Below are 44689 nucleotides of genomic sequence, written 5' to 3' on the forward strand. Positions count from 1 at the left end.
CGGCCACGCCGGTCACCCCACCGGCATCCTGCGTGAGACCGAGTGGCAGGCAGTGGGCGAGGACGTCGCCAGGCTCCCCGAGCATCTGCTGGACGCCTGGGCCGACGAGGCCGCCACGGCGGCCGCCGCCCGCGGCGTCGTCGGCGTGGTCGAGCTGGAGGCGCCCTGGCACCTCGACGCGTGGGTGCGCAGGGTGCGCGCGGGCACCGTCTCGCTGAGGGTGGCGTGCGGCGTCTGGCCGGGCCGGTTGGAGGAGGCGATCGCCAGAGGGCTGCGCACCGGCGATGTCATCCCGGGGACCGGCGGGCTGGTCGAGATGGGCCCGTTCAAGGTGATCACCGACGGATCGCTCAACACCCGTACCGCCTACTGCCACGACCCCTACCCGGGGCTCGAGAACGCCGAGCACCCGCGCGGCATGCTGCTCGTGCCGCCGCACGACCTCATCCCGCTGATGCGCAGGGCCTGGTCGAACGGCCTGCGTCCGGCGGTCCACGCGATCGGCGACCACGCCAACACCCTCGCCCTGGACGCGTTCGAGGAGCTCGGCGCGCACGGCACCATCGAGCACGCGCAGCTGCTCAGCGACTCCGATCTGCCCAGGTTCGCCGAGCTCGGCGTGGTCGCCAGCGTCCAGCCCGAGCACGCGATGGACGACAGGGACGTGGCCGATCATCACTGGGCAGGCAGGACCAGCAGGGCCTTCCCCTTCGGCGCGCTGCTGTCCGCGGGAGCCGGACTGGCCCTCGGCTCCGACGCCCCCGTCGCCCCGCTCGACCCGTGGATCTCGCTGGCCGCGGCCGTCGACAGGAGCAGGGACGGCAGGAAGCCGTGGCACGAGGAGCAGGCCATCCCGGTGGCGGCCGCCCTGGCCGCCTCCACCCGCACCGGCCGGGTCACGCCCGCCGTGGGGGATCCGGCCGACCTGGTCGTGCTCGACGCCGACCTCTACACCGCCTCGACCGACCTGCTCAGACGGATGCCCGTCGCCGCCACCATGCTCGCGGGCCGGTGGACCTGGCGCGAAGGGATCTGACCCCGCTCACGCTCCCAGCAGCCTGACCCTGCAGGCCATCTGGAGGGCGAACCTCACGTCGGGGTCGTCGAGGTCGGCGTCCAGCGCCTCGGTGATCCAGCGCAGCCGGTAGGACACGGCGTTCGCGTGCAGGTGCAGGGCTCGCCCGGTCTTGGTGGGCGAGCCCTGGGAGTCGAGGAACGCCGAGAGCGTGACGACGCCGATCCAGGACCGTTCGGGACCCAGCGCGTCCAGGGGCGCCAGCAGTTCGGCCAGCAGGCCGCGAGACAGCGGCGAGGAGTAGAGGTCGGCGAGGATGCGCCGTAGCCCGCTGGCGTCGGTGTCGGCGATCGTCCCCCTCCTGCCCCTGACCGCCGCCGAGTCGGCCGCCACCCTGGCCTCGGCCGCCGACTGCCTGATGCCGTCGGGCCCGGCCTGGGGCGTGCCCATCCCGACCGTGACGAGCGCGTCCCCGCGCTCGGCCAGGGTGGCAAGCAGCGCCTGCATCTCCTGTCTGACCCGGCCGTAGAGGTGCGCGCCCGCGACCGGATCGGTGAAGACCACGATCAGGTCGCCGCTGAAGCTCGCCACGTGCCACATGCCGGGGCGGCCGTCCAGCGCCTGCAGCGCCGCCAGCTCCAGCGCGGCCAGCAGCTGCCGCTGCTGGAACAGGCCCGCGGGCGCGCCCTCGGCCGCCTCCACGCGCACCCAGGCCACGACGTGCGTCTGCTGGACGGGCAGCCCGGCCCGCTGCGCCTGCGCGCTGAGCTGCGGGAGCTGGGCCCGCTCCGCCAGGGCGATCTGCACGATCAGCTCCGCCCTGGTCATCGTCGCGGCGAAGCGCCGGTTGAGCTCGTTCTGCCGCACCCTGGACACCACCGCGGCCACGGCGGGAAGCGCCACGTGGGCGGCCTCGTCGTGCGTGCCCGCGACCACCTCGGCGACCGCCTGGTCGCCGATCACGACCGCGCCAGGGGAGTTCGGGGCAGTCGGCGCGTACTCCAGCAGGTCGACAGTGCATCCGAGCGCGTCGCCCGCGGCGGCGAGCACGGCCGCGACGGGGTCGTCGGAGGCCGCGTCCGCCGCGTTCTGGGCCGCCTCGATGGCCGCGGCCGCCCTGGCCAGCGCGTCTGACGCGCCGCCGCGCGCGTAGCGGTCGATCCGCAGCAGCAGCTCGGCGCCGTCCTGCGCCGTCTCGGAGCCCAGCACCGGAACCTGGGCCCGCTTCGCCAGGTGTTGCGAGGTCACCGGCAACCGCACGGGCCCGGTCAGGACGAGCGCCACCAGCCCCCTGTCGGCCGCGTGCCTGATCGCCACGTCCGCCTCGTAGCCGGTCAGCGCCGAGCCGGGCGGCTCCAGGATCACCACCAGGCTGCCCTCGGCCGCGTGCACCACCCCGGGAAGGGTGCTCACGGCGGTGACCTTCTCGATGGGACGGCCCGCCCCGGGCCCCGCGAGCAGGGTGAGCCCGAAGCGCACCGGATGCGCCAGCAGGTCGGCCACTGTCGGCGGCGTTTGTGTCATCGCCACAGTATGACCGCATACTGTTGGCTTCTGGTCATATTGGCTTCACGAACCGGCACCGCGCATAGTCGTCGGCATGCAGCTGAACGAGGCAGAACTGCCCGCGCTCGCTCGCGGATGTGCCGTGCTGGGGACAGGGGGCGGCGGTGCCGTCGAGACCGCCGTCCCCAGCGCGATGCAGGCCATCCGGCGACACGGACCCGTCCCCGTGGTGCGCTTGGACGAACTCGGCGATGACGACCTGATCGTCCCGCTGTCCGGGATCGGCGCCCCCACGGTCGGACACGAGATGCTCATGAGCCTCGAACAGCCCCAGCGGCTGTGCGAGGAGATCGAGCGGATCCTCGGTCGGCGGCCGGCCGCGATCATGGCTGCGGAGATCGGCGGCAGCAACGGGGTCGAACCCGTCGCGTGGGCGGCGCAGGTCGGACTGCCGCTGCTCGACGCCGACGGTATGGGCAGGGCCTTTCCCGAAGTCCAGATGGTCTCCATGAACGTCGCGGGGCTCCCTCTCGACCTCGTCGTGATGTCCGACGTGGTGGGCAACGTCGCCACTCTGCGCCCGGTGAGCGCGGTGTGGGCCGAACGGCTGGCCCGCGCGGTCTGCGTCGCGAGCGGCGCGTCCTCGTTGCTGTCCAGCTACGTCATGACGGCGGGGCAGGCCCGCGGCGGGCTGATCGAGGGCAGCGTCTCGGCGGCCATGGACATCGGCCGCAGCGTGGAGGGCGCGACGGACCCGCTGGCGGCGCTTCGCGACTGCCTCGGGGCCTGCGAACTGATCCACGGGAAGATCGTCGATGTCGAGCGGCGCACGGGCGGCGGCTTCGTCCACGGCTCGGTCGTGGTGCAGGGCACCGACAGCTGCCGCGGGCGGATGCTCAGGGTCGAGCTGCAGAACGAGAACCTGCTGGCCCTGGAAGACGGTGAGATCCTCGCCAGCGTGCCGGACCTGATCACGATCGTCGACACGCAGACCGCGGGTGCCATCTCCACCGAGATGCTCCGCTTCGGCCAGCGGGTCAGCGTCCTGGCCTGGTCGTGCGACCCTCTCTGGCGCACGCCCCGCGGCCTTGAGATCGCCGGCCCCGCCGCGTTCGGTTACGACATCGCCTATCGCCCCGTGGAGGAGCTCGCCCATGTCGGCCGCTGATTTCTCGCGTGACCTGAAGGTGGGAGTGGACGTCGGCGGCACCAACACCGACGCCGTCGTCCTCGACAGGTCTGACAAGATCCTCGCCTGGACCAAGCGGCCCACGAGCGTCGACGTCGCGGGCGGCATGCGCGCCGCGCTGGCCGACGTGCTGGCCCGGCTCGGCGACGACAGCGGCCGCGTCGGCAGGGTCATGCTCGGCACGACCCACGCCACGAACGCCATCCTGCAGCGCAGGGGCCTCGGCAGGGTGGCCGTCATCCGCATCGGCGCGCCCGCCACGACCGCGGTCCCGCCGCTCACGACCTGGCCCGCCGACCTCGCCGAGGCCGTCGTCGCAGGGTCCGTCATCGTCGAGGGCGGGCACTTCGTCGACGGATGGCCCATCGCCCCGCTCGACGAGGCGGGCGTGCGCCGCTTCCTCGGCTCGGTGGCCGGACGGGTCGACGCGGTGGCGGTGACGGGAGTGTTCAGCCCCGCGGTCGCCGACCAGGAACTCGCCGTCGCCGCGATGGTCGCCGCCGAGCTCAGCCCGGACCTGCCCGTCTCGATGAGCCACGAGATCGGGGCGCTCGGCCTGATCGAGCGCGAGAACGCCACCGTGCTGAACGCCGCTCTGTACGGCGCGGCGGGCGACGTCACCAACGCGCTCACCGCGGTCCTGGCCGACCGCGGCCTGGACGCCGCCGCCTTCTTCGCCCAGAACGACGGCACGCTGATGTCGCTGGACTACGCCGCGCGCTACCCGGTCCTGACCATCGGCTCGGGACCCGCCAACTCCATCCGCGGCGCCGCCTTCCTCGCAGGGGTCGAGGAGGCGATCGTCGCCGACGTGGGCGGCACGTCGACCGACTTCGGCGTGCTGGTGCGCGGCTTCCCCCGCGAGTCCGCGCTCGCGGTCGACATCGGCGGCATCAGGACGAACTTCCGGATGCCCGACATCCTGAGCGTCGCCGTCGGCGGCGGCACGATCGTCGCGGGCACGAAGGAGTCGCCTGAGGTCGGACCCGCCTCGGTCGGCTACCGCATCGCCACCGAGGGCCTGGTGTTCGGCGGGCGCACGCCGACGCTGACCGACGCCGCCGTACTCGCCGGCCGGGGTGAGGTCGGCCGGGTCGCCCCCGCGCAGCGCTCGGCCAAGACCAGAGCGCTGCTCGACGCGGCGCTCGTCGAATCCGACGCGATGATCAGCGCCGCCGTCGAGCGGATGTCGCTCGGCAGGACCGACAGGCCTCTGGTCGCGGTCGGCGGTGGCGCCTTCCTCATCCCCGACGTGGTGGCGGGCGCGGCCGAGGTGCTGCGGCCCGAACACGCCGACGTCGCCAACGCCGTCGGCGCGGCCATCGCGCTGGCCAGCGGGCGATGGGAGACGCTCACGCCCGCCGGTGACGGGCGGCGCGCCGCCGTCGACGAGGCGTGCGACATGGCGGTCCGCAGGGCCGTACAGGCGGGGGCCGACCCCGAGTCCGTCAGCGTCGTGGAGATCACCGAGACCCCTCTGTCCTATCTCCTCGAACCCATGATCCGGATCAACGTCAAGGCGGCTGGGCCGCTGGCCGCGTGGTAGCGGCCCGTACTGCAGGAGGAACATCATGCTCACACGGCTGCGGCGGGGACCCACCCGCGCGATCGGTACGATCGCCGTCCTCGCGACGCTGACGGTCGCCTGTCAGAGTGCCGACCAGGGGCCCCTCCAGGCCGCCACGGGCGGCGTGCTGAGGGTCGGCGTCACCGGCGACCTGGGCCGCCTGGAGTCGCTCAACCCGATGGCCACCAACCTGTTCGGCTCCTGGCTCGCCCGCCAGATGGTCTACCCGTCCCTGATCCAGCTCAACGGCGCCGACGTGAAACCTGCCTGGGCGGAGAGCTGGACGGCCTCGTCCGACGGGCGGACCTACACCTTCAAGCTGAAGAAGGGAGCCTGGTCCGATGGCAAGCCGCTGACCTCGGATGACGCGCTGTGGACCGCAGAGATCATCCTCAAGCACAAGGACGGCGCCGCGGGACTCGTCGCCTCCGCCCTCGACGGCGTGAAGTCCGTGGCCGCGCCCGACCCCGACACGTTCGTCGTCACCTACGCCGACCCCCTGCCTCCGACCGCGCTCAGCTCCCTCGCCTACTTCAGCGTCCTGCCCAAGCACGTGTGGTCGAGTCACACGGGCAACGGCGGCAAGGACCTGATGAGCTTCCACCCCGAGGACAAGCTCCCCATGGTGTCCGGTGGCCCCTTCACGGTCACCGAGTTCAATCCCAACGGCACAACGATCTTCGAACCGAACAAAGGCTACTACGGCGAGCCGCCCAAGGTCGACGCGGTCGGCCTGGAGGTCTTCGAGAACGCGGAGGGGCTCGCGCGGGCGCTCAAGTCGGGCGACACCCTCGCGTGGGGCTACACCGACGGCCCCGCGATCGCCAAGTCGGTCGAGGGATCCAAGGGCGTCACCATCCAGCGGACCCCCGCGCAGGCGGTGGCCATGCTGAACATCAACACCAACCCGAAGAAGAAGGACCATCCCGAGCTCAAGGACGTCAAGGTCCGCGAGGCCATGTCGCTGGCCATCGACCGCAAGGAACTCATCGAGGTCGAGCTCAACGGCTTCGGTCAGCCGGGACGCAGTATCCTCGTGCCCTCCCAGGACTCCTACGTTCCCGGCACGATCGCCGCCGACGCCTTCGACCCCGTTCGTGCCAACGCGATCCTCGACGAGCTCGGCCACAAGCGCGGCGCCGACGGGATCAGGGTCGCCAAGGACGGCTCCCGCATGGAGTACGAGTTGGTGGTGTGGGAGCTCGGCAGGGTGGCCGAAATCCTGCAGAAGAACCTGAAGGCCGTCGGCATCGCGCTGAAGCCGGAGATCACCGAGGAGTACACGGCCACGGTCGCCGCCCCGGACGGCAAGTACCTCGACTTCAACCTGGCGTTCTCCTACTGGAGCTACCTGGAGCCCGACCCCAGCCTGTCGTTGCGGATCTACATGTGCGATGCGTGGGGAAGCACGAATTTCGCCGGCTACTGCGACCCGAAGTACGACAAGCTCTACGCTCAGCAGAGGGTCACGCTCGACGTGGCGGAGCGCAAGACGATGATCGCCCAGATGCAGCAGATGGTGCTGCGCGACGCCAGGGCGACGTTGCCGCTCTACCATCCCGACGGCGTTCACGTCATCTCCGCCAAGTGGGCGGGAATCGAGCCGCTTCGCTACGGCGCCGACCTCTGGACCCGGGCTCGCAGGAACGAGGGCTGAGGTGAGCCGCAGCGAGCACGTCGTCAGGCGCCTCGGCTTCGCCCTGGTGACGGTGTGGATCGCCGCGACGATCAACTTCGTCATCTTCAGGCTGGCGCCTGGCGACGCCTCCTCGCAGTACGAGGCCTGCAGCACCTGCAGCGCCTCGTTCCGCGAGCACCTCAGAGAGGAGCTGGGGCTGAACAGATCTCTCCCCGAGCAGTACCTTCTCTACCTGCAAGGGCTGCTCAGGGGGGATCTGGGCACGTCCTTCCAGACGCGCCAGCCGGTCTGGGACCAACTGGCGACCCCGCTGCTGAACACCCTGCCGATGGTGCTGGCCGGCATGACCGCCGGACTGCTCCTCGGTCTGCTGACGGGCATCGTGTCGGCCTGGCGCAGAGGTACCGCCGCCGACTGGGCGCCCGTGTCCGCCTCGCTGTTTCTGTCGGCGCTGCCCATCCAGTGGGTGGCCCTGGTGCTGCTCCTGCTGTTCGGCGACGTCCTCCCGGCCGTCGGCGTCTCCGACCCCTACCTCCGCTTCCGTGACCCTTCGTGGTGGGACATGGTCGCCGACAGGAGCGCCCACATGATCCTTCCCGCCGCCGCGATCGGCCTGGTCTGGTGGGGCATCTGGGCGCTCATCGTGCGCTCCTCCCTGCTGGACTCGCTCGGCGAGGACTTCATCCTCACCGCCAGGGCCAAGGGCCTGCCGAGCTGGCGGATCATGAACAGGTACGCGCTGCGCAACTCGCTGCCGCCCGTCGTGACGCTCATCTGCCTCAACGCCGGCTACCTGGTCGCCGGGGCGCTGCTGGTGGAGACGGTGTTCTCCTATCCCGGCATCGGCCTAGAGCTCTACCAGGCGGTGCGCAACAGGGACTACCCGATGCTGCAGGGCGGCTTCCTGCTGCTGACGGTCGCGATCGTGCTTGCCAACCTGATCTCCGATCTGCTGCACCAGCGGCTCGACCCGAGGGTCACGGCATGAGCGCCGTCAACGCGGCGTTGCGCGCCGCGCGTGCCCAGCCGGGCGGCGCGGTCGGTACGGTCACCCTCGCCCTCATCGTGCTGTTCGCCCTGCTCGCCCCGCAGATCGCGCCCTACGACATCTGGGAGAAGGCGGGCGCCGTCTACCAGCCGCCCTCGCCCGAGCACCTGCTCGGTCTCGACGACGCCGGCGCCGACATGACCACGCTGCTGCTCTGGGGCGCGCGGACCTCGCTGCTCGTGGGCTTCAGCGCGGCCCTCATCGCCATGGTGATCGGCGGCGCGATCGGCCTGGTCGCCGGATACTTCGGCGGTCGCGTCGACGCGATCACCATGCGGATCACCGACTACCTGCTAGTGATCCCCGACATCCCACTGCTGCTCATCGTGGCGGCGGTGTGGGGAAGGAGTCTGACCAGCGTGATCCTGATCATCGGGCTGCTGTCGTGGACCAGGACCGCGCGGGTGGTCAGGACGCAGGCGCGCGGCATCAGAGAACGCGTCTACGTCAAGCGGGCCCGCTCGATCGGCGCCGGCAGCCTGCGCGTCATCCTCCATCACGTGCTGCCGCAGACCGTGCCGCTGCTGTCGACGCTGACCATCTTCGCGGTCGGCAACGCGATCCTCACCGAGACCGCGATCGCCTTCCTCGGCCTCGGCGACCCGACGGCGGTCTCGTGGGGCCGGCTGATTCAGAACGCCTTCGACGGCCAGGCCCTCTCCCGAGGGGCGTGGTGGGCCGTCGTCCCGCCGGGGCTGGCCGTCGGTGTGCTGATCGTGTCCTGCACCCTCGTCGGCAGGGCGCTGGAGGAGCGGCTCAACCCGAGGCTGCGCGGCGGTCACCTGTCGGTGCGGACGTTCAGGGTGAAGCCGTGAACTCCCCGCTGCTCGACGTCCGTGACCTGCACGTGTGGTTCGACCTGGAGCGCGGCGACCGCATGCACGCCCTGCGAGGGGTGAGCTTCGCCGTCGAGCGCGGCGAAGGGCTGGGTCTGGTGGGCGGCTCGGGATCGGGCAAGACGACCGCGATCCTCGCGCTGATGGGGTTGCTGCCGCCGACGGCGACGGTGAGCGGCGAGGTCCTGCTCGAGGGCGAGAACCTGCTCGCCCACGGCGAGGACAGCGTCCGCCCGCACCGGTGGAAGGACATCGCGATGGTCTTCCAGGGTGCGATGAACGCCTTCAGCCCGGTCGCCACGATCGGCAGGCAGATCGCCGAACCGATGCTGCTGCACGGGACGGTCACCAGGAAGGCCGCCGAACGCAGGGTTGGCGAGCTGCTCGAACTCGTGGGCATCGCGCCTGGCCGCGCCGGTCGATACCCGCACGAGTTCTCCGGCGGCATGCGGCAGCGCGCCGCGATCGCGATGGCGCTGGCCTGTGACCCCAAGATCCTGCTCGCCGACGAGCCGACCACCGCGCTCGACGTGATCGTGCAGGCGCAGGTGCTGGAGCTGATCGAGCGGCTGCGCCATGAGCTCGGGCTCGCCGTCGTGTTCGTCTCGCACGACCTGCCGGTCGTGGCCCAGGTCTGCGATCGGATCGCCGTCATGCGCACGGGCCGGATAGAACGGCTCGGCGCGGTCGAGGAGGTGTTGACGTGACGCCGCTGCTGGAGATCGAGGGGCTGGTCACGCGGTTCCCGCTGCCCCGCGGGCTGGTCGAGACCGTGCGCGGGGTGCCGAGACGGGTCGTCAGAGCCGTTGACGGAATCTCGTTCAGCGTCGGCGAGGGCGAGCTGGTGGCACTGGTCGGCGAGTCAGGCTCCGGCAAGACGACCACCGCGCAGACCCTGATGCGGATGGCCGAGCCCGCGGCGGGGGCCGTCAGGTTCCGCGGACGGGACATCACCCGGCTGGGGCACGGGGAGCTGAAGTCGATCAGGCGCCAGATGCAGATGATCTACCAGGATCCCTACGAGTCGCTCGACCCCCGCTTCCGCGTCCGGCGCACGGTGGCCGAGCCGCTGGCCGTCCACCGGATCGGCGCCACGCAGGAGGAGCGGGACACCCGCGTCGTCGCCGCCCTGGAGCGCGCGGGCCTGGCACCGGCGGAACGGTTTCTCGACCGCTTCCCCCACCAGCTGTCCGGCGGCCAGCGGCAGCGGGTGGCGATCGCCGCCGCGCTCGCGCCCGAACCCGACCTGCTGATCGCCGACGAGCCCGTCTCGATGCTGGACGTCGACGTCCGCGACGGCGTCCTCGCCCTCCTCGACGGGCTGCGCCGCTCCGGCCTCGGCATCCTCATGATCACCCATGATCTGTCCGTCGCGGCCCGGCACGCCGACAGGATCGCGGTCATGTACCTCGGCCGGATCGTCGAGGAAGGGCCCGCCGCCGACGTGATAGGCCACCCCGTCCACCCGTACACCAAGGCGCTCGTCTCCGCCATCCCTCAGGCCGACCCCCGCCTGCGCAGAAGGCCCGAGATCAAGGCGGGCGAGGCCCCTGACCCCGCCGCGATCCCCTCGGGCTGCCGCTTCCACCCCCGCTGCCCCGTCGGCGTGCCGTCGTGCGCGGAGGACGAGCCGCGCGTCCACGAGCACGGTCCGGGCCACTGGGCGGCCTGTTCGCTCCAGCTCTCGTGAGCGCGTCATCCCACCACCGCCGACAGAAAGAGTCACACCATGGTCCGCCCGCTGGGCATCGACGACCTGTACTCCCTCGCCCTGCCTCGCGAGCCGGCCATCTCCCCCGACGGTGAGCGGGTCGCCTACGTGCTGCGCACCGTCGACAAGGCAGCCGACGCAGACCGTCGCGCGATCTGGCTGGTGCCGTGGGAGGGCGGGCCGGCCGTACCGCTCACCAACGGGCCGGCCGACACCTCGCCCGCCTGGTCGCCCGACGGCGGCACGCTCGCGTTCCTGCGGGCGGGTGAGGGGCCCGCGCAGATCTGGACGCTGCCTATGGGCGGCGGCGAGCCTCGGCCGGCGACGGACCTGGCGCTCGGCGCGGGCCGCCCGATCTGGAGCCCGGACGGCACGCGCATCGCCTTCACCGCGCCCGTCGACCTGTCGGCCGGTGAGTCCGGGGACGGGACGGCGGCGCCGGTGGTCATCGAACGGCTCGGCTTCAAGGCCGACGGCGTGGGCCTGCGCCGGGGGGTGCGCCTGCACCTGCACGTCCTCGACCTGGCCACCGGCGAGGTGAGCCGGATCACCGACGGCGACGGGGACACCGGCGAGCCTGCCTGGTCGCCGAACGGGACCCGGCTCGCCTACGCGGCCGCGCAGGGGCCCGACGCGGACCTCACGCTGGCCTCGGCCGCCTACGTCGTCGACGCCGCGGGATCCCCGCCACGGCCGGTCGGCCCGGCGGGCGCTCTCGTGGACGCCGTGACGTGGACGCCCGGCGGGGACGCGCTCGTCGTCGTGAGCGCACCCACGGTGCGCATCGGACACCTGGGACTGTTCCTGGTGCCGCTGGACGGCCGAGAGGCCGTCGAGCTGTCCGCCTCGCTCGACCGCAACGTCAGGCCGGGCCAGGGCGGGTGGTACGGGGCCTTCCCGCAGTTCTCTTCCGACGGCACGACCGTCTTGTTCGGTGTGAACGACAGGGGCAGCACCCACGTCTACGCCGTCGAGCTCGCGGGCGGCTCACCGAAACCGTTCCTGGCCACCCCCGGCTGGGTGGTGTCGGGTCTGTCGGTCGCCGCAGGCGTGGGCCGAGCCGCCGCGCTGGTGATGACACCCACGTCGTACGGCGAGCTTGCCGCCGTCGACCTGGCGGGCGGTGAACCCAGGCCACTCACCCGGCACACCGCGACGTCCCTTCCCGACGTCGCGTTCACGGCGCCGCAGGAGCGCGAGTTCACCACCGCCGATGGGAAGACGGTGCACGGCTGGCTGCTGCGCGATCCCGCGGCCACCACGCCGGGTCCGCTGCTCGTCGACGTCCACGGGGGACCGCACCTGTCGTGGGGGCCCGCGCTCGAACCCGCCAACCCCTACCACCAGATCCTCACCGGACTCGGCTGGTCGGTGCTCCTGCTCAACCCGCGTGCCAGCGACGGCTACGGCGAGGACTTCTACACCGCCAACCTCCACCGGTGGGGCCACGGCGACGAAGGCGACCTACTCGGCCCCGTCGACCGGCTGGTGGCCGAGGGGATCGCCGACCCCGAGCGGCTGGCGGTCTGCGGCTACAGCTATGGCGGGTTCCTCACCGGCCACCTCACCACCAGGACGGACAGGTTCGCCGCCGCCGTGGTCGCCGGCATGATGGCGGACCTGGTGAGCGCCTCGGGCACCTCCGACCTGAGCCGCGTCTTCGCCGCGCTGGAGTTCGGCGCGCACCCGCACGAGGACCGTGGCCTGGTCAGGTCCCAGTCGCCGTTCGAGCGCGTCGAGCACGTCACCACCCCGACGCTGGTCCTGCACGCCGTTCACGACGAGCGGTGCCCTGTCGGGCAGGCCGAGGCGTGGTTCACGGCGCTGCGGGTCAAGGGCGTGCGCGCCAGGATGGTGCTCTACCCCGGCGCCTCCCACCAGTTCATCGTGGACGGCAGACCGTCCCACCGGGCCGACTACAGCCGCCGGATCATCGACTGGGTGACGGAGCACACCAGGACGGGAGGACGACCGGATGACGGCACGGCGGCCCCGCTGACCGGCTGAAGCCACGACCGCCACCGCGGGGAGGAGCCGTGGAGGCCGCTGCGGCGTGACCCGGCACCTCGCCTGCGGGTGCCAATCGCTTCCTCCTGCTCGAACGGCGGGAACCTGCTGTGACGGGACCACAGTTCAGAACATTCTCCTGTGGCGCGATCATATGGATTCGCGCTCCCTCCCTCGGCATAGTCGCAGCACGACCGGTCGTGAAGCGCGGGCGGTCGCCGGACGGACGGAGAGCAGGATGGACGAGGTCGCGCTCGACGAGATCGCCCGCGGCGCCCTGGCCGACCACGGCGGACCGGGCTGCTCGGTCGCCATCGTGACCAGGCGTGGGACCAGGTTCGGCGCCTACGGGCTGGCCAGGACCGAGCCCGCGACCGTCTTTCGCCCCGACACCCTGCTGCCGATCGCCTCGATGGGCAAGCCCTTCACCGCCACCGCGGTGATGACGCTGGTGGAGGCGGGACGCGTCCACCTCGACGCCCCCGTCCGCACCTATCTGCGCGACTTCAGAGTGGTCGACGAGACGGCCGGCGAGACGGTCACCGTGCGGAACCTGCTCACCCATGCCGTCGGCTGGGCGGGCGACGTGCCGTGGGTCGAGGACCGCGGCGACGCCGCGCTCGCCCTCCAGATGGCCAACATCGCCACCGCCAGGCAGATCCTGCCGCCCGGCTGGCTCTTCTCCTACTCCAACACCGCCATGACCGTTGCCGCCCGGCTGGTCGAGGTCCTGTACGGCGAGCCGTTCGAAACGGTCGTCGAGCGGCTGATCCTGCGGCCGCTCGGCCTGGACGCCACCGGCTACTTCCCCGAGCGGGTGATCTCCGCGCCCGCGGCCAGCGGGCATCGCGACGGCAAGCCGGTGCAGGAGGCGTGGCTCGGCCCGCGCTCGGCGGGTGGGGCGGGCGCGCAGTACTCCAACGCGGTGGATCTGGCGCGCTGGATGGGCTGGTGGCTCGGGTACGGGCCGGTCGGCCCGATCGGCGAGGAGACCCGCACCCGCATGATCACCGAGCTGATCCCCGTCGGCCTCGGCCCGGCCTCCACCGGTCTCGGCTGGCACGTCGACCACCGCGGGGGTGGCGACGTGGTCTACCACGAGGGAGCCCTGCCCGGAATCGGCGCGATCAACCTGTTCGTGCCACAGGCCGAAGTCGGGCTCGTGGTGCTCGTCAACACCGAGAACGCCGGCCGGATCTACCGCCGGATCGTGGACCGGCTGCTCGACGACCTCGCGGGCGTCAGGAAGCCGGCCAAGAGGCTCCACGCCGACCTCGCTCCCGACACGCTCGCCGAGCTGAGCGGGAGTTACGCGATCGAGCAGCCGGCGACGGTGTACGAACGGATCGTCGTCGAATCCGAGGTCGGCCGGCTGGTGATCAGGAGCGAGCCCGGCGGCTTCCACCCTCCAGCCCTGCCCATCGCGCGGGAACACGACGATCTGTTCGCCGTCGACGCCGGGCCGTGGCGGGACATGCCCGTCGAGTTCGTGCGCTCGCCCGGCGGCGAGGTGTTCGGGGTGCGGATCGCGGGCCGGGTCTTCCCCCGCCTCGTGGACTAGAGGTCGCGCAGCGCGGGCATGAGTTCCTTCTCCGCCCAGCCGAAGAACGGATGCTGCTGGTCGGCGCCGATCTGCACCAGAGCCACATGCGTGTACCCGGCGTCGCTGAACGCGCGTAGCGCCTGCAGGACCGCGTCCACGTCGTCGCCGCAGGGGACGCTCCTGGCCACGTCCTCAGGGCGGACCGTACCGGCCGCCGCCGCGAAGTTCACCGGCCCCGGCAGTTCGGCCAGGACCTTCCAGCCGCCGACGCCGGCCCAGCGCCACAGCTGGTGCGCCCGCTGCCTGGCGGCCTCCGGGTCGCTGTCGTAGGAGATCGGGAGCTGACCGTAGACGGGCTTGCCCGCGCCCCCGGCGGCCTGGAACCGCCCGACCACGTCGGGCATCGGGTCGTTGACGACCAGGACGTCGGCGTACTCTGCGGCGAGGGCGGCGGATCGGCCGCCGGAGGCCGCGATGGCGATGGGGACCTGCTCGGCCGGCAGGTCGTAGAGCTTCGCCGAGTCGACGTTGTAGAACTCGCCGTGGTAGGTGACGTAGTCGCCGCCGAACAGCCGCCTGATGATCTGGACGGCCTCGGCGAACATGCGGTGCCGCGTGTCGACCGGCGGCCACCCCTCTCCGATCACATGCTCGTTGAGGTTCTCCCCCGCGCCGAGGCCGAGGGTGAACCTGCCCTCACTCAGCACGCCCATCGTCGCGGCCTTCTGCGCGACCACGGCCGGGTGGTAGCGCATGATGGGGCAGGTCACGAACGTCATGAGGGGCAGCCGCCTGGTGACCTGCGCGACGGCTCCCAGCACCGACCAGGCATAGGGCGAATGTCCCATCTCCTCCAGCCACGGAAAGTAGTGGTCGGACAGGACCGCGAAGTCGAAGCCGACGCGCTCCGCGGCGGCCGCGTACTCCACGAGTTGGCGCGCCGGAGTCTGTTCGGACATCAAGGTGTACCCGATTTGCACCATGAGGTCGTGATAACCCCGCACGGCCAAGGCTAGATGCCCGCGTACGAAGATTCATGATGAAGGTTCGCCGTCCCGCGCCGCGCGCTCGTTCCGCTCAGGTGGCCGCCTGGTGCACCGGCCGGTACAGAGGGAGCCGCAGGACGAGACGCGCCCCCGCGGGGTGGTCGGCGGCGTAGAGCCGGCCGCCGTACGCCTGGGCGATTCCGCGCGCTATGGGCAGTCCCAGCCCCGAACCGCCGGGGTCACGGCTGCGGGCGTCTTCGAGGCGGTACAGACGCTCGAAGACGCGTTCGCGGTCGGCCCGCGGGATGCCTGGCCCGTCGTCGATGACCTCGAGGACGGCCTCGGAGGGGCGAGTGGTGACGATGATCTCGATCGTGGTGGAGGTGTGCCGTTCGGCGTTGGCCAGCAGGTTGCCCAGCAGCCGGGCCAGGCGGATCCGCGAGGCGCGCACCACCACCCCCTGGTCGAGCCGGGTGTGGATGCCGGCGGCCGGGATGCGGCGCTGGAGTTCCTCCGCGACGAGACGGCCCATGTCGACCAACTCGGTACCGGGCGGGACGCTGTCCACCCTGGCGAGGTCGAGCACGTCGGCCACGATCTCGTTGAGTCGCTCGGCGTCGCGCAGCAGGTTGCGCAGGATCTGCTGCAGGTCGATGGCGGGTTCCGAGAGGGCGACCTCCAGCTCGGTCAGGAGCCCGGTGATCGGATTGCGCAGATCGTGCGACACGTCGAAGACCAACTGCCGCTGGCGCCGGATGGCCTCCTGCAGCGTCGAGGTGATCTCGCGGTGCTGGCTTTGCGCCTGCTTGAGCTGCTCGCTGAGGATGTGCAGCTCGCGGGCGCTGGAGTAGAGATCGACATCCACGCCCTGGCGTTGTGCCAGCTTTCCGTGGGCCGCTCGCGGGGTGCGTCTCATCGCCCGGACGAAGTCGGTGACGTCCTCGATACTGAGCATGATCCATTCCACGGCGCCGCCCACGCCGAGGATCGGCGTGTTGACCGTGTTCCAGTACCGCTCCTCGAACATCCCTGGACGCCCGACCACTTCGACGTCATACCTCTGCATGGGCATGCAGTCGGGCTGGCCGGTGGCCATCGCGTGTTCCAGCGAGGCGCGCAGGACCTCCACCCCCTGCGTCTCCGGATCGTTGGGCATGTGCGGATTCGGGGGGAAAACGGTGAAGAGGTAGCGGCCGAGCACGTCCTGCAGCGTGCGTTTGGCGACCTTCAGATAGGCGTCGTTCGCCGCGACCATGACGAAGTCGGGTGTCAGTATCAACAGGGGGGCCGGGCAGGTCTTGAACACCACCTCGTAGTCGACCCATCGCCCCATCGCCCCCACACCCCTCTGCTTGGGATACGCCCCTTATGCGAGAAATGCCCAGATTAGGCGGCGACAGGCTCACGGAAAAGGCACCACCGGCAGGGGCGAATGATCGAGTGATCTGTGTACCCGCCGAATAGAGTCATCGCATGCCAGATGCGATCAAGTCCATCGCCGAGCGCAACGCCGAGGTCGTTCGTCGCTATCTTCGGATCTTCGAGACCTGCCAGATAGCCGACCTTGAGCATCTTATGGCCGAGAATGTACTCATTCATGGAGCGGGCCGGCACGTGCGGGGACGGCATCACACCGAAGGGGCGATGATGACCCCTGGCTTGTCGGACTGCCGGGTGCGCATCGACGATCTGTTCGCCGCCGGGGACCGGGTGACCGTGGCTTTCACGTTGACCTATGCGCACGACCGCACGGGCCGGGACCTGACAATGACGGGGATCAAGTCGTACCGACTTCAACACGGCAAGATTGTCGAGTTCTGGGGCGAGACCGACTTGTATGGGCTACTCCGTCAAGCGGGTCTCGTCCCCGAACCGATCCCTGCCTTCTAGGAGCGGCGCCTCGTGGCAGGGCCGATCGCGGATCGCGGCTGAGCGTCGCGGTCCAGCTTTCCGCGGGCTGACGGGCGGCGGGGCCGTAGTCAGCCTTTGGCGGGCGGATCGGCCAGGATGCCGTGAAGGAGGCCGGTGGACTGCCCGACCTCGATGAGGTAGCCGTCGGGGTCGCGCATGTAGCAGCGCAGCTCGGCCTTGCGGTCGATCGGTGGAGTGAGGAATCGGGCCCCTTTGGCGCTCCACTCCTGGTAGCAGCTGTCGATGTCGGCCACGCGGATGTTGAGGAAGCTGGTCGCGATGCCAGGGTCGGAGGGCGGATGCAGGGTGACATCGGGCTTGTCCGGAGTGGGACCGCCGCCGGGGTTCATGATGATCCACGCGTTGGCGAGTTTGACGATGCACGGGTTCTCGTCGAGTACCGTTTCGCCACCGAGTACATCGGTGTAGAAGGCCCGCGAGCGGGCCACGTCGGCCACGGTGAGGAAGTGCGTGAGCAGGATCCCGGTCTGCGGGGCCGGGAGATCTTCGTGCCGCATGCCGGCCTCCCATCTTTCGATTCCTGTTTTCGAGGGAGCGATGCGGACCCCAGGCGTGCCGCGTCGTGACGATGCCTCTGGTGGCGGCATCGACCTGGCCCGCACGCGGCCGATCTCGCTCCTCATGACAACCGCTGCTGTGGCCCTCCCCGCCACGGTGTTCTCCGAAACCGTGCGGTCCGGCTCCACTGTGGACGCGAGAACCGGCTCGACCGTCGTCAAGCCTCCGAGCATCGCTACCGGCCGATACGCCCTACTCGTGGCCTCTCCCGCACGGGAAACGGGACACGCCGCGCCGTCGCAGGCCGGGCCGGTCCGAGGACGTTTTCGGCGGCACAGGGCCTACGCGCCCGTGCTGGGAGGGAGCTGCTGGACCGCGTGGTCGAGGGTGTCGCTGAAAGTGAAAGGAGTCGGGCTGAGCGAGATCAGCCTCTTCCTGAACTCGTCGGACAACCCGGTCACGAACATCACTCCCGCCGAGGTCTCGTCGATGCGCTGCTGTGTCGTCACCAGGGCGGCGATGCCGATGGCGTCCCAGAAGGTGACGCCGGTCAGGTCCAGGACCAGCCGCGGCGCGGGATGCTCGGACAGCAGGGCCCTGACGGCGGCACCGAGCTCCTGAGCCGCCGGCTGATCGAGGCCGCCGGTCAGCGAGAGGACGACGTGGGCGTTCCTCGCGTGCCGGACCAGGCTGAACGAGGTGAAATGATCATTGACGGGCAGGGCGAAGACGACCGTGACGGCGGTCCCGGACGGGCCGGAGCTCACGCTCATCCCGTCGGACAGGTAGCGCGCGATCCACAGGCCGTGCCCATGCTCGTACGGCCACTTCGCCGCGGGCTGCGCGTCCGACCTGGGCGGTCCGCTGTCCTCGACCCGGCAGTGCAGCGCCGCGGCGTGCTTCCAGATCCTCACCCGTCCGGCCCCCGCACCGTGCAGGACGGCGTTGGTGGCCAGTTCGTGAAGGGTGATGACCAGATCACCGGCTCGGCCCTCGGGCAGCCCGGCCTGCGAGGCGTGCGCCTCCAGGGTCGCCCGCAGCGCGTACAGCGAATCGCCGTCGAACATCTGGTCCAGTACCGGCGGCGTGCCGTCAGGGATCTCCCCCCGCCGACCCGTCGTCACCGGTGGGCTGTTCAGGTCTTCGTCACCGGTCATGAACGGTCACCAGACTGACGCCGGGAACGGTGGTGGCACCGAGCAGGACGAATCTCGCGGCCACCGCGCTGTTACAGCGCAGGACGACCTTGCGGGCGGGGGCGACGCTCCGGACGGCGTCAACGATCATCCGGATGCAGGGAAGGTCGATGAACGACAGCTCGACCATGTTGACCATGATGTCACCGTCGACCCGGATGGCTTCGGCCAGTGCCAGGGCCAGCGAGTCCTCGGCCGTCCGGTCGATCTGGCCGGCCAGCCGGATGCCCGGTGGCGCGTACTGGCGGCAGATCCGCAGGAGAGGGTCGAAGTGGTAGGTGGCCGCGGCGACGGAGCGCGTGTGGAACGCGGACACCGACGCCAACGTCACGGGGTCGAACCGGTCGCGGTCGTACTGGCAGAGGACCGACGCGCTGGTACCCGACAGCGCCGCCGCGATCTCCTCCTCGAACACCGGGAGTTGCTCGATCCCGCTGATCGGCCGTAGTGCCCAGCTCATGTCGAGGGCGACCCGCAGGCCGGAGTATCCCTCCCTTTCGGTCACCGCCATCTGGGAGCGCAGCCATCCCATCGCGTGATCGACCGCGAAATTCTGGCCGGCGAGCAGTCCGTCCTGGCAGGCCGCGATCTCCATCCGTCCCGTGGCGGCTGTGGAATCCACGGCAATCCCCCGGCGGCTCAGCTCGATCAGCGCTCCCTGCGGCTCCTCGCTCAACCATACGACCCTCAGGCCGGCGGCCAGTCCGTCCCGGATGTAGGCGGCGGTGAGATCGAGCAGTTCCTCGGACTCGCCGAAGGTGAGGCAGGCGTGATCGTTGAGTCTCAAGTCCGTGATCTGCGTATCCGCATCCAACGTCACCACGCCACCGTCCCCACCGCGGCCGTGGCCGCGAGCCGCACCGTCGAACACCCAAGGATAGTGATCAGCTGGCGCCGTGAGAGTACCGATGTCGCACAGTTCCACGTGCTCTCACCTCGGCCTCCGGGCTCCCCCCGAAACGCGTGACCGCACTCGCGGGCAGACCCGCTCCTTACCCTTCAATCGGCCCGCCTCACCTGCGGGGAACCTGGGAAGGCAGGGCGTCCTTCACGGTCGCGGCGCCGGCCCCGCCTCCTCGGCGGCCGCAGGGCGTCCGCGGAACAGCCTGGCGGTCCGCAGCGCCAGCCAGAGCAACACGGCCAGCACCCCTACCAGGACGTACTCGATCGCCGGGATCCTGACGGCCTCGCCCGCCGCACCGCCGAGGTCGTCCCGCATGCCGTACACGGCCAGGACGGAGCCTGCGTAGCAGGCGGCCAGCATCCAGCGCACGGCGCGCGAGAGCCCGAGACCGTGCATCTGGGTGATGACGAAGACGCCGAGGAAGCCGAACAGGAACATCGGCCACGCCCCGTCGGGGCCTGAGGTCATGACGGCGACCAGGGTGCCGTGCACCGCGACCGTCAGCTCCAGGGTCAGCGTCCACCATCGATTCGTGTGCGCCCTGGTGAGGAAGAGGCTCCCCTGCACCAGCAGGAGGAACATGTAGAAGAAGCCGATCAGGTGTTCGGTGGTGGACTCCATCGGGTGATACCAGAAGGTGTACACCGCCGCCCAGCTGAACAGGTAGCCGTGGTAGCGGCGGGCGACGTCCACGATCTGCCCGCCGATGGGCGCGGGCCTGCCGAGGAACAACCCGCGCCGCCTGTTCTCCATCAGCAGGACGGCGACCAGCAGGATGACGACCGAACCCTGCGAGCTGAAGATCGACACGTCCTGGGCGAGGCCGTCGTAGAACAGGTGCGTCTGCAGCGTGTGCAGGGCGACGAATCCGGCGTTCACCGCCAGCGCGACGATGTTGATCGGGTGCAGGCCCTTGGCGTACCGGCGGACCCTGGTCTGCGCGTAGTAGATCATCCACCAGAACGCGAGCTGGTGACCCGCGTATCCCGCCCAGGCCGACAGCCTGGTCCACACCGTCGGCTCGGGCAGCTTCCAGTAGTACCAGGAGGCGCCCCGGTCGGGCAGGAGGATGACGCTGTGGAGCCGCTGCCCGAGGAGCCAGATCAGCCCGGTCAGGACGGCACTGGCCGCCACCCCCAGGGCGAGCGCCGCTCCCGGCCTCAACTTCTCCAAGGAAGTTTTTCCATCGTAGAATAATTCCACCATGGAAACATTATGCGACCATCTCAGAGGGCCGCAAAGCCGGGGAGCAGCGTGACGCAGGACACCGTGAGCGCCTACGAATTGATGATCCTGATGCGCAGGCTGAACGTGGAGAGCGACAGGTTCGTCGAGCGGTTCGCCACCACGCACGGACTGCACCGCACGGACCTGAACGCCCTGGTGGTCATCCTTGACGCCCTCGGCGCAGGCCGCCCGCTGACGCCGGGCGGGCTCGGTGCCGCGCTGAACCTCAGCCCTCCCGCCACGACCGCCCTGATCGACCGGCTCGAACAGGCCGGGCATGTCGAGCGGCGGCGCAGCGCGACCGACCGCCGCAAGATCGAGGTGGTCATGAACGAGCAGGCCGTCCACCTGGCCGGGCGGTTCTTCGCCCCGCTGGGCCGGCACCTCACCACGACGATCGACGCGTTCGGCCCGGAGGAGAGGCGGATCATCGGAGAATTCCTCACGCGCAGCATCGAGGCCACCGTCGCCGCCCGCGAGGAGCACCACCCGGCCGGACAAGGAGACGAGCCCGCATGACCTCGATCGTCATCACCGGCGGTGGAGGTGACTACGGCACCACCAAGCGCGCGGTCGGTCACCTGACCAGGTCGCTGGCCGCGGAGGCTCCCGAGGGGGTGACGGCGGGGCTGCTCAGCCCCGGGCACGCCCGCCAAGATCGCCTTCCGCTTCGCCGCCGCGCCGTTCACCCGCAGGGACGTCTTCACCGGCTGACCGCCGGGGCCCGCGCGGCTCCAGGTCCCGTCGCGGGCCGCCGGCCGGCTCACAGCGTGTGGACGCGGAAGACCGTGGCCAGCGGGCCCATGTGGACGGTGTCGGCGGCGGGAGTGAAGCCCGGCACCGCGGACAGGTCGTGGCGCTGCTCGAACACGCGGATCCGCGCCCTGCCCCCGGGCAGGACCAGCGTGACCGTCAACGCCCCCGGCGGAGCGTGGAAGGCGAACCCGCGCCTCTCCCCCAGGTCCCTGCCACCGACCGTGATCGGCACGGCTCCCTCCTCCACGCTGAGTCCGGTGATCGGCGCGCCCGCCGTCGGTGTCAGGCGCAGGGTCAGCGTGCGCAGGGAGCCCGAGGTCGTGTCGTCGACGACCGTCAGCCCCGGGGGCCGCATCGGGGCCGGGCGGGCCGGCCGTACCGCCCAGTGGGGCTCGCCGAAGTAGTGCGCGCTCTCGGCGCTCGGCTCCCCGTCGGCCGAGCCCCACACCGCCGTGCCCGTCGCCTCGTCCATGGCGTAGACGAGGCGTGTCTGCCGGGGGTGGGCGGCGTCGAACCGGTCCGCGGCCAGACCGCCCGCGACGAGCGCCGCGCTCGCCACCACCGCCACCGCAGGCAGCAGAGCCGCGGCCCGCCGCGACCACAGTGGCTCGGCCAGCGGGAGCAGGAGCAGCATCAGCAGGGCCAGGTTCAGTGCGGACGCCGGACCGCCGAGCCGCAGTCCGATGTCGAGAGAGCTGATCGCGCTCGCGCCGAGCAGGATCGCCGCGGGCGCGAGGCCCACGGTCAGCACCACGGGCCGCCATGCGGCGGGGACGCGCCGCGCGGCCACACCGCCCGCCGCGGCCAGGAGCGCGGACCAGGCCATCGGATGGGAGCCGCGCGGCAGGACGACCGCCGCGGCGACCCCGAGCACGGCCACCAGCAGCAGCGCGCCCGCGCCGAGCGAGGCAGGCCCGAGGCGCCGCCCGGACAGCCGCCCCGCGAGCAGCCGCCAGGCCGGCACGACAGCGGCCGTGACCGACACCAGCGCCGCCTGGTAGAGCCAGGGGCGGTACGGGTCGCCGGTGAACATCTGCGTGTACTCAGGCCGCAGGACGCCGAGCAGCGGCCACAGCGCGTACCCTGCGGCCCCGGCGGCGAGCACCGGCAGCAGCGCCAGTCCCGCGGCGGCCAGAACCCGCGGCACGGTGACGACCTCGGCATCCGGTGAGGCCACCCCCTCGGCGGCGAGCGACCCAGGGCGGACGATCCCGGAGCGCCCGCGCAGGGTCGCGACCAGCCACCCTGCCACGACCAGTCCGGCCAGCGCGACCGGCAGTTCGAGCCAGGCGGGGTAGCGCACCAGCAGGCCGGGGACGGTGAAGTGGATGGACTCCGCCCCCGGCCCGAGGGCGGCCAGGTCGGCGGAGGCCAGCGCCCTGGTGACGGCCAGCGTGTTGTCGCCCATCTGCTGGAGCGTGCCCTGATCCAGATGGGCGGGGTCGTCGAGCGGCGTGTGGTAGTGGGCGCCGCCTCCGGTGAAGGCGGCGTCGAGACCGAGCCAGCCCGCCGCGCCGAAGACGTGGAAATCGGTGTTGTTGGGCAGCAGGCCCATCAGAGCGGCGAAGCCCGAGTCGGCGGACGGGTGCGGGGCGGCCGAGCCGTACACGTCGATCAGCGGACCGTCGCCCGGGGAGGCCCTGAACGCCGTCACGGTGCCTCGGGTGCCGCGCGCCTCGTTGTTCAGGACGACGACCGTGCCCTTCGCCGCCGGGTCCTCGCGGACGAACGCCTCGGCGCCGAGCAGCCCAGGCTCCTCGCCGTCGGTGATGAGGAAGACCACGTCGTTCCTCGTCGAAGCGGGCAGCGCCCTGGCCACCTCCAGGAGCGTGGCCACGCCCGCTCCGTCGTCGGCGGCGCCGGGGCTCGCGGCCACCGAGTCGTAGTGGGCCGCCAGCACCACGCGACCTGTCGGGGCGCTGCCATGCCGTACGGCCACGATGTTGCGCACCCTGCCCACCGGGACGACGCCGTCGTAGGCGATAGGGAGCGCGCCGACGGCCTCCTGGACCCTGGTGTCGAGCCCGAGGTCGCGCAGCCGTGACACGAGGTGCTCGCGCACGCGGTCGTGCTCGGCGGAGCCGATCGGGTGCGGCGCTCTGGCGATGTCTTCGACGTGGGCGAAGGCCCGCGCCGCGCTGAAGGAGCCGGAGGGGGCGTCCTTCGGCAGCGGGGCCGGTGGTGCGAGATCGAGGAGGGTGACGGCGATGAGCGCGGCGAGCGCGAGCAACCCGAGCACTGCGTTCCGTGCCATGCGCATCACGCTAGGCCGCCATGCGGCCCCGCCTTTCGCTCCCCAGGACGACTTCCCCGTACATCGAACGGACTACCGTTCGTCGCTCGCGCGCCTGGCTGTGACCGGATCCTGCCGTACCGCCGGATGGGACCGTTGGCACGCTGGGAGTGGAACGGGCCTCGGGGACATCCCGTAAGGGTGGGGCAGGCACTACCAACGAGTGGCGTGCCAGCGGCAATGCCGCCGCTCACCCGGGTTTCTAGGGTCTTCCCCATGAACATCGCTCGACTGTTGACGTCCGGTGTTGCCGTTCGCCTCGACCGGGCAAGCGGTGCCGGCGACGTCGACCACAACCTGTCGGTGCGCAAGACCCTGCCACAGGTGGCCAAGGAGTGCGCCGCCGCCTGACGGAGGCACGTCGTTGGTCTCACCACAGGAACCGGTCCAGGAAGGGGTCCCTGGGACGATTCCAGGGATCACCCAAGTCTTGTTCGGACGGATCGCTCAGAATTGGACATCATGAACATGCGGAGAACGGCGGTGATCACGGGCCTTGCCGGGCTCGTGGCGGTGTTGTCCGGGTGCGGCACCGGAGAACCGCTGCATGAGGCCGCCGTATCGTACGACGTCACCGACAAGGTGGCGGCGCTGCACGTCGCAGCCGACTCAGGGACCGTCGAGGTGGTCCAGTCGGACCGTCGCGGCATCCGCGTGACGGAGCGGCTGAGCTGGCGTAAGAACAAGCCGGAGACCAGGCACGAGGCGCAGGGTGACACGCTGCGGCTGAGGTTCACCTGTCCCGCCACGTGGGGGTGGGGCGCCATCGGCATGTCCTGCGACGTGAGCTACCGGGTGGAGGTGCCCGAGGGACTCCGTGTCAGGGTGGGCTCCGACTCGGGGGCCCTGACGCTGAAGAACCTGTCCGGCGACGTGGAAGCCGTCACCGACTCCGGGGCGATCGAGGCCACCGGGCTGACGGGCAGGCGCGTTGTCACGGAAACCGGCTCGGGTGCCATGGACCTGGCCTTCGCCGCGCGACCCGACCACGTCACGACCACCACGGATTCAGGTAGGACCGTGATCCACGTGCCACAGGGGCCGTACAACATCGTGGCCAGGACGGACTCCGGCAACAAGGACATCAAGGCCGCGAGCGCACCATCGGCCCAGCGTACGATCGAGGTGTCCAGCGACTCCGGGGACCTGATCCTTGAGCAACTGGCTGCCGGCCCGTCGCGTTAGCGAGCAGGCCCGGAGCCCGGATCCGCCAGGCTTCGTGGAGGGGAGGCGGCCGGGCGGGTGGTCAGTCGTCGGCTCGCGTGCCCAGGTCGACGAAATACGGTCTCATCGACGGGTAGTAGTCGTCGAAGTCCGGCCGCGGTGAGCCGTCGCGCGAGGCCACGAGCATGTCGAGGTAGTACTCCCAGCCGGGGCCGACCTCGCCGATCCCGTCCTCGGTTTCGAGGTGGTGCACCAGCCGCAGCTCCGTCGAGCCGTTCAACTCGGACAGCAGCAGCTCCATCCGCCAGGTGCCGGACTCGTCGCTCGTCGACAGGGCCAGCCGGCGCGGCGGGTCGCACGCGTCGATGAGCACGTCGGTCCAGGGCGCCTGCTCCTCGAAGACCAGCTGCACCTTGATGGTGCGGCCCGGCGCGGCGTCGCCCTCCCACGGGCCGAACCAGCGGGCGGTGCGTTCGGACTCGGTGACGCTGGCCCACACGTCCTCGGCGGGCGCGCGGAACGTCCGCGTGATGACGAGGTCGCTTCCGTCGCCGGTGCGGAACAGGCGACCGGTGGGTCTGGGATTCATGCCGTGTTCTCCTCTTCTCGCTCCGCCAGGTCCCGCGTACGGCGTTCGCGGCGGGTCCGGTAGACCTCTGTCTCCAGTGCGTCGAGTCGGTGCTCCAGACCCGAGGGCCGGACGAACTGGCCGAGCCATTCGACGAGTTCGGTGAACGGGCCGGCGTCGAGCACGTAGAACCGCCGCCTGCCGACGAGTTCGTCGCGAACCAGACCGCTCTCCCTGAGTACGCGCAGGTGGCGGCTCACGGCGGGCCTGCTGATCATGAAGCGGTCGGCGATCTCTCCGGCAGAGAGCCGCGAGTCCCGCAGCATCGTCAGGATGGTCCGCCGCACGGGGTCCGCGATCGCACCGGCTACCTCGTCCACACGGAAAGCGTAACCTACAGGTTACGCTTTCCGTAAGGGGAGACCGGACGTGCCCTGTATGCCGTCGGCGACGTGCGGGACGGCGGAGCATAACCTGGGGCTGTCGGCTCGATCCCGGTGATCCACCGGTCGAAGCCGGCTCGGGGTGATGAATGTGGTGACATCGACCAGCTCGAGACGGCGAGAGGTGCCGCGGCTGCCCATCGAGGTGACCAGTTTCGTGGGGCGGCGCCACGAGGTCGCCGAGGTCAGGCGCCTGCTCACGACAGGCAGGGTCGTGACCCTCACCGGTGTGGGCGGGGTCGGCAAGACCCGCCTGGCCCTGCGGGTGGCCGCCGACGTGCGCAGGGCCTTCCCCGACGGCGTGTGGCTGGTGGAGCTCGCCGGGCTCGAGAACCCCGACCTGCTCGTCCGATCCCTGATCGACGCCCTGGAGATCGGGGATCGCTCCTCGCGGCCGGCGATCGAGGTGCTCGTCGACCACCTGCGCGACAAGCAGGCGCTGGTGGTCCTGGACAACTGCGAGCACCTCGTGGACGACTGCGCCGTGCTGGCCCAGACCCTGGTTCGTTCCGCTTCCGAGCTGCGGATCCTCGCCACCAGCCGGCAGGTGCTCGGATTCACCGGCGAGCGGACGCTGGCCGTACCTCCGCTGTCCCTGCCGGATGCGGGCATGGCGCGGCCTTCGGCCGGCGCGTCCGGCGAAGCGGTGCGGCTGTTCGCCGAGCGGGCAGGGGACGTGCTGCCCGGCTTCGCCGTCACCGACGCCAACCGGGAGGCGGTGGAGCGGATCTGCCTCCACCTGGACGGCATCCCGCTCGGGATCGAGCTCGCGGCGGTGCGGCTGCGAGCGCTGTCGGTCGAGCAACTGCTGGCCAGGCTGGACAACCGGTTTCAGCTGCTCGCCACGAGGTCGCAGGCCGTGGTGCCCCGCCAGCAGACGCTGCGAGGGCTGATCGACTGGAGCTACGGCCTGTGCACCGAGCAGGAGCGGCTGCTCTGGGCGCGCGCCTCGGTGTTCGCCTGCGGCCTGGACCTGGAGGCGGCCGAGGAGGTCTGCTCGGGGGACGGCATCGACCGCGACGAGATCATGGACCTGGTGAGCGGGCTGGTGGACAAGTCCGTCCTGGCTCGCGATGATCATTTGTCGTCCCTGCCTGCGGCGCGGTACCGGCTGCTGGAGACGATCAGGCAGTACGGCCGCGAGCAGCTCGCCGCGTCAGGGCAGGAGCCGGAGCTGCGTCGCCGGCACCGCGACTACTTCCGCGAGAAGGCGACGCAGCTGCGGGCGCACGTCTTCGGCCCCGGCCAGGCGGAGTGGTTCGGCAGGCTACGGCCCGAGCATGCCAACCTGCGCCTGGCCCTCGAGTACTGCTTCGCCGTACCGGACGAGGTCGAAACGGGCCTGGGCATGGCCACCGACCTGTTCCACTACTGGATCACCGGCACCTACCTGGGCGAGGGGTGCCACTGGATCAACCAGGGGCTGGCCGCGGTCACCGGACCGAGCGAGCTGCGGGCCAGGGCCCTGTGGGCGAACAGCTGGCTCAGGATCATCCAGACCGACATCCGCGCCGCCGGGGAGATGCTGCGCGAGGCGCGGGCGCTCGGTGAACGGCTCGGGCACGAGCCCGCCCTGGCCTATGTCGCGCTCTGCTCAGGGATGATCGCGATGTATCGCGGTAATACCGAGTCTGCCGTCGCGCTCTACGAGCAGGCGATGGCCCGCCATCGCGGCACCGGCGATCCGATGGGCCTGGCGCTGGCCCTGGTCTGGCTCTGCCTGGCCTGCTCCTTGCTGGGCGACTCGCCGCGTGCCATCGCCGCCGGCGAGGACTGCTTGGCCGTGTGCGACGCTCACGGCGAAAGGTGGGTGAGGACGTACGCGCTGATGGCACTCGCCGTCGAGACCTGGCGGCAGGGCGACGGCCGGCGCGCGGCAGCGCTGGCGAAGGAGAGCCTGCGCTTCCAGCACTCGATCGACGATCTGCTGGGAGTGCGGTTCAACCTGGAGGTGCTGATCTGGATAGCCGCAGGTGAGGGTCGATTCCAGCGGGCGGCGGAGCTGCTCGGCGTCCTTCAGACCATCAGGCGGAGGATCGACGTGATGCCGCTCGAATACGTGCATGTCCTTCGCCACTATGACGAATCCGAGTCGCGTACCCGCGAGGCGCTCGGCGGGGCGGCCTTCGGCGCGGCCGTCAGGCGAGGCGCCGGGCTCTCCTACGAGGAGGCGCTCGACTACGTCCTCGCCGAGGACGCCGTCGCGGGCCGGCCGCCCGCGCAGGACGCGCCGCCGTCGCCGCTGACCCCCCGCGAGATGGAGATCGCCCGGCTCATCGCGCAGGGAATGAGCAACAAGGAGATCGCGGCCTCGCTGGTGATAGCCCAGCGAACCGCCGAGGGCCACGTCGAGCACATCCTGACGAAGCTCGGTTTCAACTCGCGCACCCAGATCGCCGTCTGGATCGGTGAGCTGGACAGGCCACCCGACGAGGAGCACCCTTCCGGCGGGTGAGACCCGCGCCGGGCCTCACCGCTCGTCGGCCCCGTCCCGACCCCACCAGCCCCGCCGGGCGGCCAGCAGTCCTGCCTGGAACCGGGTGCGCGCGCCGAGCCTGTCCGTCAGCTCGCTGACCCGCCGGTGCACCGTTCGAAGACTCACCCCGAGCCGGCGGACCACGGCCTCGTCCTTGAGCCCTGCCGCGAGCACTGTGAACAGCTCCGGATCCGGCTGATCCGCCGCTCCCGTGGCTGGAACCTCGAACGAGTCGGCCGGCAGCGGCAGCGCCGACCGCCACAGGACCTCGAACAGGCTGACCAGGGCGTCGAGCAGGGTGGAGGGGTGGACGACGACCGCGCTGTCGGCCTGGTCCGACGCGTCGGTGCTCAGCGGCAGGATCGCACGCCTCCGATCGGCCCCCCGTCGTGGACCAGGACGGCGGGATCACGCTCACCAACGGGCCGCCGCCGGCCGTCCACCCGACGGACCCCGGCGTCCTCCACTTCGAGTTCGGAACCGGCTGGTCGGGCATCGGAACCGACATCTACCGGTACGACTCCAGGCGGGACCTGGTCACCAAGACCCACAACTCGTATGACCGGGTCACCGCCTTCGCCTTCAACCCCGCCGAGCCCGGGGTGATGTACCTGGGCACGGCCGAGGAGCTGTAGCTCGGACCACGATTCGACGGCCCTCCGGGAGCTCCCGGAGGGCCTTTCCGCGCCCGTCACGCGCCGGCGAGCTCCCAGCCGGCGGCAGAGCCGCGACATTGTCGCATTCGTTCCCTGGTGAGAAGATTGACAGACGATGCCCACGGACATAGCTGTCATTCTGAGTGATCAGCCGGGTGAGCTGGCTCGACTAGGAGAGGTCACCGGCGAGTCCGGCGTGAACATCAGGGGCCTCGCGGCGTTCACGGGCGAGGGCAGGGGCATCGTCCACCTGCTCGTCGACGACGAGGCCGCCGACAGGTGCAGGGAGGCTCTCCAGCGTGCGGGGATGGGGGTCGCGGACGAGCGCCCCGTGCTGGTCGTGGACATCGCCGATCGGCCTGGGACGCTCGGCGAGCTGGCCAGACAGCTCGCGGAGGCGAACGTCAACATCGACCTCGCCTACACCACCTTCGGCGGCGTGAAGATCGTGATCGCCACCGACGATCTGGAGAACGCGCGCTCGGCGCTCGAATGGCCGGCGGACCAGCGCACCACCGTGCGCGGGGCGGGCGGTACACCCAGCATCTGGGACCAGCCCGAATGACCTGACGCCGCGAGCGCCTCCTGGGTTCGCGGCGGCCTCGAGGGCCTCAGCCCCCCTGATCCACGACGGCCACGCCGCCGCGGCCCTGGGCCGCTCCGCGCGGATGGCCGGCCAGAGCGTCCCTGTCGCGCAATGCCTGCAACTCGCCGCGGGACAGGACCGTGGTCAGCAGGTCAGGACCGGTTCCTGCCTGGGTCAGCCGCGTGCCGTCCGGGTGCCAGACCCCGCTGCCGCCGCACGATTCCCAGCCAGGCCCCGTCCCGGCATGGTTGGCGACCACCGCGTACATGCGATGGTCCATGGCCCTGGCCGCGAAATGGATGTCCATGCGCCGCGCCTCCTCCCGGGTGTACAGCGCCGAGCCCGCGTACACCTCCGCGCCATCACGGGCCGCGTCCTCCGCGTGGCCCGGCATCCCCGCGTCGAGGCACAACGCCAGCGCGACACGCCAGCCGTCGACGTCGAGGAGCGGACCCCTACCGGCGGGCTGGAACAGGTCTCGCTCGACGCCGTGAAGGTTCCGCTTGCCGTGGACGTGGATCCCTCCGCCGGGACGCATCACCAGCGAGGCGATCCAGGCCGTGCCGTCGGGCCGGCGGTACGCGGCGCCCACCACGGCCGTCAGCTCGCGCTCCTGGACGGCCTGACGGACGACGTCGAGCCTCGGGTCGTTCTCGGTCACCCAGGACGACGGGTCGGCGAAGAGAGCCAGGTCATAGCCCACCAGTGACAGCTGGGGGAACATCAGCAGCCGCGCCCCGAGATCGGCGGCGCCGTGGACCAGAGCGGCCGCCGAAGCGGCGTTCGTGCTCACGTCACCCGGCTCGGCCGAGGTCTGGGCGACCGCCACGATCAACGACTCCGTTGGCATACCCGGCATCGTAGCGCTCGTAATCTTGTAAGCACGCGTCGCCCCGAGCCCTCGACCCGCCAGGCTGGTTGAGCAGGAGATATCCGACTTTGTCACTGCTGTGCTCTAGTGTCCCGGGCAGTTGATCAAGCCCTGCACATCTGGAGAGCGTGGACATGACCTACCTGGAGCTGTCTGAGGACGGCGGCGGATCGCACAAGTTCTACGAGGTGACCGTGTCCGGCGCACAGGTGACGATCACTTACGGGCGCATCGGCGAGAGCGGCCAGACCAAGGTCACCGCCTTCCCCGACGAGGCGAAGGCGCGGGCCGCCGCCGCCAAGAAGATCGGCGAGAAGGTCCGCAAGGGCTACGCGCCCGCCCAGCGGGGCGTCCGTCAGCGAAGGGCGGTCACCCGCAGGGCGATCACGAGCACCCGCTCCACCGCCCATCAGGCACCCGTGCTGTGGCGCTTCGACAGCGGCGCGGCGGCTTTCGGGATCTTCGTGGACGAGGAGCGCTGCTGGGTCGGCAACCAGCGCGGTGACGTCTACACCGTCTCCCACGCAGGCACCGTGACCAGCCGCTACCGCCTGCCCGACGGCGTCAAGTGCATCGTCGCCGACGACTTCTGGATCTACGCCGGCTGCGACGACGGCAGGGTGTACGACCTGAGCGGGAAGGTCCCGCGGGCCGCCTACGAGATCGCCGCCGACGTGGACATCTACTGGCTCGACATCCACGACGGCGTCCTCGGCGTGTCCGACAGGGCAGGGCGGATCACCACGATCGACTACGAGGACGAGTTCCAGTGGGCGCGTTCCGGCCAGGGCGATTCCGCCTGGATGGTCAGGTGCGACGAGAAGGCCGTCTACCACGGGCACTCCCGCGGCGTCGCCCGCTACGACGCCGAGGACGGAGCGCCCGTCTGGCAGACCGCACTCGCCGAGCAGGTGCTGTTCGGGTGGCAGGAGGAGAAGGCCGTCTACGCCGGAACGTCCCGCGGCGCGGTGCACCGCCTGGCCAAGAGCGACGGGCGGGTCGAGGCCGTCTACCGGTGCGACGGGGCCGTCTACTCGTGCGCCACCTCGCCGGGCGGCCGCCACGTCTTCGCGGGCGACAACCACTCCTCGGTGTACTGCTTCGACGCCTCCGGCGAGCGGCTGTGGAAGCTCGCCACCGGCTGTGGCTCGGCCTTCTCGATGCAGTACCTCGACGAGCGCCTCTACATCGTCACCACCGACGGCTCGCTGGCCTGCATCGACGCGAGCGAGGCGGCGATCGCGGCCGCCAGGGCGGGCACCGTGCCGCAGCCCGTGGACGTGAAGGCGGCGGCGTCCCTCGCCGTGGTCGAGCCGTCGGCCGTGGTCGAGACGACCACGCTCGCCGGGGACGGCGTGGTCGTGGAGTGCGTGCGCGAAGGTGAGCGGCTGCGCGTGCGCGTGGTCAGCCCCGGCTACGAGGCGTGGAACGTCCAGTTCCCCAAGGACGTCCGCGAGGCAGGCGCCCGCTACCTCGTCGACGGTGTCCGCTCCGCCGGGCGCGGCGGCTTCTACCGGGCCTACGGCGAGATCCGCCGCCTGCTCTGACGCGGCACCGCCCGCCTCACCCCGACCGGCGCCCTGCCCGCGCGAGCGACAGCCGGATCCCGCCGAGCGGTTCCGCGCGTGGCCGATCAGGGGTGCGGGAGGAGAGGGAAGCGGAGTGATCCTTTCAGCCGCGTTTGTGGATGATGCGGTCGTGGACCACCGTGTAGGTGTTGCGCAGAGCCGCCATCGACTCGTCGTAGGAGGCCTGGGCCACCCCCGTGAACAGGCAGTCGACGACCATGAGCTGGGCGATGCGGCTGCCGAGCGCGCCCGACCTGAACTCGGTCTCCCGCGCCGCCGTCGTGAGCGTGACATCGGCCGTGCCCGCCAGCGGGGAGTCCCTGAAGTTGGTGATGGCGATGGTGGCGGCGCCGGACTTGCGGGCGATCGCCAGGAACTCGACCGTGTCCACGGTCGCGCCCGTGTGCGAGACGGCGACGGCCACACAGGTGGCGTTGAGTGTGGCGGCAGAGGTCCAGGCCGAGTGGGAGTCGTGCCAGTTGATGGCCGTCCTGCCGATGCGCGACAGCTTCTGCTGGAGGTCCAGGCCGACGAGGGCGCTCGCGCCCACCCCGAAGGTGTCGATGCGCCGGGCCGCCAGCACCAGCGCGACGGCCCTGCCGAGCGCGGCCATGTCCAGCGCGCGTGCGGTGTCGGCGATGGAGAGCGTCTCGTTCATCGCCACCTTGGACACGATCCCTTCCAGCGAGTCGTGGCGGTCGATGTCGCCCGACACCTCGGGCAGGTTCGACGTGGCGAGCTCCTCCCTCGCGACCTCCCTGGTCAGGTCGATGGTGAAGTCCTTGAAGTGCAGGTAGCCCATCCGCTTGTAGAAGCGCACCACCGAGGTGGTCGAGGTCTCGCAGCGGGCGGCCAGCTCGGCGATGGACAGGTTGGCGGCGCCCGCGGGATCGCCGACGACCAGCTCCGCGATGCGCCTCTCCGTGGGTCGCAGCGTGGGCACGGCCGCTCGTATGCGGATGAGCAACTTGCCGTCAGCCATCTTCACCAAACCCTCTTGAGGAATTCTTGTACACGGCTGGTAAGGTCTCGGTAATTTTATGACCTACTGTCCGAGGAGGCCACATGCCCCGTGGCGCGTTCTCCGCAATCGGCGCCGCCGCAGCGCTGTCCATCGCTCTCACCAGTTGCTCGTCATCCCCCGGGCCCGCGACCAGTACCGGCGCGGCGGGCGCCGCGGGCGGAAATCTCGTCATCGGCGTCACCACGGACCCGGACACCCTCTTTCCCTGGAAGGCCACCCAGTTCCAGGCCGTCAACGTGCTGACCAACATCTACGGCACGCTGACGGAGTTCGACAAGGACCTCAACGTGGTGCCGGGCCTGGCCGAGTCGTGGAAGCCCTCCGAGGACGGCAAGACCCTCACGCTCACCCTCCGGAAGGGTGTGACCTTCGGCGACGGCAGCGCCTTCGACTCCAAGGACGTCAAGACCTCCCTCGAAAAGATCATGGCCGAGGCCACCGCGGCCGTCGCGAGGGCATCGCTGTCCTCGGTGAAGTCGGTGGAGGCTCCCGACGCGCACACCGTGGTGCTGAACCTGACCACCCCCGACGCCGCCCTGCCCGCCAACCTGGCCACGGTCAACATGGCGATGCTCTCCTCCGACGACACCGAGGAGAAGCTCAACACGACCCCCAACGGCACCGGGCCCTTCACGATGAAGAAGCGCGTGGCGAGCCAGTCGATCACGCTGGCCAGGAACGACAAGTACTGGGGCGGTGAGAAGCCGAAGCTCGGCGGTGTGGAGTTCAGGGTGATCCCCGACGAGTCGTCCATCGTCTCGGCGATGCAGTCGGGCAACGTCCAGCTCGCGGTCTTCAACGACCCGCTCGTCGCGCAGACCGCTCAGGGCGGCGCGATCACCATCACCAAGACCCCGCAGCTCAGCTACCACGCCCTCCAGCTCAACGCGACGCACGGCGACCTGAAGGACCTCAACGTCCGCCTGGCGATCCAGTGCGCGGTGGACCGCAAGCAGGTGCTCGACACCGCCGCGCTCGGCGAGGGCGAGGTGACGGGCCCGATCACCTCGCCGGTGTTCAAGTCGGACCCGCAGCAGCGCCCCTGCCCCACTCGTGACGTGGCCAAGGCGGCGGACTACCTCGGCAAGGCAGGCAAGGCGTCGGGGGTGACCATCAAGACGATCGTCTCCCAGGGTGAGTACGCCACCTCCGTCAACGAGGCGCAGAACCTCAAGGCACAGCTCGCCGAGGCCAAGATCAACCTGGACCTCGAGGTGCTGGAGTCGGGCGCGTTCGTGGACAAGTGGGTCGCGGGCGACTTCGACGCGGCCGTCGCGCTGAACGGCGGGCGTCCCGACCCTGACGGGATGTACGGCCGCTACTTCACCAGCACGGGCAACCTGAACAAGGTCGCGGGCTACAGCTCCCCCGAGCTCGACAAGCTGTTCGCCGAGGGCAAGGCCACGACCGACCAGGCCGAGCGGAAGGCGATCTACGCCAAGGTGTCGGCCGAACTGGAGAACAACGCCGCGTGGATCTGGCTGTTCACCAGCTACACCTACACCGGCACCACGGCGCAGGTGAAGGGCTTCGTGCCCATGGCCAACGGCTCTCTGCAGTACCTGCGTACGACGACGCTCTCCTAGCCATGCTCAGAGCACTCGTGCGCCACCGAGTCGTCTGGCGCGTGGCGGGCATGCTGGGCACCCTCTTCGGGGTGGCCGTGGTCGTGTTCGTCATGCTCCGGGCGATTCCCGGCGACCAGATCACGGCAGGCCTGGGCACCGAGGCCGCCGCGCTCACCCCGTCGCAGCGGGAGGCGCTGGAACGGTACTACGGCCTGGACCAGTCGCTGTTCACCCAGTTCTTCTCCTGGCTCGGCAACATGTTCAGCGGGAACCTCGGCTACTCGGCCCGCTCGCAGCAGAGCGTGCTCGACCTGACGCTGCACTCGCTGCCCGTCACGTTCGAGCTGGCGGTGTTCTCGATCGTGCTGGCCCTGCTGATCGGCGTCCCGCTCGGCATGCTCGCCGCGTCCAGGACGAACTCCCCGAGGGACGCGCTCGGGCAGGTGGTGAGCCTCGGCGGGCTGTCGATCCCGGCCTTCCTGCTGGCCACGACGCTGCTGTCGGTGATGGCGGCCTCGTTCGGCTTCAACCCGAACGGGCAGGGTTTCGCGGGCCTGCTCGATGACCCGCTGCTCAACCTCCAGCAGATGTTCCTGCCCGCGCTCGTACTGGGCTTCGGCATCGCGGCGCCGATCCTGCGCACCACCCGGACGGCCGTGCTGGAGGTGCGCTCGAACGACTTCGTCCGCACCGCCCGCGCCAAGGGCGTGCCGCCGAGACGCCTTCAGGTCAGGCACGTGCTCGGCAACGCGCTCGTGCCGATCGTGACGATGACGGGCCTGCAGTTCGGCTACCTGCTGGGCGGGGCCGTGGTGGTCGAGCAGATCTTCTCCGTTCCCGGCATCGGCAGGCAGGTGCTGCTGGGCATCCAGCAGAAGGAGTACGCGGTCGTGCAGAGCACGGTGCTGGTCATCGCGCTGGCTTTCGTGATCGTCAACCTCGTGACCGACCTGCTCTACCGGATCATCGACCCGCGGGTGCGAGCCTCATGAACGCCTTGCGCAAGAGCCCCGGCGGCCTGGCAGGCAGCGCGCTGCTCGCGCTGCTCGCGGTCGTCGCGCTGCTGTCGTACTTCGGCCTGTTGCCGCACGACCCGATCGCGCAGAATCCGCCGTCGCGCTTCCTGTCGCCTTCCGGCGCCCACCTGTTCGGGACGGACCAGTTCGGCAGGGACGTCTTCTCCAGGGTGGCGGCGGGGGTGGGCAACTCGGCGCTCATCGCGGTCGTCGCCGTCGCCTTCTCCACCGTGGTGGGCACGCTCGGCGGGCTGGTGGCGGGCTTCTACCGGGGTTTCGCCGACGGGGCCGTCGGCGGGGTGACGAACGTGCTGTTCGCCTTCCCCCCGCTGCTGCTCGCGCTGTCGCTCGCCTCGGTGCTCGACCGCAACTGGTTCACGATCGCAGTGGCGATCGCGATCGTCTACGTGCCCATCTTCATCCGGGTCACCCGCGGGCCCGTGCTCTCCCTCAGAGAGATCGAATACGTGAAGGCGGCCGTCTCCACCGGCCAGAGCCGATGGATGATCATGCTGCGGCACGTGCTGCCCAACATCACCTCGATCATCGTCATCCAGGTGGCACTGTCGCTGTCGTGGGCGGTGCTCACCGAGGCGTCGCTGAGCTTCCTCGGCCTGGGCACGCCGCCGCCCGCCCCCTCGCTCGGATCGATGATCTTCGAGGCGCGCAGCCTGGTCTTCGTTGCCCCCTGGACGCTGATCGCGCCGGGCGCGGTCGTCGTCCTGCTGGTGGTGGGCCTGAACCTGCTCGGCGACGGCCTTCGTGACACCCTCGACCCGCGCAACAGGGGCAAGCGGTGAACCTCTCAGAACCGACGTCGGAACGGCGGCCGCGGGCCGCGCAAGGAGTGCAGGCATGAGAGTCCTCGGAATGATCTCCGGCACCTCGCATGACGGCATCGACGTCGCCGCGGTCGACTTCGACCTCGACGGTGGCGTGCTGAACGGCAGGGTCGGGCACACCTCGAGCACGCCGTACACGCCGGAGCTGCGCGCGCGGCTGGTCGAGGCGCTGCCTCCCGCGCCGACGACGCTGGCCGAGGTGTGCGTCCTCGACACCCTCATCGGCCAGAGCTTCGCCGAGGCCGCCGCCGAGGCGATCGAGCAGGCAGGGCCGGTGGATCTGATCGTCTCGCACGGCCAGACGGTGTTCCACTGGGTGGACGCCGCGCACGCGCTCGGCACGTTGCAGATCGGCCAGCCCGCGTGGATCGCCGAGCGGACGGGCACGCCGGTGCTGTCGGACGTGCGCATCCGCGACATCACGGCGGGCGGGCACGGCGCTCCCCTGGTCTCCGTGCTCGACTCCCTGCTGCTCGCGGGGCACGACGGCGGCGCCGCCGCGCTCAACCTGGGCGGCATCTCCAACATGACGGTGGTGCGCGGGCGCGACGAGCTGTTCGCCTATGACATCGGCCCCGCGAACGCGCTGGTGGACGCCGTCGTGTCGAGCAGGTGGCCGGGCGGGCGGGGCTTCGACGAGGACGGCCGGATCGCCGCTTCGGGGCGGGTCGACGAACGGCTGCTCGCGGTACTGCTCGACGAGCCGTACTACCTGCTGCCCGCGCCGAAGAGCACCGGCAAGGAGCTGTTCCACCTCGCCTATGTCGAGGACGCGGTCGAAAGGGCCGGGCACCCGGTCTCCGACGCCGACCTAGTGGCCACCCTGACGGAGCTCACCGTCCGCACGGTCGCCAGGGACGTCCTGGCCGCAGGCGTGGACCTGCTCGTCGTCTCGGGCGGTGGCTGCCGCAACCCCGTGCTCATGAAGGGCCTGCGCGAGGCGCTCGCCGGGGTGACGGTCGCGCTGTCCGACGAATACGGCGCTCCCGCCGACGACAAGGAGGCGATCGCCTTCGCCCTCATCGGCTGGTGCACCGCGCACGGTCTGCCGGGAACCGTTCCCGCGGGCACCGGCGCCCGCGCGCCCCGCGTCCTCGGCACGCTCACGCCGGGAGCCGGGCCGCTCGTCCTGCCCGCGCCGATCGCCGACCGGCCGCGGTCGCTCCGTCTCAGCCGATGAGGCTGCGCCCCACGACCCCTGACGACCTGGACGGCATCGTCGAGGTCTTTCTCGCCTGCTGGCGCGAGAGCTACGCCAGGGTGCTGCCCGAGCGGCTGGTGTCGGCCATGTCCACCGAGCGCGCCCGCGAGCTGTGGACCGGCAAGCCGGCCCTGGTGGCGGAGCACGACGGCCGGATCCGCGGTCTCACGCGCTTCTCCGGCGACACCGTCCACTCGCTGTACGTGCACCCGGCCGCGCAGGGCGGCGGGCTCGGCGCGCGGCTGCTCGGGGCCGCGGAGAGCGGGCTGTCGTCGGCCGGCGTCACCACCGCGTTCCTGTGGGTGTTCCGCGGCAACCTTCCGTCGATCGGCTTCTACCGCCGGCAGGGCTGGCGGCCCGAAGGAACCGAGCGCGTCACGCCCGAGTTCGGCGAGCCCGAACTGCGGCTGACCAAGGTGCTGGCGTGAACGCCCCCGCAGGCGTCGTGACGGCCGTCCGCACCCCGTGGTTCGACCTGACCGAATGCACCGGTCACCGCACCGTGCGCTGGGAGGACGGCGTCCGCGTCGGTGAGGCGCCGATGACGATCGACACGCACCACGACCTCGCCTCGATCACGAAGATCGTCGCCACGACGACGGCGCTCATCCGCCTCGTCTCCGACCACCTCGTCGAGCTGGACGCGCGGGTGCGCTCCTACCTGCCCGGTTGCTTCGACGGCATCACCGTGCGCGACCTGCTGCTGCACAGGGGCGGGCTGTGGGAGTGGTACCCGCTCTACATCCGCGATGAGCTGCCGCCGCCGCGCTACCGCCCCGGCCGGGAGCGGCACTACTCCGACCTGGGGTTCATCCTGCTCGGACGGGTGATCACCGCCGTCACGGGGCTCCCGCTCGACCGGGCCGTGGCGGAGCTGGTGACCGAGCCGCTCGGCCTCACCTCGACCAGGTACGCCCGTCCCGCGGGCCCGCAGGTGGCCATGAGCGCGCGGGACGACCGGGTCGAGATGGGCATGCTGGACTCGCAGCGGCCCTACCCCGTCCCCTTCCGCAGCGCCGACTTCGCCGGGTGGCGCCGCGAACCCGTGATCGGGCAGGTCTGCGACGGCAACGCCTACCACGCCTTCGGCGGCGTGTCGGGACACGCCGGGCTCTTCTCCACCGTCCCCGACCTGCTGCGCTACTGCACGGCCCTGTCGCGCTACCGCGAGCACGACAGGTTGTGGCGGCCCGAGGTCGCGCGGGAGTTCTTCGCGCCGGGCCCCGACGCCCAGCAGGCGCTCGGCTTCCGGCGGTACGAGCTGCGGGTCAGGGACGAGACCGTCACCGTGCTCGGCCACCCCGGCTATGTGGGCGGCGCCGTCGGCTTCGTGCCCGACCGCGACATCGCCCTGGTCATGGTCAGCAACCGGCTGCTGGTCGACGGGACCCCCGTGTCCACGGACGCGCTCTGGCACGAGCTGCTGAAGGCCACCACACAACGATCGAGGACAGCATGACGAGCAGCACGCCGCTCCTGGCCATCCGTGACCTGTCAGTCGCCTTCCGCAGCGGCAAGCAGGACGTCACCGTGGTGAAGAACGTCTCCATGGAGATCATGCCGGGCCAGACCGTCGCGGTCGTCGGCGAGTCGGGCTCGGGCAAGTCGACCACGGCCGCCGCCGTCAACCGCCTCCTTCCCGACAACGGCCGCATCACCGGAGGGCAGGTGCTCTTCGACGGGCGCGATCTGACCGAGGCCGGCGAGCGCGAGATGGTCGCCATCCGGGGGGCCGTGATCGGGCTCGTCCCCCAGGACCCGATGTCCAACCTCAACCCGCTCATGCGCATCGGCGACCAGATCGCCGAGGCCCTCGAGGTGCACGGCCTCGCCGTCGGCAGGGCCGCTCGCGCGCGCGTGGTCGAACTGCTGGACATGGTGGGCATCCCGGACCCCGCGCAGAGGATCAACCAGTACCCTCACGAGTTCTCCGGCGGCATGCGGCAGCGCGCGCTCATCGCCATGGGGCTCGCCTGCCGTCCCAAGCTGCTCATCGCCGACGAGCCGACCTCCGCGCTGGACGTGACCGTCCAGCGGCGCATCCTCGACCAGCTCGCCGAGCTGACCGCCGACATGGGCACGGCCGTCTTCCTCATCACCCACGACCTCGCCCTGGCCGCCGAGCGCGCCGACGTCGTCGCCGTCATGTACCAGGGCGAGCTCGTCGAGGTCGGCCCGGCCGCCGAGATCCTGGCCGACCCGGCGCACGAGTACACCCGGCGGCTGCTGCGCGCCGTACCCAGCCTGTCCTCGGTACGGCTGGCCGAGCCGCCGCGGGAGGCCCCCGACCTCGTCCAGATCGAGGACCTGCGCAAGGTCTTCCCGATCAGGGGCAGCGCGGCCGAGTTCACCGCGGTCGACACGGTCACCTTCAGCATCCCGCGCGGCCAGACCGTCTCCATCGTCGGCGAGTCGGGGTCGGGCAAGTCGACGACCGCGAACCTGCTGCTCGGCCTGGACGACGCCACCTCCGGGCGGATCCGCTTCGACGGCACCGACCTCACCTCGCTCGGACGGCGCGAGCTGTTCGCGTTCCGCCGCCGCGTGCAGCCGGTCTTCCAGAACCCCTACGCCTCGCTCGATCCCCGCTACACCGTGGAGAAGTCGATCAGCGAGCCGCTGCGCGTACACCGTGTCGGCACGACGGCCGACCGCAAGCAGACCGTCGCCGACCTGCTCGACCAGGTCGCGCTGCCCGCCTCCCTCGCGCAGCGGCTGCCGCACGAGCTGTCGGGCGGCCAGCGCCAGCGGGTCGCCATCGCCAGGGCGCTGGCGCTCTCCCCCGACCTCGTGGTGCTCGACGAGGCCGTCTCCGCCCTGGACGTGCTCGTCCAGGCGCAGATCCTCGAACTGCTCGCCGAGCTCCAGCGGGAGCTGAAGCTCAGCTACCTGTTCATCAGTCACGACCTGGCCGTGGTCCGCATGATCTCGCACACCGTCCACGTGATGCAGCGCGGGCGGATCGTCGAGAGCGGAACCGCTGACCAGATCTTCGAGCACCCGACGTCCGACTACACCCGCGAACTGCTGGCCGCGATCCCGTCACCCGCGGGCGCCGATTGACCGGCGACCCCCGACAGGCCCTCGCCGACGTCGGCGCCGCCTACGCGGCGTTCGCCGAGCAGCGGCCCGCGCTGTACGACGCCATGTTCAGCCAGGTCATCGACCTGCCGTTCGCCACGCCCGCGGCACCGGACGCACTGCACGCGGCGTTCGGGGAGCTAAGTGAGGCCGTCCGGCCACACGCGGGCGACGACGACCTGGGCGCGCTCACCGAGACCCTCTGGAGCGGCCTGCACGGGCTGATGACGCTCATGCGCGGCGGCAGACTTCCGCGGAAGCGGGTTCCGCACGGCTGTATCCGTCGGCCCCGGAGGATGCGCCTGCCGCGGACGATCACCGTCCGCGGCGCGCTCCGGCGACCGACGTCAGATCATCGAGACGAGAATCCTCCGATTCCCTGTGTAGGCGTGCCGCCCATGCATCACCAGGAGGTTGTCGATCATCATGACGTCTCCCCGCTCCCACGGGAACGCGCACTCGTTGCGCTTGGCGACCTCCCGCACCATGCGAAGGTCGTCCGCGCCCAGCGCACTCCCATCCCCGAAGGTCGCCTGAAGAGGAAGCTCCTCGTCAGAAGAAGCCATCTCCAGCAAAGCCTCGGCCTCATCGGCGGGCAGGCTGGACACGTGCCACTGCTCAGCCTGGTTGAACCACACATCCTCCCCCGTCACCGGGTGCACACGAACAGCCGGCCGAACCTGCCGCACGCGCAGCTCATCGTCGTCCGTCCACCGGAACTCGGCGCCGGTCTCGGCGAGGGCGCGCTCGACCTCGTCCCGATCCTCGGTCTCGTAGGTGTCCTGCCAGGACTTGCCGAGCCCGAACCCGCCATGCAGGTTCTGCAGGTAGGCGACCCCGAGAGACGTGAACCGCGAACGCACCTCAGGCGTGAGCCCGGCCAGCACGGCACGCGAGTCGGACACGGGAGTGGCGCCGCCGGTGGCGGGAGCCTGATCACAGTAGAAGAACAACCTCGAAGGCCACCGGTGAGCGTAGGACAGCTCATTGTGCAGAGAGATCTCGTACTCCGCCGGATACTCCGTGGAGGTCCACACACCGGCCTGTACGGCGACGCGAGGCGAGTTGCCATGGCGGTAGTTCGTGAACGGCTCCCCGAAGGTCCTGACGAACTCATGGAACGCGGCAGGCGAGTCGACGCCGAGCCCTCGGAACAGGACGGCGCCGTGCTGAAGCAGCAGTGAATCAGCGGAGCCGCGGTCAGGAGAGCCCAGAACAGCGATGGTCGTCGCGCCAGAAGTGATCTTGTCCATGGTCAGTGCTCCTGCGGTTCCGGCATGCCCATAGTGCGAGGGATCGGGGAGAGCGCCAGCACGATGATCGGGATCACCGCGCCTGCGGCGCAGATGAGCAGCGTGGTACGAAGGCCGATGCCTTCGGCGAGCAGGCCCATGAGCAGGGCGCCCACGGGCGCCAGGCTGAGAGCGACGGTCCGCTGCGAGGCCATGACACGGCCCTGGAGGTGCTCAGGGGTGGCGCCCATGCGGAGGGTGCCGCTGGACACCATGGCGATGGGGCCGGTGATGCCGAGCAGGAACTGCGCGAGGCCGATCATGGTGACGAGCAGCCAGGTGGGCCCGGTGGCCAGGCCGATGAGGAAGAGCGAGAGGTTGCCGATGACGGTCATCCAGAAGAAGGACGGCCCGATGCCGATCTTCTTCATGGACCTGACGGCCAGGAGCGAGCCCAGGATGGCGCCGGGGCCGCCGACGGCCAGCAGGATGCCGACCCAGTACGCCGGCAGGCCCAGGCCCTTGATGATCCAGATGGGCAGCAGCACCTCGATGCCGGTGTAGAAGAACATGTAGAAGCCGGCGGCGATCATGCTGGGGCGGATCAGCGAGTCGCGCAGCACCCAGCGCATGCCCTCGGCGATGGAGGAGAAGACGCCGGGCCGGTCCTCGCCGCGCTCCGGCACGGGCTCGGGCTTGCGGATGAGCGCGCAGCTGATCGCGGAGACGACCAGCGTCACCACGTCGACGATCAGGACCTGGACCGCGATGAAGGCGGTGACCAGCATGGAGCCGACGCTGTTGCCGGCGACCCGGGCGACGGAGTTGCTCAGCTGGAGCTTGGCGTTGCCGTCGCCGATGAACTCGCGTCCCACCAGGAACGGCAGGTGCGACATGTTCGCGACCTCGAAGAACACGAACAGCACGACGGACAGGAAGGAGATCGCGCCGAGCCAGAAGAGCGTCAGCATGTCCGCGGCGTAGAGGCCGATGACCGCCAGGAGGAGGACGGCACGGCCGATGTCAGCGGCGATCATGGTGGGCCGCTTGCGGAACCTGTCGGCCCAGAACCCCGCGAACAGGAAGAGGAGGAACGGCAGCCGCCCGACCGCGCCCAGCGTGCCGACCTCGGCCTCGCTGGCGCCCAGCACGATGATGGCGACCAGCGGCATGGCCACGACGGTGATCTGGCCACCGAACTGGGAGGTGCTGTAACCGACCCAGAGTTTGAGGAAGTCGCGATGCTTCCAGAGGCTTGTCGGTGCTGCCTCAGTGGCGGGCGCGGTGTTCGAGACCACGGTCCATCCACCTCCTCCATGCGTTGGCGGTCCGGGTGACGTAGGGGTTGTAGAGCGCGCTGAAGCGCGCGCCGGGGATGAGCCCGGTCTCCAGGTTCGGGACGAACGCCCGCCACCCGTAGTCCTCGTCGGGTGGGGCGTTGTCCTCCTCGGGGATCAGCAGGACAGCCGGCCCGTCGAAGGTGTCGTGCTTGTAGCGCCCCACCGCGTGCGCGTTGGCGCGGAAGACCTCGACGTAGCGTTGGATCTGGTCGAGGTCGGTGCTCTCCGTGCGAAGCTGGCCTTCCTTGGTGGCGGCGTTGACGATGGCCAGCAGCCGTTCGGCCGGCTCCATCAGGCTCAGCTCGCGGGGGTCGAGCGAGGTCGCCCCGCCGGCCAACGCGTGCACCATGAGCGCGGTGTCGTCCTCCAGCGTCGAGCCGACGACCGGCTCCTCCGCCGAGGACCAGGCCAGGAAGACGTACGGCACGGCGTGGCCGTCCTTGCGCAGCCGGCGGGCCACTTCGAGGGCGATGTTCCCGCCGATGCAGAAGCCGCCGACGAAGTACGGCCCGGCGGGGAAGAGCTCGCGGATGTAGCCGGCGTAGGTTTCCGCCATCTCGTCGATGGTGGTCTGTACGGCGTCGCCCTCGGTCAGCCCGTGCGCCGGGATGGCGTAGACCGGCTGGTCGTCACCCAGATGCTGGGCAAGCGGGCGGTACCGGAAGACCTGCCCGCCCAGCGCGTGGATGAGGAAGAGGGGCGGGCGGTTGCCGGCGGTGCGCAGCGGCACGACCCGGCCGCGGGAGACCGGGTTCTCGCCCTCGTCCGCCAGGGCTTCGGTGAGCTGGGCGATCGTCGGCGCGGCGAGCACCGTGGCCACGGGGATCTCCCTGCCGAGCGCCTGCCGCATCCGCAGGGCCAGGCGGAGCGCCAGCAGCGAGTGTCCGCCCAGGTCGAAGAAGTCGTCACGGATGCCGGGACGCTCCACGCCGAGGATCTCCGCCCAGATCTGGGCGAGGGTCTCTTCCAGCTCGTCGCGGGGTGCTTCGTAGGGAGCCCGGGCCACCGGCGCCGGGTCCGGGAGCGCCTTGCGGTCGAGCTTGCCGTTGGCGGTGACGGGCAACCGGTCCAGCTCGGTGAAGGACGAGGGCACCATGTGGTCGGGCAGCCGCTGGCGCAGGAATACCGCCAGTTCCTCCGGCTCCGCCGTGCCGACGACGTAGGCCGCCAGCACGCCGCCGACCGGACGGACCGCGGCCG

Annotated in this window: 41 protein-coding genes and 1 pseudogene (1 of these 42 only partly in view); 26 read left to right on the forward strand and 16 right to left on the reverse strand. The window is 70.7% G+C overall.

Annotation, left to right across the window (positions count from 1 at the left end):
• On the forward strand, positions 1 to 1036 hold the 3' portion of the coding sequence (locus ACFSKW_RS35870) for an amidohydrolase (RefSeq protein ID WP_379577520.1). 455 nt of this gene lie to the left of the window's left edge; 1036 of the gene's 1491 nt are visible here — the last part of the coding sequence; the start codon falls outside the window, past its left edge; it ends in the stop codon at positions 1034 to 1036.
• 6 nt (positions 1037 to 1042) lie between these two features.
• On the opposite strand, the gene ACFSKW_RS35875 is transcribed toward ACFSKW_RS35870, so the two are convergent.
• The gene (locus tag ACFSKW_RS35875) at positions 1043 to 2539 is read right to left on the reverse strand and encodes a PucR family transcriptional regulator (RefSeq protein ID WP_379577522.1); all 1497 of its coding nucleotides are present in this window, start codon (positions 2537 to 2539) and stop codon (positions 1043 to 1045) included.
• Positions 2540 to 2615: 76 nt separating this feature from the next.
• Between ACFSKW_RS35875 and ACFSKW_RS35880 the strand changes: the two genes are divergently transcribed.
• The 9 genes from ACFSKW_RS35880 (at position 2616) to ACFSKW_RS35920 (ending at position 14079) form a co-directional block, all read left to right on the forward strand.
• Positions 2616 to 3689: a DUF917 domain-containing protein gene (locus tag ACFSKW_RS35880; RefSeq protein ID WP_379577523.1), complete on the forward strand. Its 1074-nt coding sequence runs from the start codon at positions 2616 to 2618 to the stop codon at positions 3687 to 3689.
• Positions 3676 to 5256, forward strand: coding sequence for a hydantoinase/oxoprolinase N-terminal domain-containing protein (locus ACFSKW_RS35885; RefSeq protein WP_379577525.1), 1581 nt, complete (start codon positions 3676 to 3678; stop codon positions 5254 to 5256). The genes ACFSKW_RS35880 and ACFSKW_RS35885 overlap by 14 nt, the downstream gene beginning before the upstream one ends.
• 25 nt (positions 5257 to 5281) lie before the next feature.
• The gene (locus tag ACFSKW_RS35890; RefSeq protein WP_379577527.1) at positions 5282 to 6934 is read left to right on the forward strand and encodes an ABC transporter substrate-binding protein; all 1653 of its coding nucleotides are present in this window, start codon (positions 5282 to 5284) and stop codon (positions 6932 to 6934) included.
• Position 6935: 1 nt separating this feature from the next.
• The gene (locus ACFSKW_RS35895) at positions 6936 to 7904 is read left to right on the forward strand and encodes an ABC transporter permease (protein WP_379577528.1); all 969 of its coding nucleotides are present in this window, start codon (positions 6936 to 6938) and stop codon (positions 7902 to 7904) included.
• Positions 7901 to 8779, forward strand: a complete 879-nt coding sequence (locus tag ACFSKW_RS35900) for an ABC transporter permease (RefSeq protein ID WP_379577530.1) — start codon at positions 7901 to 7903, stop codon at positions 8777 to 8779. Before ACFSKW_RS35895 ends, ACFSKW_RS35900 begins: the two co-directional genes overlap by 4 nt.
• Positions 8776 to 9507 carry an ABC transporter ATP-binding protein gene (locus ACFSKW_RS35905; RefSeq protein ID WP_379577532.1) on the forward strand — a complete coding sequence of 244 codons (732 nt, stop codon included), beginning with the start codon at positions 8776 to 8778 and terminating at the stop codon, positions 9505 to 9507. The genes ACFSKW_RS35900 and ACFSKW_RS35905 overlap by 4 nt, the downstream gene beginning before the upstream one ends.
• Positions 9504 to 10490, forward strand: coding sequence for an ABC transporter ATP-binding protein (locus tag ACFSKW_RS35910; RefSeq protein ID WP_379577534.1), 987 nt, complete (start codon positions 9504 to 9506; stop codon positions 10488 to 10490). Before ACFSKW_RS35905 ends, ACFSKW_RS35910 begins: the two co-directional genes overlap by 4 nt.
• 39 nt (positions 10491 to 10529) lie before the next feature.
• Complete coding sequence (locus ACFSKW_RS35915) at positions 10530 to 12518, forward strand: S9 family peptidase (RefSeq protein WP_379577535.1); 1989 nt, start codon at positions 10530 to 10532, stop codon at positions 12516 to 12518.
• A 238-nt stretch (positions 12519 to 12756) separates the two neighbouring features.
• Positions 12757 to 14079, forward strand: coding sequence for a serine hydrolase domain-containing protein (locus ACFSKW_RS35920; RefSeq protein WP_379577537.1), 1323 nt, complete (start codon positions 12757 to 12759; stop codon positions 14077 to 14079).
• Here the strand turns inward: ACFSKW_RS35920 and ACFSKW_RS35925 are convergent.
• Together ACFSKW_RS35925 and ACFSKW_RS35930 are read right to left on the reverse strand one after the other, a co-directional pair.
• On the reverse strand, positions 14076 to 15044 hold the full coding sequence (locus ACFSKW_RS35925; protein WP_379577539.1) for a TIGR03557 family F420-dependent LLM class oxidoreductase: 969 nt from the start codon (positions 15042 to 15044) through the stop codon (positions 14076 to 14078). The genes ACFSKW_RS35920 and ACFSKW_RS35925 overlap by 4 nt on opposite strands.
• A 94-nt stretch (positions 15045 to 15138) precedes the next feature.
• A complete protein-coding gene (locus ACFSKW_RS35930; protein ID WP_379577541.1) occupies positions 15139 to 16380 on the reverse strand; it encodes an ATP-binding protein in 1242 nt (413 codons plus the stop codon).
• A gap of 140 nt (positions 16381 to 16520) precedes the next feature.
• Here ACFSKW_RS35930 and ACFSKW_RS35935 point away from each other — a divergent pair, with 140 nt between their 5' ends.
• Positions 16521 to 16937, forward strand: coding sequence for an ester cyclase (locus tag ACFSKW_RS35935; RefSeq protein ID WP_379577543.1), 417 nt, complete (start codon positions 16521 to 16523; stop codon positions 16935 to 16937).
• An 89-nt stretch (positions 16938 to 17026) separates the two neighbouring features.
• Here the strand turns inward: ACFSKW_RS35935 and ACFSKW_RS35940 are convergent, their stop codons facing one another.
• The 4 genes from ACFSKW_RS35940 to ACFSKW_RS35955 all read right to left on the reverse strand — a co-directional run bounded on the left by ACFSKW_RS35940 (position 17027) and on the right by ACFSKW_RS35955 (position 20750).
• Positions 17027 to 17476: a VOC family protein gene (locus ACFSKW_RS35940; RefSeq protein WP_379577545.1), complete on the reverse strand. Its 450-nt coding sequence runs from the start codon at positions 17474 to 17476 to the stop codon at positions 17027 to 17029.
• Between the two features lie 342 nt (positions 17477 to 17818).
• Positions 17819 to 18634: an ATP-binding protein gene (locus ACFSKW_RS35945; RefSeq protein ID WP_379577547.1), complete on the reverse strand. Its 816-nt coding sequence runs from the start codon at positions 18632 to 18634 to the stop codon at positions 17819 to 17821.
• Positions 18624 to 19460 carry an MEDS domain-containing protein gene (locus tag ACFSKW_RS35950; protein ID WP_379577548.1) on the reverse strand — a complete coding sequence of 279 codons (837 nt, stop codon included), beginning with the start codon at positions 19458 to 19460 and terminating at the stop codon, positions 18624 to 18626. Before ACFSKW_RS35950 ends, ACFSKW_RS35945 begins: the two co-directional genes overlap by 11 nt.
• A gap of 261 nt (positions 19461 to 19721) precedes the next feature.
• Complete coding sequence (locus tag ACFSKW_RS35955) at positions 19722 to 20750, reverse strand: hypothetical protein (RefSeq protein WP_379577550.1); 1029 nt, start codon at positions 20748 to 20750, stop codon at positions 19722 to 19724.
• 81 nt (positions 20751 to 20831) lie between these two features.
• On the opposite strand from ACFSKW_RS35955, the gene ACFSKW_RS35960 reads away from it, so the two are divergent.
• Positions 20832 to 21323 carry a MarR family winged helix-turn-helix transcriptional regulator gene (locus ACFSKW_RS35960; RefSeq protein ID WP_379577552.1) on the forward strand — a complete coding sequence of 164 codons (492 nt, stop codon included), beginning with the start codon at positions 20832 to 20834 and terminating at the stop codon, positions 21321 to 21323.
• Between the two features lie 244 nt (positions 21324 to 21567).
• Here ACFSKW_RS35960 and ACFSKW_RS35965 read toward each other — a convergent pair whose 3' ends face one another.
• Complete coding sequence (locus tag ACFSKW_RS35965; protein WP_379577554.1) at positions 21568 to 23814, reverse strand: M20/M25/M40 family metallo-hydrolase; 2247 nt, start codon at positions 23812 to 23814, stop codon at positions 21568 to 21570.
• Between the two features lie 255 nt (positions 23815 to 24069).
• Between ACFSKW_RS35965 and ACFSKW_RS35970 the strand changes: the two genes are divergently transcribed.
• Together ACFSKW_RS35970 and ACFSKW_RS35975 are read left to right on the forward strand one after the other, a co-directional pair.
• On the forward strand, positions 24070 to 24204 hold the full coding sequence (locus tag ACFSKW_RS35970; RefSeq protein WP_379577556.1) for a hypothetical protein: 135 nt from the start codon (positions 24070 to 24072) through the stop codon (positions 24202 to 24204).
• Positions 24205 to 24315: 111 nt separating this feature from the next.
• On the forward strand, positions 24316 to 25038 hold the full coding sequence (locus ACFSKW_RS35975) for a DUF4097 family beta strand repeat-containing protein (protein WP_379577558.1): 723 nt from the start codon (positions 24316 to 24318) through the stop codon (positions 25036 to 25038).
• Between the two features lie 61 nt (positions 25039 to 25099).
• On the opposite strand, the gene ACFSKW_RS35980 is transcribed toward ACFSKW_RS35975, so the two are convergent.
• Together ACFSKW_RS35980 and ACFSKW_RS35985 are read right to left on the reverse strand one after the other, a co-directional pair.
• Entirely contained in the window at positions 25100 to 25606 is a 507-nt protein-coding gene (locus tag ACFSKW_RS35980; protein ID WP_379577560.1) for an SRPBCC family protein, read from the reverse strand.
• Positions 25603 to 25965, reverse strand: a complete 363-nt coding sequence (locus ACFSKW_RS35985; protein ID WP_379577562.1) for a metalloregulator ArsR/SmtB family transcription factor — start codon at positions 25963 to 25965, stop codon at positions 25603 to 25605. The genes ACFSKW_RS35980 and ACFSKW_RS35985 overlap by 4 nt, the downstream gene beginning before the upstream one ends.
• A 148-nt stretch (positions 25966 to 26113) precedes the next feature.
• Here ACFSKW_RS35985 and ACFSKW_RS35990 point away from each other — a divergent pair, with 148 nt between their 5' ends.
• Entirely contained in the window at positions 26114 to 28483 is a 2370-nt protein-coding gene (locus tag ACFSKW_RS35990; protein ID WP_379577564.1) for an ATP-binding protein, read from the forward strand.
• Positions 28484 to 28498: 15 nt separating this feature from the next.
• Here ACFSKW_RS35990 and ACFSKW_RS35995 read toward each other — a convergent pair whose 3' ends face one another.
• Complete coding sequence (locus tag ACFSKW_RS35995; RefSeq protein WP_379577566.1) at positions 28499 to 28678, reverse strand: helix-turn-helix domain-containing protein; 180 nt, start codon at positions 28676 to 28678, stop codon at positions 28499 to 28501.
• Positions 28679 to 28893: 215 nt separating this feature from the next.
• Here ACFSKW_RS35995 and ACFSKW_RS36000 point away from each other — a divergent pair, with 215 nt between their 5' ends.
• Both ACFSKW_RS36000 and ACFSKW_RS36005 read left to right on the forward strand, forming a co-directional pair.
• A complete protein-coding gene (locus ACFSKW_RS36000) occupies positions 28894 to 29139 on the forward strand; it encodes a hypothetical protein (RefSeq protein WP_379577567.1) in 246 nt (81 codons plus the stop codon).
• Between the two features lie 217 nt (positions 29140 to 29356).
• A complete protein-coding gene (locus tag ACFSKW_RS36005; protein ID WP_379577569.1) occupies positions 29357 to 29725 on the forward strand; it encodes a hypothetical protein in 369 nt (122 codons plus the stop codon).
• A 46-nt stretch (positions 29726 to 29771) separates the two neighbouring features.
• Here the strand turns inward: ACFSKW_RS36005 and ACFSKW_RS36010 are convergent, their stop codons facing one another.
• Positions 29772 to 30596: a carbon-nitrogen hydrolase family protein gene (locus ACFSKW_RS36010; RefSeq protein ID WP_379577571.1), complete on the reverse strand. Its 825-nt coding sequence runs from the start codon at positions 30594 to 30596 to the stop codon at positions 29772 to 29774.
• A 155-nt stretch (positions 30597 to 30751) separates the two neighbouring features.
• Here ACFSKW_RS36010 and ACFSKW_RS36015 point away from each other — a divergent pair, with 155 nt between their 5' ends.
• The gene (locus ACFSKW_RS36015; protein WP_379577573.1) at positions 30752 to 32164 is read left to right on the forward strand and encodes a WGR domain-containing protein; all 1413 of its coding nucleotides are present in this window, start codon (positions 30752 to 30754) and stop codon (positions 32162 to 32164) included.
• A gap of 124 nt (positions 32165 to 32288) precedes the next feature.
• Here the strand turns inward: ACFSKW_RS36015 and ACFSKW_RS36020 are convergent, their stop codons facing one another.
• Complete coding sequence (locus ACFSKW_RS36020; RefSeq protein WP_379577575.1) at positions 32289 to 33167, reverse strand: MurR/RpiR family transcriptional regulator; 879 nt, start codon at positions 33165 to 33167, stop codon at positions 32289 to 32291.
• Positions 33168 to 33250: 83 nt separating this feature from the next.
• Here ACFSKW_RS36020 and ACFSKW_RS36025 point away from each other — a divergent pair, with 83 nt between their 5' ends.
• The 8 genes and pseudogenes from ACFSKW_RS36025 to ACFSKW_RS36060 form a co-directional block, all read left to right on the forward strand.
• Complete coding sequence (locus ACFSKW_RS36025; RefSeq protein WP_379577577.1) at positions 33251 to 34795, forward strand: ABC transporter substrate-binding protein; 1545 nt, start codon at positions 33251 to 33253, stop codon at positions 34793 to 34795.
• A 2-nt stretch (positions 34796 to 34797) separates the two neighbouring features.
• Positions 34798 to 35769 (forward strand): ABC transporter permease, encoded by a 972-nt coding sequence (locus tag ACFSKW_RS36030; RefSeq protein ID WP_379577579.1) that lies wholly within the window; start codon positions 34798 to 34800, stop codon positions 35767 to 35769.
• Positions 35766 to 36593: an ABC transporter permease gene (locus tag ACFSKW_RS36035; protein ID WP_379577581.1), complete on the forward strand. Its 828-nt coding sequence runs from the start codon at positions 35766 to 35768 to the stop codon at positions 36591 to 36593. The genes ACFSKW_RS36030 and ACFSKW_RS36035 overlap by 4 nt, the downstream gene beginning before the upstream one ends.
• Positions 36594 to 36648: 55 nt before the next feature.
• Positions 36649 to 37815: an anhydro-N-acetylmuramic acid kinase gene (locus ACFSKW_RS36040; protein ID WP_379577583.1), complete on the forward strand. Its 1167-nt coding sequence runs from the start codon at positions 36649 to 36651 to the stop codon at positions 37813 to 37815.
• The gene (locus ACFSKW_RS36045) at positions 37812 to 38264 is read left to right on the forward strand and encodes a GNAT family N-acetyltransferase (RefSeq protein WP_379577585.1); all 453 of its coding nucleotides are present in this window, start codon (positions 37812 to 37814) and stop codon (positions 38262 to 38264) included. Before ACFSKW_RS36040 ends, ACFSKW_RS36045 begins: the two co-directional genes overlap by 4 nt.
• On the forward strand, positions 38261 to 39295 hold the full coding sequence (locus tag ACFSKW_RS36050) for a serine hydrolase domain-containing protein (protein ID WP_379577587.1): 1035 nt from the start codon (positions 38261 to 38263) through the stop codon (positions 39293 to 39295). The genes ACFSKW_RS36045 and ACFSKW_RS36050 overlap by 4 nt, the downstream gene beginning before the upstream one ends.
• The gene (locus ACFSKW_RS36055; protein ID WP_379577589.1) at positions 39292 to 40899 is read left to right on the forward strand and encodes an ABC transporter ATP-binding protein; all 1608 of its coding nucleotides are present in this window, start codon (positions 39292 to 39294) and stop codon (positions 40897 to 40899) included. The genes ACFSKW_RS36050 and ACFSKW_RS36055 overlap by 4 nt, the downstream gene beginning before the upstream one ends.
• A pseudogene (locus ACFSKW_RS36060) lies at positions 40896 to 41162 on the forward strand (TetR-like C-terminal domain-containing protein); the annotation flags it as partial. The gene ACFSKW_RS36055 and the pseudogene ACFSKW_RS36060, both read left to right, overlap by 4 nt.
• Before the next feature lie 102 nt (positions 41163 to 41264).
• On the opposite strand, the gene ACFSKW_RS36065 reads toward ACFSKW_RS36060, so the two are convergent.
• The 3 genes from ACFSKW_RS36065 to ACFSKW_RS36075 all read right to left on the reverse strand — a co-directional run.
• Positions 41265 to 42170 (reverse strand): TauD/TfdA family dioxygenase, encoded by a 906-nt coding sequence (locus ACFSKW_RS36065; RefSeq protein WP_379577591.1) that lies wholly within the window; start codon positions 42168 to 42170, stop codon positions 41265 to 41267.
• A 2-nt stretch (positions 42171 to 42172) separates the two neighbouring features.
• Positions 42173 to 43447, reverse strand: coding sequence for an MFS transporter (locus tag ACFSKW_RS36070; RefSeq protein WP_379577593.1), 1275 nt, complete (start codon positions 43445 to 43447; stop codon positions 42173 to 42175).
• Positions 43419 to 44689 (reverse strand): thioesterase domain-containing protein (locus ACFSKW_RS36075; protein ID WP_379577595.1); only part of this gene is annotated, 1271 nt, incomplete at its 5' end. The genes ACFSKW_RS36070 and ACFSKW_RS36075, both read right to left, overlap by 29 nt.

Source organism: Nonomuraea mangrovi, assembly GCF_042681425.1.
GTDB classification, from domain to species: Bacteria; Actinomycetota; Actinomycetes; order Streptosporangiales; family Streptosporangiaceae; genus Nonomuraea; species Nonomuraea mangrovi.

Bases quoted from the DNA above. Each gene is read 5' to 3' on its own strand.
- ACFSKW_RS35875 (WP_379577522.1), bottom strand. From the start codon at position 2,539: ATGACACAAACGCCGCCGACAGTGGCCGACCTGCTGGCGCATCCGGTG.
- ACFSKW_RS35880 (WP_379577523.1), top strand. From the start codon at position 2,616: ATGCAGCTGAACGAGGCAGAACTGCCCGCGCTCGCTCGCGGATGTGCC.
- ACFSKW_RS35885 (WP_379577525.1), top strand. From the start codon at position 3,676: ATGTCGGCCGCTGATTTCTCGCGTGACCTGAAGGTGGGAGTGGACGTC.
- ACFSKW_RS35890 (WP_379577527.1), top strand. From the start codon at position 5,282: ATGCTCACACGGCTGCGGCGGGGACCCACCCGCGCGATCGGTACGATC.
- ACFSKW_RS35900 (WP_379577530.1), top strand. From the start codon at position 7,901: ATGAGCGCCGTCAACGCGGCGTTGCGCGCCGCGCGTGCCCAGCCGGGC.
- ACFSKW_RS35915 (WP_379577535.1), top strand. From the start codon at position 10,530: ATGGTCCGCCCGCTGGGCATCGACGACCTGTACTCCCTCGCCCTGCCT.
- ACFSKW_RS35920 (WP_379577537.1), top strand. From the start codon at position 12,757: ATGGACGAGGTCGCGCTCGACGAGATCGCCCGCGGCGCCCTGGCCGAC.
- ACFSKW_RS35925 (WP_379577539.1), bottom strand. From the start codon at position 15,044: ATGGTGCAAATCGGGTACACCTTGATGTCCGAACAGACTCCGGCGCGC.
- ACFSKW_RS35930 (WP_379577541.1), bottom strand. From the start codon at position 16,380: ATGGGGCGATGGGTCGACTACGAGGTGGTGTTCAAGACCTGCCCGGCC.
- ACFSKW_RS35935 (WP_379577543.1), top strand. From the start codon at position 16,521: ATGCCAGATGCGATCAAGTCCATCGCCGAGCGCAACGCCGAGGTCGTT.
- ACFSKW_RS35940 (WP_379577545.1), bottom strand. From the start codon at position 17,476: ATGCGGCACGAAGATCTCCCGGCCCCGCAGACCGGGATCCTGCTCACG.
- ACFSKW_RS35945 (WP_379577547.1), bottom strand. From the start codon at position 18,634: ATGACCGGTGACGAAGACCTGAACAGCCCACCGGTGACGACGGGTCGG.
- ACFSKW_RS35965 (WP_379577554.1), bottom strand. From the start codon at position 23,814: ATGGCACGGAACGCAGTGCTCGGGTTGCTCGCGCTCGCCGCGCTCATC.
- ACFSKW_RS35970 (WP_379577556.1), top strand. From the start codon at position 24,070: ATGAACATCGCTCGACTGTTGACGTCCGGTGTTGCCGTTCGCCTCGAC.
- ACFSKW_RS35975 (WP_379577558.1), top strand. From the start codon at position 24,316: ATGAACATGCGGAGAACGGCGGTGATCACGGGCCTTGCCGGGCTCGTG.
- ACFSKW_RS35980 (WP_379577560.1), bottom strand. From the start codon at position 25,606: ATGAATCCCAGACCCACCGGTCGCCTGTTCCGCACCGGCGACGGAAGC.
- ACFSKW_RS35990 (WP_379577564.1), top strand. From the start codon at position 26,114: ATGAATGTGGTGACATCGACCAGCTCGAGACGGCGAGAGGTGCCGCGG.
- ACFSKW_RS36010 (WP_379577571.1), bottom strand. From the start codon at position 30,596: ATGCCAACGGAGTCGTTGATCGTGGCGGTCGCCCAGACCTCGGCCGAG.
- ACFSKW_RS36015 (WP_379577573.1), top strand. From the start codon at position 30,752: ATGACCTACCTGGAGCTGTCTGAGGACGGCGGCGGATCGCACAAGTTC.
- ACFSKW_RS36020 (WP_379577575.1), bottom strand. From the start codon at position 33,167: ATGGCTGACGGCAAGTTGCTCATCCGCATACGAGCGGCCGTGCCCACG.
- ACFSKW_RS36025 (WP_379577577.1), top strand. From the start codon at position 33,251: ATGCCCCGTGGCGCGTTCTCCGCAATCGGCGCCGCCGCAGCGCTGTCC.
- ACFSKW_RS36030 (WP_379577579.1), top strand. From the start codon at position 34,798: ATGCTCAGAGCACTCGTGCGCCACCGAGTCGTCTGGCGCGTGGCGGGC.
- ACFSKW_RS36035 (WP_379577581.1), top strand. From the start codon at position 35,766: ATGAACGCCTTGCGCAAGAGCCCCGGCGGCCTGGCAGGCAGCGCGCTG.
- ACFSKW_RS36040 (WP_379577583.1), top strand. From the start codon at position 36,649: ATGAGAGTCCTCGGAATGATCTCCGGCACCTCGCATGACGGCATCGAC.
- ACFSKW_RS36045 (WP_379577585.1), top strand. From the start codon at position 37,812: ATGAGGCTGCGCCCCACGACCCCTGACGACCTGGACGGCATCGTCGAG.
- ACFSKW_RS36055 (WP_379577589.1), top strand. From the start codon at position 39,292: ATGACGAGCAGCACGCCGCTCCTGGCCATCCGTGACCTGTCAGTCGCC.
- ACFSKW_RS36065 (WP_379577591.1), bottom strand. From the start codon at position 42,170: ATGGACAAGATCACTTCTGGCGCGACGACCATCGCTGTTCTGGGCTCT.